This window comes from Streptomyces sp. NPDC096048, from assembly GCF_044763415.1.
GTDB lineage: Bacteria > Actinomycetota > Actinomycetes > Streptomycetales > Streptomycetaceae > Streptomyces.
This window is the reverse complement of the sequence record NZ_JBIWGG010000008.1, coordinates 290,149-345,846: the sequence shown is the minus strand read 5'-3', so window position 1 is coordinate 345,846 and position 55,698 is coordinate 290,149. Positions and strand designations below refer to the sequence as shown.

Below are 55,698 nucleotides of genomic sequence, written 5' to 3'. Positions count from 1 at the left end.
GAGCGGAAGGTGGCGTACACCCACGAGACCATGTTCGAGGCGATCCGTACCTTCAAGGCGGTCACCACGATCGCCTCGGCCGCGGTGGAGGAGCAGTATGGCTGAGCAGTCCCAGCACGCCGGCGCGCAGGCGCTGGACGAGGTCGTCCGGTTCACCTCCGAGCTGATCCGGATCGACACGACCAACCGGGGCGGTGGCGACTGCCGCGAGCGTCCCGCCGCCGAGTACGCCGCCGCGCGGCTCGCCGAGGCCGGGATCGAGCCCACCCTGCTGGAACGGACCGAGGGCCGCACCAACGTCGTCGCCCGGATCGAGGGCACCGACCCGTCGGCCGGTGCGCTGCTGGTGCACGGGCATCTGGACGTGGTGCCCGCCGAGGCCGCCGACTGGAGCGTGCACCCGTTCTCCGGGGAGATCCGCGACGGCGTCGTCTGGGGACGCGGCGCGGTCGACATGAAGAACATGGACGCGATGATCCTGGCCGTCGTGCGCGAGTGGGCCCGGCAGGGGGTACGGCCCCGGCGGGACGTCGTCATCGCGTTCACCGCGGACGAGGAGGCCAGCGCCGAGGACGGCTCCGGATTCCTCGCCGACCGGCACGCCGCGCTGTTCGAGGGCTGCACCGAGGGCGTCAGCGAGTCGGGGGCGTTCACCTTCCACGACGGCGCCGGCCGCCAGTTCTATCCGATCGCGGCAGGCGAACGCGGCACGGGCTGGCTCAAGCTCACCGCGCGGGGCCGGGCGGGGCACGGTTCCAAGGTGAACCAGGAGAACGCGGTCACCCGGCTCGCGTCGGCGATCACCCGCATCGGCGACCACGAGTGGCCGCTGCGCCTGACCCCGACCGTGCGCGCCGCCCTGACCGAACTCGCCGCCGTCTACGGCATCGAGACCGACCTGCACGACATCGACGCACTGCTGGACAAGCTCGGGCCCGCCGCGGGCCTGGTCGAGGCCACCGTCCGCAACAGCAGCAACCCGACCATGCTGGACGCCGGTTACAAGGTCAACGTCATCCCGGGGGAGGCCGTCGCCTACGTCGACGGACGCTTCCTGCACGGCTGCGAGGACGAGTTCCGCAGTACCCTCGACCGGCTCACCGGACCGGACGTGGACTGGGAGTTCGCCCACCGCGAGGTCGCCCTCCAGGCGCCGGTGGACTCGCCGACGTACGCCAGGATGCGGGCCGCCGTCGAGGAGTTCGCCCCGGAGGGGCACGTGGTGCCGTACTGCATGTCCGGCGGCACGGACGCCAAGCAGTTCTCGCGGCTCGGTATCACCGGTTACGGATTCGCGCCGCTGAAGCTGCCCGAGGGCTTCGACTACCAGGCCCTCTTCCACGGCGTCGACGAACGCGTCCCCGTCGAGGCGCTGCACTTCGGCGTCCGCGTCCTCGACCGCTTCCTGCGCACGGCGTAGCGGCCCGGCCTCAGCGGGGCCCGCCCGACAAGCATCTGGAGGAGAAAGTGGGGGAGTCGGTGCAGACTCTGCCGTACGGATCGTGGCCCTCGCCCATCGACGCGGCCCTCGCCGCCGCGCACGACGGGCGCCCCGACGACGTGGCCTTCGTCGGCGACGAGGTGTGGTGGACCGCGCCCCGGCCCGCCGAGGGCGGTCGGCGCACGCTGGTGCGGCGGCATCCCGACGGCGCCGAGGAACCGGTGCTGCCCGCGCCGTGGAACGTCCGCAGCCGCGTCATCGAGTACGGCGGCCGGCCCTGGGCCGCGCTCATGACCGACACCGGGCCGCTGGTGGTCTTCGTGAACTTCGCCGACCAGCGGCTGTACGCCTACGAACCGGGCGGCGGCGAGCCCCGCCCGCTGACACCCGTCTCCCCGGTGGGCGGCGGGCTGCGCTGGGCGGAGCCGGATGTACGTGGCGAGCGCGGCGAGGTGTGGTGCGTCCTGGAGGAGTTCACCGGTGACGGGCCCAGCGACGTGCGCCGGGTGCCGGCGGCGGTGCCGCTGGACGGCTCGGCGGCCGACGAACGGGCAGCGGTCCGCGAACTCACCGGCGTCCGGCACCGCTTCGTCACCGGCCCCCGCGTCTCGCCCGACGGGCGGCGCGCCGCCTGGCTCGCCTGGGACCACCCGCGCATGCCCTGGGACGGCACCGAACTGGTCGTGGCCGAGATCGGCCCCGACGGTACGTTCCGGGACGCCCGGACGGTCGCCGGCGGGCCCGAGGAGTCCATCGCCCAGGCGGACTGGGCGCCCGACGGCGCCCTGCTCCACGCCTCCGACCGCACCGGCTGGTGGAACCTCTACCGCGACGGCCGGCCGCTCTGCGCCCGCGAGGAGGAGTTCGGCGGGCCGCTGTGGAAGCTCGGGCAGCGCTGGTTCGCCCCGCTGGACAGTGGTCTGATCGCCGTCGTGCACGGCCGCGGCGCCACCGCCCTCGGCATACTCGACCCCGAGACCGGCGAGGTCGTCGACGCCGCGGGCCCCTGGACCGAGTTCGCGGCGACCCTCGCCGCGCACGGCGAGCGAGTGGTGGCCGTCGGCGCGAGCCCGCGCAGCGCCTACGAAGTGGTCGAGCTGGACGCCCGTACCGGCCGGGCCCGGGTGGTCGGCGCCCCGCACCACGACGCGGTGGACCCGGCGTACTACCCCGAGCCGCGGATCCGCACCTTCACCGGGCCCGCCGGGCGCGAGATCCACGCCCACCTCTATCCGCCGCACCACCCCGGCTGTCTCGCACCGGACGGTGAGCTGCCGCCGTACGTGGTCTGGGCGCACGGCGGGCCCACCAGCCGGTCCCCCCTCGTACTGGACCTGGAGATCGCCTACTTCACCTCGCGCGGCATCGGCGTCGCGGAGGTCAACTACGGCGGCTCCACGGGGCACGGCCGGGAGTACCGCGACCGGCTGCGCGAGCAGTGGGGCGTGGTCGACGTCGAGGACTGCGCCGCCGTCGCCCTCGCCCTGGCCGACGAGGGCACCGCCGACCGGGAGCGCCTCGCCGTGCGCGGCGGCAGCGCGGGTGGCTGGACGGCCGCCGCCTCGCTGGCCACGACCGACGTCTACGCCTGCGGCACGGTCATCTACCCGATCCTCGACCTGACCGGCTGGGGCACGGGGGAGACCCACGACTTCGAGTCGAAGTACCTGGAGAGCCTCATCGGCCCGTACGCCGAGGTGCCCGCCCGGTACGTCGAGCGGTCGCCCACCGAGCACGCCGCCCGCGTCACCGCGCCGTTCCTGCTGCTCCAAGGACTGGACGACGTGATCTGCCCGCCCGTGCAGTGCGAGCGGTTCCTCGCCCGCATGGCGGGCCGGGGAGTGCCGCACGCGTACCTCACCTTCGAGGGCGAGGGGCACGGATTCCGCCGGGCGGAGACCATGGTGCGCGCCTTGGAGGCCGAACTCTCCCTCTACTCCCAGGTCTTCGGTCTGAAGTCGCGCGGCATCCCGACCCTGGCGCTGAACCGGTGACGACGGTGACAGACCTGACCCGGCCGGCCCGGCTCGCCCCCGGTGCCCGGGTGGCCGTCGTCGCGCCCAGTGGGCCCGTCCCCGAGGAGCGGCTCCAGGCGGGCCTGGACGTGCTGCGCGGCTGGGACCTCGACCCGGTCGTGGCCCCGCACGTCCTGGACCGGCACCGCGCCTTCCCCTACCTCGCGGGCGCCGACGCAGACCGGGCCGCCGACCTCCAGGCCGCCTGGTGCGACCCGTCCGTGGACGCGGTGCTGTGCGCCCGCGGCGGGTACGGCGTGCAGCGCCTGACCGACCTGCTCGACTGGGAGGCGATGCGCGCGGCCGGGCCCAAGGTGTTCGTCGGCTTCAGCGACATCACCGCGCTGCACCAGGCGTTCGCCACCCGGCTGGGGCTGGTCACACTGCACGGGCCGATGGCCGCGGGGATCGACTTCCTGAAGAACGCGCGGGCGCAGGAGCATCTGCGTGCCACCCTGTTCGCTCCGGAGACGGTCCGCGTGATCGCCTCCGGTGGCACGCCCATGGTCCCCGGCCGGGCGCGCGGCGTCACCCTCGGCGGCTGCCTGTGCCTGCTCGCCGCCGAACTGGGCACTCCGCACGCCCGTCCCTCCGCGCGCGGCGGCCTGCTGTGCCTGGAGGACGTGGGGGAGGAGACGTACCGGCTGGACCGCTACCTCACCCAGCTCCTGCGCGCCGGCTGGTTCGACGGGGTCGGCGGGGTGCTGCTCGGCTCGTGGCACGCGTGCGAGCCCTACGAGCGGCTGCGGCCGATGCTGGCCGACCGGCTGGGCGGCCTCGGCGTGCCGGTCGCCGAGGACTTCGGCTTCGGCCACTGCGAGGGGGCGCTGACCGTCCCGTTCGGCGTAACGGCGGAACTGGACGCGGACGCGGGCACCTTGACGCTGGACCGGCCGGCGCTGCGCTGACCACGGTGCCGACCGGCCCCGCGCGCGGCGACACGGCGTCGTAGGCTGGCGAAATGCCGCACAACGCATCCCGCCACCTCGCCGAAGGCCCTCGCGTGGGCATACGGCACTTCACCTACGAGGACGGCGCCGAGTTCACCGCCCGGGCCCGGGAGAGCAAGGACCTGCACCACCCGTGGCTCTTCCCGCCGGACAGCGCCCAGGCGTACGAGGCCTACGCCGCCCGGCTGATCGAGGACCGGACGAAGGCCGGGTTCCTGCTGTGCGAGAAGGACGCGGACGGGGCGGACGGCGGCTCCATCGCCGGGTTCGTCAACATCAACAACATCGTCGAGGGCGGCTTCCTCAGCGGCGCGCTCGGCTACGGCGCCTTCGCGCACGCGGCGGGGCGCGGGCTGATGCGTGAGGGGCTGGACCTCGTCGTGCGGTACGCCTTCGGACCGATGCGGCTGCACCGGCTGGAGATCAACGTGCAGCCGGGCAACGCCGCCTCGATCGGGCTGGCCCGCGCCTGCGGCTTCCACCTGGAGGGCTTCTCGCCGAGGATGCTCTACATCGACGGGGCCTGGCGCGACCACCAGCGCTGGGCGATCACCGCCGAGACCGTGAACGCCTCCGGTTGATCGCCGGCGTTTCGTCGCGCGTGCGTCGACCGCACGGCCCGCCGACACGGCACCCAGCGGTTCAAACGTGAGCGACGTCGCGCGAACGTGACCGACGGCGCCCCTGTTCACCGCACCGGTGAGCGGCTTCCATGGGGAAGCGTGACGACGATCCGACGTGAGGTACTGAGCCTGCCCGCCGCGCCGCTGGGACCGGACAACCCCCTGCCGCCGCTGCGCCCCCTGGACGAGGCACACCGCATCGACGAACGCGACCGGGCCGGCCTGCCGCGCGACATGGCCCGCCAGGTCGACTACGAGCCACTGCGCAGCCTGCTGCCCGTGCGGGTCCGGGACGGCTACGACCGGCGGCGCGAGGACCGGCAGGTCGACGCTCTCGTCATCGAGAACGACCGGCTGCGGGCCACCGTCCTGCCCGGCCTCGGCGGCCGCATCGCCTCCCTCCACCACAAGCCGACCGACCGCGAACTCCTCTACGTCAACCCCGTGCTCCAGCCCGCCAACTTCGCCCTCAACGGCGCCTGGTTCTCCGGCGGCGTCGAATGGAACATCGGCGCCACCGGCCACACCACCCTGTCCTGCTCGCCCGTGCACGCCGCCCGCGTGCCCGCCCCCGACGGCGGCGAGATGCTGCGCCTGTGGGAGTGGGAACGGCTGCGCGACCTGCCCTTCCAGGTCGACCTGTGGCTGCCGGAGGGCTCGGACTTCCTCCACGTCGGCGTCCGGATCCGCAACCCGCACGAGCGCCCGGTGCCGACGTACTGGTGGTCCAACATCGCCGTGCCCGAGGAGCGGCGCGTCCTCGCCCCGGCCGACGAGGCCTATCACTTCGGCTACGAGCGGCGCCTTCGCCGGGTGCCCGTCCCGTCGTACGACGGAGCCGACCGGACGTACCCGCTGAACAGCACGTACGCCGCCGACTACTTCTACGAGGTGCCGGACGGCCGGCGCCGCTGGATCGCCGCGCTCGACGAGCACGGCCACGGGCTGGTGCAGACGTCGACCGACGTGCTGCGCGGCCGCAAGCTGTTCGTGTGGGGCACGGGCCCCGGCGGGCGGCGCTGGCAGGAGTGGCTCACCGAACCCGGCACCGGCGGCTACTGCGAGATCCAGGCCGGGCTCGCCCGCACCCAGTTGGAACACGTCAAGCTGGAGGCGGAGAGCGAGGTGTCGTGGCTGGAGGCCTACGGGCCGCTCGACGCGGCACCCGAGGGCGAGTGGCACGCCGTACTGCGCGGCGCCGAGAAGCGACTGGAGGCGGTTCTGCCACGCGCCGACGTCGACGCGGCGTACCGGGCCTGGCGGCCGTACGCCGACGCCGAGCCGGGCGAGGTCCTCGCGACCGGGTCGGGCTGGGGCGCGCTCGAAGTGCTGCGCGCGGGCTGGAAGCTGCCCGGCACGCCCTTCGAGGAGAACACCCTCGGCGACGAGCAGCGGCCCTGGCTGCACCTGCTGCGCGCCGGGTCCCTGCCCGAACCGGGGCACCACGAACCGCCCGGGGACACGCTGGTCGCCCGGCCCTGGCGGGACATGCTGGAGACCACGGCCGCCACGCCGATCGCCGAGTACCACCTCGGCGTCGCCCAGTGGCACGGCGACGACCGGGCCCAGGCGGTGCGCAGTTGGGAGCGCGGCCTGAAGACCGCCGCCGCGGGCTGGCCGCTGCTGCGCTGCCTCGCCGTCGCCGACCAGGAGGACGGCCACCACGAGCGGGCCGCCGACCGGTACGCCCAGGCCTTCGACGACCTGTGCGAGCGACTGCGCGAGCGGCGGGAGGAGACGGACCTCCGCGCCGACGACGCGGAGGGGACGGCCGTCGCCGCCGCCCTCGGCCGCGAGGCGATCGAGGCGCTGCTGGCGGTCGGGCGCACGGCGGACGCCCGTGCCGTGTGGGATCGGCTGCACCCCGAGACCCGGGCCCGCGGCCGGTTCCGGCTGACCGAGGCGGAACTGCTCGCCGCAGAGGGCCGGCGCGAGGCGGCGCGGGCCGTCTTCGACGAGGGCTTCGAGGTCGCCGACCTGCGGGAGGGCGCGGAGAGCATCGGCCGGCTGTGGGCCCGGCTCGGCGACGAACCGCTCCCGGCCCGGCACGACTTCCGGATGCGGCCGGACGGGGGGTGAGCCCGCCCCGCCCCGCCCCGCCGCTGCCCCAGCAGGCCCGGCGACCCCCGTTGCCCCGGCTGTCCCGGCCGGACCAGCTACCCCCGCCGGTCCACGTACTCGTAGATCGCCCCGTCCGGGTGCCGGGCGATCAGGTTGCGGCCCGCAGGCGTCGGGACCGGGCCCGCGATGACGTCCGCGCCCAGCGAGGTGAGGACACGATGAGTTTCCTCGACGTCCGTCACGGCGATCGTCGCGGCGACCTTGCGCAACACCTCGAGCTGGGACTCGGGTCCGCTCATCAGCAGGAAGCAGCCGACCGCGGCGACTTCGACACCGCCGCGTTCGGAACGGTGGGCCCGGCCGCCGGCCAGACCTTCGTAGAAGGGGATCGCCTTGTCCAGGTCGTCGACGTAGATGCGCAGTGTGGCTCCCAGAATGTCCATGCGGACGAGCCTAGTTGGGAGCGGCGGGGTCCCACTCACGGTCCGGCCCATGGAAGTTCCGCCCGCGGGTACCCGCAACGTATGGACCGCATGGATCACTTGGAACACCTGGACAAGCATCTGGTCGACGAACTGGCGCAGGTGGCACGCGAGACCGTGCGCGACGAGCTGCGTGAACAGACGCGGAAGCAGCGCCGCAAGGCCACGCTGTACGCCGCGTCCGGTGCCGCCGCCCTGTACGCGGGCGCCGCCCTCGCGCTCACCGTGGGTCTGGCCCTCGCCGTCGGGCTGCCGGACTGGGCCGCCGCGCTGATCACGGCCGCCCTCCTGGGCGTCGCGGCCTACCTGCTGCGCGGCGCGGCCCGGCCCCACGCGTCCCGGCCGGGGGCCGCCCACGAGCACACCGTCGGTGGTGACGCGCCGGGTGTGCCGCCCAGCGGGCTCGGCATGCCGTACCCGCCGATGCCGCCCGTCGCGCCCGGCGGCGTCGGTGGCGCGACCGGCGCCCCGGGTGCGGGCACGCCCGCGCCGGGCGGCACCGGACCGGCGGCGCCGCGCCAGGACGACATCGACCCCGAGGCCCCGCACGGCCGCGGCTGACCGGCCGCGGTCACGACCACGCCCCCCGGACAGGTGTCCGGGGGGCGTCACGCTGCCGCGGCGCGGGCCGCGCGGGTCAGGCGTCCTGCTGGAGTCGCGGGAGCACCTTCGTGCGGTAGAAGTCGAAGAAGCCGCGCAGGTCGGGGCCGATCTGGTTGACGTAGACGCGGTCGAAGCCGGCGTCGGCGAACTCCTTCAGTTCCGCGACGTGCTCGTCCACGTCGTCGCCGCACACCCGGTTGTCCCGGACCATGTCCCGCGTGACGAGGGTCTGTGCCTGCTCGAAGTGCTTCGGCGAAGGCAGCACCTGTCCCAGCTCGCCCGGCAGCTGCTCGTTGGCCCACAGCCGGTGCACGGTCCGTACCGCCTCGTCCCGGTCGGTGTCGTAGCAGACCTTGGTGCCCCCGCTGACCAGCTTCCCGCCGCCCCCGCCCTTGCGGTACTGCTCCACCATCGAGGCGTCCGGCATCATCGTGATGTAGCCGTCGCCCACCCGCGACGCCAGTTTGGTCGCCGCCGGGCCGAAACCGGAGATGTCGATCGGGATGGGCTCGTCCGGGACCGTGTACAGGCGGGCGTTCTCCACCGTGTAGTGCGTGCCGTGGTGGTTGACCTCCTCGCCGGTGAACAGCCGGCGCATGATCAGGATGGCCTCCTCCAGCATCTCCAGGCGTATGTGCGCGGCGGGCCAGGCGTCACCGAGGATGTGCTCGTTGAGCGCCTCGCCGGTGCCGACGCCGAGCCGGAAACGGCCGTCCGTCATCACCGCGCTGGTCGCGGCGGCCTGCGCCACCACCGCCGGGTGGATACGCACGGTCGGGCAGGTCACCGCCGTTTCGATGGGCAGGGAGACCGCGTCGGACAGCGCGCCGATCACCGACCACACGAACGGGCTCTGCCCCTGCTCGCCGTTCCAGGGGTGGTAGTGGTCCGAGATCCACAGGGCCTGGAACCCGGCCTGCTCGGCCATCCGCGCCTGCTCGATCAGCTCCGCGGGACCGTACTGCTCGCACGAGAGGAAGTAGCCGTACTCGGGCATGGGGCGCCTCCGGGGCATGAAGGGGGTGGGTCCCGGCCCGGGTACCCGGAGGCCCGGCCGGAAACCGGCGGTGCCGGGGGGCGAACGGGGCCGCCGCGCGGGCCCGGCGCACGTTTGGAGGGCTTGGCCAGGGGGACGCGGAAGGCTCACGAGGTACGCGACAGCCCGGAGGCGAACCGTGAGCCGACCCCGCATCGTGATCGTCGGTGCCGGCTTCGCCGGGTACCGGACGGCCCGCACCCTGTCCCGGCTCACCCGGCACCAGGCCGACATCACCCTGCTCAACCCGACCGACTACTTCCTCTACCTGCCCCTGCTGCCCCAGGTCGCCGCCGGAGTCCTGGAACCGCGCCGGGTCAGCGTGTCCCTCTCGGGCACCCTGCCGCGCGTCCGGCTGGTGCTCGGCGAGGCCGACGGGATCGACCTCGACGGGCGCACCGTGCACTACACCGACCCGGAGGGCGGCGAGGGCACCCTGTCCTTCGACCGGCTGGTGCTCGCCGCGGGCAGCGTCAACAAGCTGCTGCCCATCCCGGGCGTCGCCGAGCACGCCCACGGCTTCCGCGGGCTTCCGGAGGCGCTGTACCTGCGCGATCACGTCACCCGGCAGGTGGAGCTGGCCGCCGCGGCGGACGACCGCGCGGAGTGCGCCGCCCGGTGCACCTTCGTCGTGGTCGGTGCCGGATACACCGGCACCGAGGTCGCCGCGCACGGTCAGATGTACACCGACGCGCAGGTCCGCAAGCATCCGATGCGCACCGGTATGCGGCCCCGCTGGATGCTGCTGGACGTGGCGCCCCGGGTCCTGCCCGAGATGGACGAGCGGCTCTCCCGCACCGCCGAGCGGGTACTGCGGCAGCGGGGCGTCGACGTGCGGATGGGGACCTCCGTGAAGGAGGCCACGCACGACGGGGTCCTGCTGACCGACGGTACGAGTGTCGACACGCGCACGCTGGTGTGGTGTGTGGGCGTGCGGCCCGATCCCCTGGTCGAGTCCCTCGGGCTGCCCATGGAACGCGGCCGGCTGCTGGTCGACCCGCACCTCCAGGTGCCGGGGCGGCCCGAGCTGTTCGCGTGCGGTGACGTGGCCGCGGTGCCCGACCTGCACCAGCCCGGCCAGTACACGCCGATGACCGCGCAGCACGCCTGGCGGCACGGCAAGGTCTGCGCCCAGAACGTCGCCGCGTCGCTCGGCATCGGCGAACGGCGGGTCTACCGCCACCGTGACATGGGGTTCGTCGTCGACCTCGGCGGCGCGAAGGCCGCCGCCAACCCGCTCGGCGTGCCGATGTCCGGCCCGGCGGCGGGCGCGGTCACCCGGGGCTACCACCTCGCGGCGATGCCGGGCAACCGGGTCCGGGTCGCCGCGGACTGGCTGCTCGACGCGGTACTGCCCCGCCAGGCCGTTCAGTTGGGCCTCGTACGGTCCTGGTCCGTACCGCTGGAGTCGGCGTCGCCGGAGGTGGCGCGGGTGCCGGGCAAGAAGCAGTCGGCCGAGGAACGGTCCGGCGCGGACCGGCAGACCAAGGGAGACCCGGGCGACCACCGGTCCGGTACGGACCGCCCGGGCGTGGGGAAGCCCGCCACGTCCCAGGCCGACACGGGCCGCCCTGGAACAGAGCCTGCCAAGAGCCGGCCGGGCGGGGAGCCTGCGAAGAGTCAGCCGGGTGGCGAGCCTGCGAAGAGCCAGCCGGGCGGCGAGCCTGCCAAGAGCCGGCCGGGTGGCGAGCCCGCGAAGAGCCGGCCGGGTGGCGAGCCCGCGAAGAGCCGGCCGGGTGGCGGCGAGCCCGCCAAGAACCAGCCGGGCGGCGAGCCCGCCAAGAACCAGCCGGGTGGCGAGCCCGCGAAGAGTCAGCCGGGTGGCGAACCCGCGAAGGGCGGCCCGGCCGGTGCCTCCGCCACGTCCCGACCCGCCCGTACGCCGGCCAAGCCACCGTCCACCGCGGCGCCCGCCGAGCCGCCCTCCGCCAACGCGCCCGCCGAGCCACGGCGTCCGAGCGCGACGCCCGAGAAGCCCCGGCCCGCCGGTGCGCCCGGTGACCCCGGCCCCGAACCCCCGGCGGACCAGCCGCCCCCCGGACCCGACACCGCCCCCGGCCCCGTCAAGCGTTCCGACGGCCGGGCCGCAGAAGGAGACTCATGAACACCGGTGAACTCGTCGACCTCGGACAGCAGCTGCGCGTCGACAGCGTACGGACGTCCGCCGCCGCGGGCTCCGGACACCCGACGTCCTCGATGTCCGCCGCGGACCTGATGGCCGTACTCCTCGCCCACCACCTCCGCTACGACTTCGAGCGCCCCGCCCACCCCGGCAACGACCGCTTCGTCCTCTCCAAGGGACACGCCTCGCCCCTCCTCTACTCGGCCTACAAGGCGGCCGGCGCCATCGACGACGAGGAGCTGCTGACCTTCCGCAAGCTGGGCAGCCGTCTGGAGGGGCACCCCACGCCGCAGCGGCTGCCGTGGGTCGAGACGGCTACCGGATCGCTGGGCCAGGGGCTGCCCGTCGGTGTCGGCATCGCACTGTCCGGCAAGCGGCTGGACCACGCCGACTACCGGGTGTGGGTGCTGTGCGGCGACAGCGAGATGGCCGAGGGGTCGGTGTGGGAGGCCGCCGAGCACGCCGGGTACGAACAGCTCGACAACCTCACCGTGATCGTCGACGTCAACCGGCTCGGCCAGCGCGGTCAGACCCGGCACGGCCACGACCTCGACGCGTACGCGCGCCGGTTCCGGGCCTTCGACTGGCACACGATCGAGATCGACGGTCACGACGTCGACGCCATCGACCGTGCCTACGGCGAGGCCCTGTCCACCAAGGGCCAGCCCACCGCGATCATCGCCCGCACCCTCAAGGGCAAGGGCGTCGAGGCCGTGGAGGACCGCGAGGGCCAGCACGGCAAGCCGCTGCCGGAGACCGAGGAGGCGATCGCCGAACTCGGCGGTCCGCGCGACCTCACGGTCCGGGTGCAGGAGCCGCCGTCCGCACGGGCACTGCACTCGGCCGGCACCGGACAGACCGAGCTGCCCCGCTACGACATGGGCGACGAGGTCGCCACCCGCAACGCCTTCGGAGAGGCGCTCGCCGCACTCGGCACCGCCCGCGGCGACGTCGTCGCCCTCGACGGCGAGGTCGGCGACTCCACACGCGCCGAGTTCTTCGCCAAGGAACACCCCGAGCGCTACTTCGAGTGCTACATCGCCGAGCAGCAGATGGTCGCCACCGCGGTGGGCATGGCGGCGCGCGGCTGGGTGCCGTACGCCACCACCTTCGCCGCCTTCCTGACCCGCGCCCACGACTTCGTGCGCATGGCCTCCGTCAGCGGCTCGGGCATCAACCTCGTCGGCTCCCACGCGGGCGTCGCCATCGGCCAGGACGGGCCCAGCCAGATGGGCCTGGAGGACCTCGCGATGATGCGGGCCATCCACGGCTCGACCGTGCTCTACCCCTGCGACGCCAACCAGACCGCCCGCCTCGTCGCCGAGATGGCCGGCCTGGAGGGCATCCGCTACCTGCGTACCTCGCGCGGCGAGAGCAAGGTGATCTACAGCGCCGACGAGGAGTTCCCCGTCGGCGGCAGCAAGGTGCTGCGCTCCTCCGACCGCGACCGGCTGACCGTCGTCGCGGCCGGCGTCACCCTGCACGAGGCGCTCGCCGCGGCCGACGCCCTGGAGCAGGAGGGCATCCCGGTCCGAGTGATCGACCTGTACTCGGTCAAGCCCGTGGACCGTGCCACCCTGCGCGAGGCCGCCGAGGACACCGGCTGTCTGGTGACCGTGGAGGACCACCGCCAGGAGGGCGGCATCGGCGACGCCGTCCTCGACGCGTTCTGCGATGGACGGCCCGTGCCCCGCCTGGTCCGGCTGGCCGTCGGGACCATGCCGGGTTCCGCGACCCCGGCCGAGGAGCTGCACGCCGCCGGGATCGACGCCGAGTCCATCGCGGCGGCCGGACGGATGCTGGTGGAGCAGGCGATCGTCCGGTGAGCGCGGACGCCGTACGGACCGTCCGGGCCGGCCGGCACACGGTGGAGGTCCACCGGCCGGACAAGGTGCTGTTCCCCAAGGACGCCGGCGGCGCGCAGGAGTACACCAAGGGTGATCTCGTCGACTACCACCGTGCCGTCGCCCCCTTCATGCTGCCGCACCTGCGGGGTCGTCCCCTGATGCTGGAGCGGCACCCGGACGGCGTCGACGGGCCGCGGTTCATGCAGAAGAACACTCCGGAGCACTACCCCGACTGGGTCGGCCGCGTCGAGGTGGGCAAGGAGGGCGGCACCGTCTGCCACACCGTCTGCGACGACTCCGCCACCCTTGTCCTCCTCGCCGACCAGGCCGCCCTCACCCTGCACCGCTGGCTGTCCCGGGTCGGGCGGATCGACCGGCCGGACCGGCTGGTCTTCGACCTCGACCCGGCCGGCGACGACTTCGAGGCGGTACGGGAGGCGGCCCGGCTGCTGGGTGAGCTGCTCGACGAGCTGAAGCTGCCCTCGGCGCCGATGACCACCGGGTCGCGGGGGCTGCACATCGTCGTGCCGCTGAACGGCCATCAGGACTTCGACGAGGTAAGGGAGTTCGCGAGGGACGTCGCCGAGGTCCTGGCCGCGGACCGTCCCGACCGGCTCACCACGGCCGTCCGCAAGAAGGACCGCGGCGAGCGGCTCTACCTCGACATCCAGCGCAACGCCTACGCGCAGACCGCGGTGGCCCCCTACACCGTCCGTGCCCTGCCCGGTGCGCCCGTGGCCACCCCCCTCTCGTGGGACCAACTGGACGACCCCGCGCTGCACGCCCGCCGCTGGACGATCGCGGACGCCGTCGCTCAGGCGCGCACCCAGCCCTGGGCCGGGGTCATGAACCGCGCCCGTGCCCTGGGCCCCGCCCGGCGGCGGTTGAACGCGCTGCGCGGTTGAACACCCCGCGCGGCTGAGCGCCGCAAGCGGCGAGCCGGGCCCGCAGGCGGACAGGGAGGTAGGCGGGGGCAGGGACGCAGGCGAGTGGCACATGCACGCGCCCACGGAGGTTTGGCGAACACACTTGCGGCCACACGGGAGGGGAGGTGGCCATGTCGAACACGAACAACACGTCCGAATCACAGGGCTCACAACAGAGTTCACGCAGATCACAAAAGTCACAGAAGTCCCCGGACGCACAGCAATCCCGAGACTCACAGAAGTCTCCAGACACACAGGACTCACAGGACTCACAGGAATCGCGTCGGCCCCGGCCGATGGAGGTGCTGCGCGAAGCGCGCGCCCAACTCGCGGAGCTCACCGGAATGACCGCGGAGACCGTGTCGTCCTTCGAACAGACAGAGGAGGGCTGGGCGCTGGAGGTCGAGGTTCTCGAGCTCGAGCGCGTGCCGGACACGATGAGCCTGATGGGGAGCTACCAGGTGGAACTGGACGCCGAGGGGCAGCTCACGGGCTACCGGCGAGTCAGGCGCTACGAGCGCGGTCGGTCCGACGCCCGTGGGGCCGGTGGCCGCTAGGCGGCCCGCCGCCGACCGACTCAACACTTGCACACCCGCAACCAGACGGAGGAACAGCAGGATGACTGTCGTACCGGCACAACAGACCGGCGGTGGAGGCGGCAGCAGCGGCCTTTACGACGTTCTTGAGCTTGTTCTGGACAGGGGGCTCGTCATCGACGCGTTCGTCCGCGTCTCCCTGGTGGGCATCGAGATCCTGAAGATCGACGTACGTATCGTCGTCGCGAGCGTCGACACCTATCTGCGCTTCGCCGAGGCGTGCAACCGGCTCGACCTGGAGGCCGGACCGCGCAAGGACCCGGGCCTGCCCGACCTGGTCGGGGAGATGACCGAGTCCGGCGCCCGCGGCAAGTCCAAGGGGGCGCTGTCCGGCGCCGCCGAGACCATATCCGACGCGTTCAAGCAGGCCCGTGACGAGGGCGGCTCCGAGCGCGAGACCGCGTCGCGTCCGCGCGCCCGCAAGGCCGCGCCCTCGCGCCGGAAGGAGGAGCAGGAGTGAGTACGTACGTCTACGGCATCACCGCCGGCTCCCACCCCCCGCTTCCCGAGGGGCTGGCCGGCGTCGGCGAACCACCGCGCGAGGTGCGCATCCTCGTGGCGGGCGACCTGGCGGCCGTCGTCAGCGACGCGCCCGAGGGACTGCGCCCCAAGCGCCGGGAGCTGCTCGCCCACCAGAACGTGCTCGGCGAGGCGGGCGCGGGCGGCTGTGTGCTGCCCATGCGGTTCGGCAGCGTGGCCCCGGACGACAGCGCGGTCACGGACGTGCTCGCCGAGCGGGCCGAGCACTACAAGGAGCGCCTCGGGGCGCTCGACGGCCGGGTGGAGTACAACGTCAAGGCCAATCACGTGGAAGAGGCCGTGCTGCATCACGTGATGGCCGAGAACCCGGAGATCCGGGCCCTGGCCGAGTCCAACCGGCAGGCGGGCGGCGGCAGCTACGAGAGCAAGATCCAGCTCGGTGAGATGGTCGCGTCCGCGATCCAGGGCAAGGAGGCCGAGGACGCGGTCGTGCTGGAGCGCGCCCTGGAACCGGCCGCCGACGCCGTGAGCGTGGGCCCCGAGTCCAGCGGCTGGCTCGCCAACGTCTCGTTCCTGGTGAAGCGGGACTCGGCCGAGGAGTTCCTCGCCGCCGTGGAGCGCGCGCGGGGAGACATGCCGCACCTGGAGGTGCGCGTGAACGGTCCCCTGCCGCCGTACAGCTTCGTCGAGCCCGGCCCGGCGGAGCCGGCGGGCACCGCGGCCGGGGCGGACGCCGGAGTGGGGTGACGGGATGGGACTGATCTCGGAGGTGCTGCTGCTGCCGCTCGCCCCGGTGCGCGGCGCCGGCTGGGCCATCAGACAGGTGCTGAGCGAGGCGGAGCGCATCTACTACGACCCGGCCACGATCAGGGCCGAACTAGCCCGTCTGGAGGAGCAGTTGGAATCCGGCGAGATCACCGAGGAGGAGTTCGACCGACAGGAGGACGAGCTTCTGGACCGGCTGGAGATCGCTACGCGCACGAGCGCGGGATTGGGCAACGGGACGGCACCATGAATCGAGTGGGAATGGGCCTCGCGGTGGGGGCCGGATATCTGCTGGGACGTACGAAGAAACTGAAACTCGCCGTCGCCGTGGGCACCATGGTGGCAGGCAAGAAGATGAACCTGACGCCGAAGGGCATCGCCGAGCTCGTCTCCACCCAGCTGCAGAACAACCCGCAGTTCAAGGAGATAGGGGACCAGCTGCGCACCGACCTTCGGGGCGTGGGCAAGGCGGCCTCGGGCGCCATGGTCGAGCGGCAGATCGACGCGCTCGCCGACCGGCTGCACGGCCGCACCGCCCAGGTGCGTGACCAGCTCTCCGGTGTGGCGTCCCAGGCGCCCGGCGTCGGTTCCGAGTCCGCCGAGGACTCCGACGACTCCGACGACTCCGACGACTCCCGCGACTCCGAGGCCTCGGAGGACTCGGAGGAACGCGCGGAGTACGACGACGACCGCCACGAGGACGGCCGCTACGAGGACGAGCCGGCGGACGAGCGGTCCGACGAGGAGCCCGAGGAGGAGCCCGAGCGTCGGCGCGGGCCGCGGCCCGCGCGGGCGGCGAAGAAGGCGCCGCCCGAGCCGCGCAAGGCGGCCAGGAAGGCGCCCGCGCCCGCGAAGAAGGCGGCGGCCAAGGCGCCCGCGAAGAAGGCCGCTGCGAAGCGCGCGCAGCCCGCCGAGAAGGCGGCCGGCAAGAAGACGGCCGGCGCCAGGAGCGCCGCCCGCGGCGCCGGGGGCCGTCAGTCGAAGGGTGGTGGTGAGCGATGAGCGACACGCTCGGTTCCGCGGCGTCCACGGCGGGCAAGGCCGCGAAGAAGAACCCGATCGCCGACGTCGCCCAGAGCGAGGCGGCCGACCGCCTCAAGGCGGAGGTGCAGGAGTACCTCGCCGCCCAGGTCACGCGGCTGCTGACCGGCGTCGGCACCAAGCTCGGCGAGACCACCGGCAAGCTGAACGACATCGCCGAGGGCAACAGCCCCGGATTCGCCAAGCTCGCGCTCGACGGCGGACGCAAGCTCGCCGAGGGCAAGGGCCCGATGCGGGCCGCGTTCGAGGTCGGCGCCGGCAAGGTGAAGGACAACGTGGTCGGCGCCGTCAAGAACCTCACCGGTGGCAAGGGGAGGAAGAAGGGCGGCGGTGGCCAGAAGCCGACCGTCATCATCGAGTACGTCGACGTCGGTGTCCCGCTGCGCACGGCCTACGACCAGTGGACCCAGTACCAGGACTTCAGCACCTTCGCCAAGGGCGTCAAGAGCGCCAACCGCGCCGACGACACCTCGTCCGACTGGCAGCTCAAGGTCTTCTGGTCCAACCGCAGCTGGAAGGCGAAGACCACCGAGCAGGTGCCGGACGACCGGATCTCCTGGACGTCGGAGGGCGCCAAGGGCACGACCAAGGGCGTCGTCAGTTTCCACCAGCTCGCCGACAGCCTCACCCGCGTGATCCTGGTCATCGAGTACTACCCGAGCGGCCTGTTCGAGAAGACCGGCAACATCTGGCGCGCCCAGGGCCGCCGGGCCCGTCTCGACCTGAAGAACTACGTCCGCCACATCACCCTCAAGGGCGAGGCGGACGACGGCTGGCGCGGTGAGATCCGCGACGGCGAGGTCGTCCGCAGCCACGAGGACGCCCTCGCGGAGGAAGAGGAGCAGGAGCAGGAGCCCGAGGGGGAAGAGGCCGACGAGGGCGAAGAGGAGCCCGAGGGCGCGGAGGAAGCGCCGTACGCCGAGGAGGAGGGCGAAGCGGACGCCGACGCCGAGTACGAGGAGGAGCCCGAGGGCGAAACCGAGGAGCAGTACGAAGAGGAGCCCGAGGGCGAGTACGAGGAGGAGCCCGAGGGCGAGTACGAGGAGGACAAGGAAGCCGGCGAGGACGAGTACGCGTCCCGTGACGAGTACGAGGACGCCGACAGCGGGAGCCGGCGATGACCACGCCCAGCCGGCTGCCCGATCCCTATGGCCAGGGACAGAGCGCCAATCTCGCCGACATTCTGGAGCGGGTGCTCGACAAGGGAGTCGTCATCGCGGGCGACATCCGGATCAACCTGCTCGACATAGAGCTGCTCACCATCAAGCTGCGGCTCGTCGTCGCGTCCGTCGACAAGGCCAAGGAAATGGGCATCGACTGGTGGGAGAGCGACCCCGCGCTCTCCTCGCGCGCCCGGCGCGACGAACTGACCCGGGAGAACGCCGAACTGCGCGAACGCCTGCGCGAACTGGATCCGGGCCGCGTACCGAGGGAGGCACCGTGACCGGACTGCGGTACGTCTACGCCGTCTGCCGCCCCTTCGGCGCCGCCCTCCAGTCCCAGCTGGCCGGGGTGGCGGGGGACCCACCCCGGCTGCTGGCCCACCGCGACCTGGTCGCCGTGGTCAGCCATGTGCCGGAGGGCGACTTCTCCGAGGAAGCGCTGCGCGCCCACCTGGAAGACCTCGACTGGCTCGCCGGGACCGCCCGGGCCCACCAGCAGGTCATCGACGCGCTCACCGCCGTCACCACCCCGCTGCCGCTCCGGCTGGCCACCGTCTTCCGGGACGACAGCGGCGTACGCGTGATGATGGAGGAGCGCGAGGAGGCCTTCCGGCGGACGCTCGACCGGCTGGACGGGCGCGTGGAGTGGGGCGTCAAGGTGTACGTCGAGCCGGAGCCCGAGCAGGCCGCCGGACCGGCGCAGCCCGCCCCGAAGCCCGTTTCGGGCCGGGACTACCTGCGGCAGCGGCGACGGCAGACACGGGCCAACGACGACCTGTGGAGCAGGGCCGAGGAGTTCGCGACCCGCCTGCACGGGACGCTGTCCTCCCGGGCCGACGACGCGCGGCTGCACGCGCCGCAGAATCCCAGCCTCTCCGGTGCCGCCGGACGGAACGTCCTGAACGCCGCCTATCTGGTACGGCGCGACGTGTCCGAGGAATTCGTGGAGATGGTGGACCGGACGAAGGACGACGCCCCCGGAATCCGCGTGGAACTCACGGGGCCGTGGGCGGCCTATTCCTTCGCGGGTGAAGAAACCGGTGACCGGAGTGAGGAATCCGGTGACCGAGGAGCCGTCGGCGAGGAAAGCGCGGGGGAGGGATCATGACCGTCGTCGAACGCCGTGAGATCGCCCTCGTCGACCTGCTCGACCGGCTGCTGGCCGGCGGAGTCGTCATCACCGGCGACGTCACGCTGCGCATCGCGGACGTCGACCTGGTCCGCATCGACCTGAACGCGTTGATCAGCTCGGTCAACCACAATGTTCCGTCGCCGTTCGGGGATTGACGTGAGTGAACATCCTGAGCCCCGAAAGCGCCTCGACCTCGAACCCGACACGGTCGAGCGCGATCTGATCAAACTGGTGCTGACCGTCGTCGAACTGCTGCGCCAGCTCATGGAGCGCCAGGCGTTGCGCCGCGTCGACGAGGGCGACCTGAGCGAGGAGCAGGAGGAGCGGATCGGGCTCACCCTGATGCTCCTCGACGACCGGATGACCGAACTGCGCGACCGCTACGGTCTGCGGCCCGAGGACCTGAACCTGGACCTCGGGCCGCTGGGACCGCTACTGCCCCGGGAGTGACCTCCCGGGGCGGCAGCCTCTGTACGCGCGGACCAGGCGACCCAGCGGCCGTGACCGGGCGCCCGTCAGGCTTCCTTCCGGCACAGGATCTCCCCGTGCAGGACGCTGAACCAGCTCTCCGGCCGCTCGCCCCACTCCCGCCAGGCGTCCGAGACGGCCCGCAGCCGCTCCGCCGTCGCATGGCCGCCCTCGGTGGCGCGCTCGGCGTACGAGGACGCCAGGGTGCGGTCCGCCCACAGGCCGCTCCACCACCGGCGCTCCTCGGGTGTGGCGAAGGTCCAGGTGGCGGAGGTCGCCGTGATGTCCGTGAACCCCGCCTGGAGCGCCCAGGCCTTCAGCCGGCGCCCGGCGTCCGGCTCGCCGCCGTTGGCGCGGGCCACCCGGTGGTACAGGTCCAGCCAGTCGTCCATGCCCGGGGACGTGGGGTACCAGGTCATGGCGCCGTAGTCCGAGTCGCGGACGGCGATGATCCCGTCCGGCCTCGCCACCCGCCTCATCTCGCGCAGGGCCCGCACCGGATCGCCCACGTGCTGGAGGACCTGGTGGGCGTGGACGACGCAGAACGTGTCGTCCGGGTAGTCCAGCGCGTGCACGTCCGCGACCGCGTAGTCGGTGTTGGCGAGCCCGCGTTCGGCCGCCGTGGCCCGGGCCCGCTCGACGATCTCCGGCGCCCGGTCCACGCCGGTGACGTGTCCGTCCGGGACCAGTTCCGCCAGGTCCGCGGTGATGGTGCCCGGACCGCAGCCGATGTCCAGGATCCGCATGTCGGACGTGAGCGAACCCAGCAGGTAGGCGGCGGAGTTGGCGGCGGTGCGCCAGGTGTGCGAGCGGAGCACGGACTCGTGGTGTCCGTGCGTGTACACGGCGGTCTCCCGCGGTTTCGGCATGGTGGGTCCCCTCTCCCGACGATGCGGGTCACCGTACGCGCACCGGCCGAATGATGAGACCCATGTTTTATGATGTGGACTGACAGTGCGTCAGGAGGGTCAGGAGGTTTGAGAGGCCGGGAAGCCGGAGAGGCCGGGAAGCCGGGAAAGCCGTCAGGAGAGGAGTCCGTCCCCGGGCAGCGGGCGGTACACCGTGAGCGCCTCGGGCAGCTTCTCGAGCGTCAGGTCGCCCTCCGTCTCCGTCAGCTCGCCGTCGAAGGCCATCAGCGTGCCCGGCGCGACCCCGGACAGGCGCAGCCGGCTCACCTGCACCGCCGCGTGGGCGGGGGAGCGGGTCAGCGGACCGGCCAGGGCCGCGGACAGCAGCCGCAGGGCGGGCCGGCGGCCACCGTGGACCACCCGCACGTCCAGCTGCCCGTCCGCCAGGTCGAGACGGCGGCCGGAGGCGATGCCCCTGCGGTGGTACGTGCCGTTGCCCGCGAACAGCATCCACAGCGGGCGCCGGCGGCCCCGTACCTCGGCCTCCAACGGGTGCCGGTCGGCGCGCAGCACCCGGATGGCCGCGACCACCCCGGCCGGCCAGCCGCCGATCCGGGGCGACCAGCGCTCCCGCTCGTGCACCAGTTCCGGGTACACGCCGAGGCTGAAGGTGTTCAGGAAGACGCCGCGCTGCCCGCCGGAGGTGAACCGGCCCACGTCCACGCGCACGCCCTCGCCCCGCTCCAGCGCCCGGCACAGATCCCGTACGTCCTCCACGCCGAGGTCGTAGGCGAAGTGGTTGAGCGTGCCGCCGGGCAGCACCGCGAGCGGCAGTCCGCGGCGGACCGCGATCTCGGCCGCGGCGTTCACGGTGCCGTCGCCGCCGCACACACCGAGCACCCGGGCGTGCTCGGCGGCCTTCTCCAGTTCCGCCCGGACGTCCTCCGGCTCGCACTCCACCACCTCCGCGTCGGGCAGCGCGTCGCACAGCGCCCGCACCCGGTCCGAGGTGCCCGAGCCGATGTTGGCCACCATGACGAGGCCCTCGCCCCCGGGCAGCGCCGGGACCTCGGCGCGCGGCCGGGCCGGCGGGGTGAGCTGGGCGCGCGTCGGCACCATGCCCCGTACGGCGAACGCGGCCCCCACCCCGAGCGCCGCACCGGCCAGCACGTCGCTCGGATAGTGGACGCCGGTGTAGACCCGGGAGAGGGCGACCGCGGCGGCCACCGGGGCCACCGCCGCGCCCCACGCCGGGGATTCCAGCGCGACACCGGTCGCGAAGGCGGCGGCCGACGCCGCGTGCCCCGACGGGAACGACGTCGTGATCGGCTGCCGCTTCAGCTGCCGCACCAGCGGCACCGGGTCGAGGACGGGACGGGAGCGGCGGACCGACCGCTTGCCGAGGGTGTTGATCGTCAGCGAGGCCAGGCTCAGCGAGGCGAGGCCCCGGGCGGCGGCGCGACGGGCCCTCGGCGTGCGGGACGCGGCCAGCCCGGCGGCCGCCGCGAACCACAGCACGCCGTGGTTGGCGGTGCGGCTCAGCCGGGGCAGCAGGGGGGCGGCGCCGGGCCAGGTGCGGGCGGCGACGGCCTCGAACACACGCTGGTCCAGCCGCAGGAAACCGTCGCGGACCGGGTGCGGGCCGGGCGTCGGGGCGGTGAGATCTACGTCGGGGCTCATGTCTCCCGCCTACCCTGCGGAACGCGATTCCTGCGGGTGGCGCGCCCCATGTACCGGAGCCGCGGCCGCGGCGGGTGAAATCGGTTTGCCCGGGGCATGCCCGGAGCCGCAGAATCCGGTCCCATGGGTCATCTCGAAGCCGCGCACCTGGAGTACTACCTCCCCGACGGGAGGGCGCTGCTCGGCGATGTCTCCTTCCGGGTGGGGGAGGGGGCCGTCGTGGCCCTCGTCGGACCCAACGGAGCGGGCAAGACCACCCTGCTGCGCCTGCTGTCCGGGGAGCTGAAACCGCACGACGGCACGGTCACCGTCGGCGGCGGCCTCGGCGTGATGCGGCAGTTCGTGGGCTCCGTCCGGGACGAGACGACCGTGCGGGACCTGCTGGTGTCCGTGGCGTCGCCGCGCATCCGCGAGGCCGCGCGCGCCGTCGACACCGCCGAGCACGGGATCATGACCGTCGACGACGAGGCCGCCCAGATGCGCTACGCCCAGGCGCTCGCCGACTGGGCCGAGGCTCAGGGTTACGAGGCCGAGACCCTCTGGGACATCTGCACCACGGCCGCCCTGGGCGTGTCCTACGAGAAGGCCCAGTGGCGACGGGTGAGCACCCTGTCGGGCGGCGAGCAGAAGCGCCTGGTCCTGGAGGCGCTGCTGCGCGGCACCGACGAGGTGCTGCTGCTCGACGAGCCGGACAACTACCTCGACGTGCCCGGCAAGCGCTGGCTGGAGGAGCGGCTGAAGGAGACCCGCAAGACGGTGCTCTTCGTCTCCCACGACCGGGAACTGCTCGCCCGCGCCGCCGAGAAGATCGTCTCCCTGGAACCCGGCCCCGCGGGCGCCGACGCCTGGGTGCACGGTGGCGGCTTCGCCACCTTCCACGACGCCCGGCGTGAACGCTTCGCCCGCTTCGAGGAACTGCGCCGCCGCTGGGACGAGAAGCACGCCCAGCTGAGGAAACTGGTGCTGACGCTGCGTCAGGCCGCCGCCGTCAGCCACGACATGGCCTCCCGTTACGCCGCCGCCCAGACCCGGCTGCGCAAGTTCGAGGAGGCCGGACCGCCGCCCGAGCCGCCGCGCGAGCAGGACATCCGGATGCGGCTGAAGGGCGGCCGCACCGGCGTCCGCGCCGTCACCTGCGAGCGGCTGGAACTCACCGGCCTGATGAAACCCTTCGACCTGGAGGTCTTCTACGGCGAACGGGTCGCCGTCCTCGGCTCCAACGGCTCCGGCAAGTCGCACTTCCTGCGGCTGCTCGCCGGCGACGACGTGGCACACACCGGGAACTGGAAGCTCGGCGCGCGCGTGGTGCCCGGACACTTCGCGCAGACCCACGCCCACCCGGAGCTGCTGGGCCGCACCCTCCTGGACATCCTGTGGACCGAGCACGCCCAGGACCGGGGCGCCGCCATGTCGAGGCTGCGCCGCTACGAGCTGACCCAGCAGGCCGAGCAGGCCTTCGACCGCCTCTCCGGCGGCCAGCAGGCCCGCTTCCAGATCCTCCTGCTGGAACTCCAGGGCGTCACCGCCCTCCTGCTCGACGAGCCGACCGACAACCTCGACCTGGAATCGGCCGAAGCCCTCCAGGAGGGCCTGGAGGGCTTCGAGGGCACGGTCCTCGCGGTCACCCACGACCGCTGGTTCGCCCGCTCCTTCGACCGGTACCTGGTCTTCGGCAGCGACGGACGCGTCCGCGAGACGCCGGAACCGGTCTGGGACGAACGGCGGGTCGAACGGGCCCGCTGACGGCTCACGCGAAGGTCACTTCCAGCGCAGCAGCGCCCCCAGGCCGCCCACCGGCGCCTTCTGATCCGCCTCGGACGGCAGGGCCGGCGTCACGGAGATCGCGGGGGCGCCGGTCATCACCGCCGAGCGCAGCAAGGCGTCGTCCGCGCGGGCCGACCAGGAGTTCTGCTCGCCGAGCGTCTTCAGCTCCGTACGGCGCACCGCCAGCTGGTCGGCGTCCTCGCCGACCCACACCTCGCGGTGGGTGTCGGGGGCGTCCGGGATGATCAGCAGCTCGTCGATGCGGTGCTCCCGGGCGGCCTCGACCAACGCGGGCACGCCCTCCGCGGCACCCGCCCGGCCCTCGCCGTCCGGTGACCGGGCGGCCAGGAACCGGTCCAGGTCCTCCCGGGCACGCGAGCGCACATGCTCCTCCCGCAGCCCTTCCACCTCGTCGTCCAGCAGCCTGCTGCCGGCGCCGCGCGAGGCCTCGGCGATGCGGTCCTGCAGCCGTTTCGGAAGCCGCTCGTGCACGGACCGCCGCTCCCGGTCGTCACCCACCAGGATCAACAGGTCGGCCCCCGTCTCCTCCTGGCACACGGCGAGCGCGTCCGCGATCTCCGCCGCGTTGTGCTCCCAGGTGTTCTCCACCCGCAGCTGGAAGTGGCGCTCCGACCAGTCGGCGCTGCTCGTGCGGTGCACCGGCCACTGCCGGCCGGTCACACCGCCCGCGTCCGAGCTGCCCAGCGCGCTGCGCAGCTCGAAGTCGGCGCCCTTGCGGTCGACGTACGCCACCACGCACACCGGGTCCTCGCCCGCCAGCTCCAGCAGCGGTGCGACGTGCGGCAGCGGCGCCCAGTCGGCGGTGGTCCCACCGTACGGGGGCCGGGCCAGCGGCGGATCCAGGACCACCCGTCCGGCACACGCGAACAGGGCCCGCCCGTGCGGGTCGGTGGCGTGGCGCAGCCCTTCCACCGCCTCCTTCACGGCCCGGCAGGTCGCGTCGTCCGCGCCCTGTTCCGCCAGCTCCCGGGCCACCGCGGCGGCCGTCAGCTCACGTTCGTGGGGGGTGTCCTCCGTGTGTCGGGAGAGATCGACGTAGACGGAGGCCCAGGGCCCCTGGTGTTCGTAGAGGGGGTGCAGAAACGCGAGATCCATGGCTCCCTCCCGGGTGCCGCTCGGGGGTGGTAGTGCTCCGGGGCGGGTACCCGGCCGGCATGAACGAACACGACACGCGTGACGACACCACGACCGGCGGCGTGGACCCGGGCCGCCTGGACGACCAGCAGCTCATGAAAGAGCTGGAGACCATCCACCGCACGCGCCACGACACCCTGCTGTACGGGGCGAACGACGCGCTGCGGGCCCACAACGACCGCATGGCGCAGCTGGAGGGCGAGTGGCTGCGCCGCAACCCCCGCCGCCCGGTCGCCGCGGGTCGCACCCGCGAGGGTGCCCGGGAACGGGGCTGCGGGGAGGGCACCACGTCCGGCGGCTGACCGGGCCGCCCGGAAGCGCTGGCCGCCTGACCGGGCCGCCCGGACACGCGGGGGCCCGGCCCTCCGGCGCGATCGGGGCGCACCGGAGAGCCGGGCTCGCCTCGTCTCTCAGCCGCCCGCCTTGGCGAACTCCGCGAGGAACGTCTCGCAGAACGCCTTGAGGTCGTCCGGCTTGCGGCTGGTGATCAGCACGTTGTTCCCGTGGTCGCAGACCTTCACCTGCTCATCGACCCAGGTGGCTCCGGCGTTGCGCAGGTCGGTCCGCAGACTGGGCCACGAGGTCACGACCCGGCCGCGTACGACGTCGGCCTCGATGAGGGTCCACGGCGCGTGGCAGATGGCGGCCACCGGCCGGCCCTGCTCGAAGAAGTCCTTGACGAACGCCACGGCCTTCTCGTCCATCCGCAGGAAGTCCGGATTGGCCACGCCGCCGGGCAGGACCAGCCCGCCGAACGAGTCGGCGGACGTGTCGCCCACCGTCTCGTCCACCGGGAAGGTGTCCGCCTTGTCGAGGTGGTCGAAGCCCTGGATCTCACCTGACTGCGTGGAGACGAGCACGGGCTCGTGGCCCGCGTCCTTCGCCGCCTGCCACGGCTCGGTCAGTTCGACCTGCTCCACGCCCTCGGGCGCGGACAGAAATGCGATGCGCATGTGGTTCGGATTCCTTTCCTGGCATGTGTCGTCAGCCGCCGGCCCGGGCGTCCGGTTCCGCGCGGCTGATGTCGGCGAGCGCCGATGAGGGATCCCGGGCCTCGGCCAGATCGCCGAGGCTCACCATCCCGACCGGCAGCCCGTCCTCCACGACCGGCAGCCGGCGTACGGCGTGGTCACGCATCAGCGCGACCACGTCCGCGACCGGGTCGTCCGGGGAGACCGTGAGCGGGTCGCGGGTGCAGACCGCCCGGACGCCCACTCCCATCGGGTCGAGGCCCTCGGCCACCGCCCGCACCGTGATGTCACGGTCGGTGATCAGGCCTACGACGTCCTGGCCGTCCGCGACCACCACGTCACCGATGTTCTGCGTGCGCATCAGCTGCGCCGCCTCGACGAGTGAGGAGTCCGGGCGGACGGCGGTCACCCCCGGCGTCATGACGTCCCGCACGTACTGGGCCGCGTGCTCGGCCATAGGAGCCATTGCAGGCCCGCCCTTTCCGGCGCCTACGCGCCCTGCGTCCCGGCGGATCCGGACCCGCCGTTCTCGGTCAGGGCCACCGCCAGTTCCTGGACGTTGTCGTAGCGCGCCTTGTGCGGCAGCCGCTCCAGTCCCTCGACGAGGGCGTCGGGCGCGTGGCCGCGGCGCAGCGCCCGGGTCAGCTCCCGCGGGCTCGCGGGGAAGGTGCCCCGGGTCAGGTTCCGGGCCAGTTCGAGCCGGAGGGCTTCCAGATACGTCGGTCCACGGCCCGGTGTCACCGGTCCGTAGGTGACGTCCGGGTCGTCCTCGGCAGCCGGTTCCGGGTCGTGCCACTCCTCGGTACGGGTGGGGTGCCCGGACCTGAGCAGACCCTGCAGTTCGTGCTTCATCTCGTCGTCGCGGTGGACGCTCATCCGGTCACTGCCTCGCTGCATGTCTCCCTCCAGATCCTTCAGGGGGTGCCGACCGCGTACCCGGACACCGGGGGCCGACACGGATTCCTCCGGACGGGTCCGGTCCGATTTCCCCGGCCACGCTGCGTGCCTTCGCGTGCACCGCGGGTTTGCCCGGCGGGCCCGGGGAACCCGGCTCTCGCCACCACCCCCCACGCCCACCCCTTATCGGGAAGGACGGATCATGGCGGTGCTGCTCGCTGTGTTCATTCCGGTCCTCATGCTCGGCGTGGTGCTGGCCCTCGGCCGCTACGAGGAACTCCTGCTGCCCGACACCGCGCGGCCGTCCGACGACGCCGACGCGGCCGCGGCCGCGCGAACGGATCAGTAATCGAGAAGCGAGGCCCACGTCGCTCCGTCTAGCGTGTCCCTGCTGACCCGCTCGACAGAGGGAGACACCGATGAGCAGCGCCAGGAGAACGGACCGGCAGGTGACCGCGCCGCATGTGGCGGACAGCCACGACCTGATCCGTGTGCACGGTGCCCGCGAGAACAATCTCAAGGACGTCAGCATCGAGATCCCCAAGCGCCGGCTGACGGTGTTCACCGGCGTCTCCGGCTCGGGCAAGAGCTCACTGGTGTTCAACACGATCGCCGCCGAGTCGCAGCGGCTGATCAACGAGACCTACAGCGCCTTCGTGCAGGGCTTCATGCCGACGCTGGCCCGGCCCGAGGTCGACGTCCTCGACGGCCTGACCACCGCGATCATCGTGGACCAGCAGCGGATGGGCGCCGACCCCCGCTCCACGGTCGGCACCGCCACCGACGTCAACGCGATGCTGCGCATCCTCTTCAGCCGGCTCGGGGACCCGCACATCGGACCGCCCAGCGCGTACTCCTTCAACACCGCCTCCGTCCGGGCGAGCGGCGCGATCACCGTCGAGCGCGGCAACAAGAAGGCCGTCAAGGCCACGTACGAGCGCACCGGCGGCATGTGCACCCACTGCGAGGGCCGGGGCAAGGTCTCCGACATCGACCTCTCCCAGCTCTACGACGACTCCAAGTCGCTCGCCGAGGGCGCGTTCACGATCCCCGGCTGGAAGTCGGACAGCCAGTGGACCGTGCAGGTCTACGCCCAGTCCGGCTTCGTGGACCCGGACAAGCCGATCCGCGAGTACACCGAGAAGGAGCTACGGGACTTCCTCTACGGCGAGCCGGTCAAGGTGAAGGTCAGCGGAGTCAACCTCACCTACGAAGGACTGATCCCGAAGATCCAGAAGTCGTTCCTGTCCAAGGACAAGGAGGCGATGCAGCCGCACATCCGGGCGTTCGTGGAGCGGGCCGTCACCTTCACCACCTGTCCCGAGTGCGACGGCACCAGGCTCAGCGAGGGCGCCCGGTCGTCGAGGATCGGGAAGATCTCCATCGCCGACGCCTGCGCGATGGAGATCCGCGACCTGGCCGAGTGGGTGCGTGGTCTCGACGACCCGTCGGTGGCGCCGCTGCTCACCGCGTTGCGGGACACCCTCGACTCGTTCGTGGAGATCGGTCTCGGCTACCTCTCGCTCGACCGGCCGGCGGGCACCCTGTCGGGCGGCGAGGCACAGCGCGTCAAGATGATCCGCCACCTCGGCTCGTCCCTCACCGACACCACGTACGTCTTCGACGAGCCCACCATCGGCCTCCACCCGCACGACATCCAGCGCATGAACGACCTGCTGCTGCGGCTGCGGGACAAGGGCAACACCGTGCTCGTCGTCGAGCACAAGCCGGAGACGATCGCGATCGCCGACCACGTCGTCGACCTCGGCCCCGGTGCCGGCACGGCGGGCGGCACCGTCTGCTTCGAGGGCACCGTGGAGGGGCTACGGGCCGGCGACACCGTCACCGGCCGCCACCTCGACGACCGGTCGTCCCTCAAGGAGACGGTCCGCGAGCCCACCGGGACGCTGGAGATCCGCGGCGCCACGACGCACAACCTCCAGGACGTCGACGTCGACGTCCCGCTCGGCGTGCTCTGCGTGGTCACCGGCGTGGCGGGCTCCGGCAAGAGCTCCCTGATCCACGGCTCGGTCCCGGCCGGCGCGGACGTCGTGTCGGTCGACCAGAGCCCCATCAAGGGCTCCCGGCGGAGCAACCCGGCGACGTACACCGGGCTGCTCGACCCGATCCGCAAGGCCTTCGCCAAGGCCAACGGCGTCAAGCCCGCCCTGTTCAGCGCCAACTCCGAGGGCGCCTGCCCCACCTGCAACGGCGCCGGTGTCATCTACACGGACCTGGCGATGATGGCGGGCGTCGCCACACCCTGCGAGGACTGCGAGGGTAAGCGGTTCCAGCCCTCGGTACTGGAGTACCGCCTCGGTGGCCGGGACATCAGCGAGGTCCTCGCCATGTCGGTGGCCCAGGCCGAGGAGTTCTTCGCCACCGGCGAGGCCCGCACCCCGGCCGCGCACAAGATCCTCGACCGGCTCGCCGACGTCGGGCTCGGCTACCTCACCCTCGGTCAGCCGCTCACCACGCTGTCCGGCGGCGAACGCCAGCGGCTCAAGCTGGCCACCCACATGGGCGACAAGGGCGGCGTCTACGTACTCGACGAACCCACCACCGGCCTGCACCTCGCCGACGTCGAGCAACTGCTCGGCCTGCTCGACCGCCTCGTCGACGCCGGCAAGTCGGTCATCGTCATCGAGCACCACCAGGCGGTCATGGCGCACGCCGACTGGATCATCGACCTCGGCCCCGGCGCCGGCCACGACGGCGGCCGGATCGTCTTCGAGGGCACCCCCGCCGACCTCGTCGCCGACCGCTCCACCCTCACCGGCGAGCACCTCGCGGCGTACGTCGGTGCCTGACCGCGGCCCCGCCCCCCACAGTGCCGGTACCCGTGGTGTCCGGCGCTGTGGGATCGTGGTGGGGTGACGACGTTGGAGGACCTGGTGCGGCTGCGCCGGGCCCGTGACCTGATGGACCGCGGATACGCCGAGCCGCTCGACGTTCCGGCGCTGGCGCGCGTCGCCCTCATGTCGGCGGGCCACTTCTCCCGCAGCTTCCGCGCCGCCTACGGGGAGACGCCGTACAGCTATCTGATGACGCGGCGGATCGAGCGGGCCAAGGCCCTGCTGCGGCGCGGCGACCTGACGGTGACGGAGGTCTGCTTCGAGGTCGGCTGTACCTCGCTGGGATCCTTCAGTTCGCGGTTCACCGAACTGGTCGGCGAGAGCCCGAGCGCCTACCGGGCCCGCGACCACGCCGACGGCGCCGCCATCCCGGCCTGCGTCGCCAAGATCTACACGCGACCGGTCAGGAACGGAGAAGCGAAGCCCGCGACCCCGCCCGTAGCGTGAGACGCATGGACATCAACCTCTCGCAGTGCTTCATCGCCGTCGACGACCACGACAAGGCGCTCGCCTTCTACCGCGACGTACTCGGACTGGAGGTCCGCAACGACGTCGGGTTCGAGGGAATGCGCTGGGTGACCGTCGGCTCTCCGGACCAGCCCGGCGTGGACATCGTCCTCGAACCCCCGCTCGCGGACCCGAACGCCTCGGCCGCCGACAAGGAGGCCATGGCCGAACTGCTGGCGAAGGGCCTGCTGCGCGGCGTCATCTTCACCACCGACGACGTCGACGCCACCTTCGAACGCATCCGGGCCGCGGGCGCGGAGGTCCTCCAGGAGCCGGTCGACCAGCCCTACGGCGTCCGCGACTGCGCCTTCCGCGACCCCGCCGGCAACATGCTGCGCTTCAACCAGCCGCGCAAGGGGTGACCCCGAGGGGACCGCGGTGAGAGGGACCGCGGTGAGAGGGACCGCGGTGAGACCGGACCCGCCTGAGGAGGACCGGCTATCCCTTCTCCCGCCCCGGCAGGAACTCCTGCACCTTCGCCTTGAACCCCTGCTTGACCATGGACCCCCGGTCCGCGTCGCCCTTCAGGATCGAGGCGGCCGTCGCCTCCATCTGCTCCCAGGTGGCGTGCGGCGGGATCGGGGGCACGGCGGGGTCGGTGAGGAACTCGAGCACCGCGGGACCGTCCGCCGCGAGCCCCGCCCGCCAGGCCGCCTCCACCTCGTCCGGCTTCTCCACCCGGATCCCGGTCAGGCCCAGCGAGCGGGCGAAGTCGGCGTAGCGCACGTCCGGGAGCGACTGCGAGGGCAGGAAGGACGGCGCGCCCTCCATGGCCCGCATCTCCCAGGTGACCTGATTGAGGTCCCGGTTGTTCCAGACGGCCACGATCAGCCGCGGGTCCTCCCACAGGTCGCGGTACTTCGCCGCCGTGATCATCTCCGCCAGCCCGTTCATCTGCATCGCGCCGTCCCCGACCAGGGCGATCACGGGCCGGTCCGGGTGGGCGAACTTCGCGCCGATCGCGTACGGCACCCCGCAGCCCATGGTGGCCAGCGTGCCGGACAGCGAGCCGCGCATGCCGGGCCCCATGGTCAGGTGCCGGGCGTACCAGTTCGCCGTCGAACCCGAGTCGGAGGTGACGATCGCGTCGTCGGGCAGCATCGGGTCCAGCGCGGCGGCCACGTACTCCGGGTTGATCGGGTCGGCCGCCAGCCCGGCCCGCCGCTCCATGACCCCGCGCCAGCGCGTGACGTTGTCGCACACCGTGTCGTGCCACTCGCGCCCCCGGCCGCCCTCGATCAGCGGGATCAGCCGGTCCAGGGTGGCCTTCGCGTCGCCGACGAGATTCACCTCGTACGGATAGCGCATCCCGATCATGTGCGGGTCGATGTCGATCTGCACGCCCCGCGCCTTGCCGAACTCCGGCAGGAACTGCGAGTACGGGAACGAGGACCCGATGGTCAGCAGGGTGTCGCAGTCCCGCATCAGCTCGTACGAGGGGCGCGTGCCGAGCAGACCGATCGAGCCGGTGACGTACGGCAGTCCGTCGCTGATCACGTCCTTGCCGAGCAGCGCCTTGGCCACGCCCGCGCCGAGCATCTCGGCGAGCGTCTCCACCTGGTGCCGGGCCCCGGCCGCGCCCTGGCCTACCAGGATCGCCACCTTGTCACCGGAGTTGAGCACCTCGGCCGCCCGCCGCACGGAGTCGTCGGACGGGACCGCCGTCCAGGAGCCCCGGTCCAGGCTGGAGGGCACCATCTTGAACTCGTGGGTGGGCGGCGAGTAGTCCAGCTCCTGCACATCGCCGGGGATGATGACCGCCGTCGGACAACGACGCGCGTACGCGGTGCGGATCGCCCGGTCCAGCACGTTCGGCAGCTGCTCCGGGACCGTCACCGTCTCCACGAATTCGGAGGCGACGTCCTTGTACAGCGTGTGCAGGTCCACCTCCTGCTGGTAGGAGCCGCCCATCGCGGTCCGGTGGGTCTGCCCGACGATCGCCAGCACCGGAACATGGTCGAGCTTGGCGTCGTACAGCCCGTTGAGCAGATGGATCGCACCGGGCCCCGAGGTCGCCGCGCACACGCCGAGACGGCCGCTGAACTTGGCGTAGCCGACCGCCTGGAAGGCGGACATCTCCTCGTGCCGGGACTGCACGAACCTCGGCTGGTCGTCCGCCCGGCCCCAGGCGGCGAGGAGGCCGTTGATCCCGTCGCCCGGGTAGCCGAAGACCTGCTCGACGCCCCATTCGCGCAGCCGCTGAAGGACGTGGTCGGACACCTTTGTGCTCATGTAACGGACCTCCCGGACCGATGGGGTTGATGCCGGCGGAAGCGGTACGGGTGACCGCGGGCACGCGCCGAAAACATCGTGGAGACATCCGGGCGGCATCCGGGTGTTTGCCATGGGGGCCAGGGGGCAGGCGCAGATTCAGTGCTTCGGACAGGAGGCACGTCCGTGGGAGCGGCGCGACGCCGCCACGGATGCGTCCGTCCGGGCCGGACGCCCTCCCACGGTGACCGCCCGACCCCAAGGGCCGTGTCGTCGTACGGGTGCCGCCCGCTTCGCGCGCCGGAGGTTCCACGAACCCCGGGCGCCGTCCGCGTCGGCCGCGCCGACCGGGCCTCGCCCGGCGCGACGACAGGGCCCCGCGCTCCGAGGAGTTGCGACGCACCATGCCGATCCACGCCAGCGTGAAGCACCCGCACGACGACGCCCCCGACACCGCCGACGCCTTCCGCCGACTCACCACCCTTCCCGACGGCCCGGAACGCGACGCGGTCCGCGACCGGATCGTCGAGGCCTGGCTCCCCATGGCCGAACGACTCGCGGGACGGTTCCGCAGCCGCGGCGAGAGCTACGAGGATCTGCGCCAGGTCGCGGCCCTCGGCCTGGTCAAGGCCGTCGACCGGTACGATCCCGAGCGCGGCAACGCCTTCGAGAGCTACGCCGTGCCGACGATCACCGGCGAGATCAAGCGCCACTTCCGCGACCACATGTGGACCCTGCACGTGCCGCGCCGGGTCCAGGACCTGCGCAACCGCGTGCGCTTCGCCGGCCAGGACCTGTCCCAGACCATCTCCGGGCGCAGGCCCACCGTCGCGGAGATCGCCGAACACGCCGACCTGAGCGAGGAGGACGTCCGGGTCGGCCTGGAGGCCCTGGAGAGCTTCACGGCCCTGTCCCTGGACGCGGAGCTGCCGGGCAGCGAGGACGGCTACTCACTCAGTGACGCCCTCGGCGCCTCCGACCCGGCCCTCGACACCGTCGTGGACCGCGAGGCCGTCAAGGACCGCCTCGCCGCCCTGCCCGAGCGGGAACGCGCCATCCTCTACATGCGCTTCTTCGACGACATGACCCAGAGCCGCATCGCCGAACAGCTCGGCATCTCCCAGATGCACGTCTCCCGCCTGATCAGCCGGTGCTGCGACCGGGTGCGGGAACAGGTACTCAAGGACCCGGCGGCCTGAGCCGGCGGCCGGCTCCCCGCACTTCTCCCACGGCGTGGTGGTGCATTCCCGAAGGGCGCGGGGCGCGGGGCGCGGGGAATCGGGCGGCCGGACGCGCGAGGACCCGGCCGCGCGAGGACCGCGCGGCCGGACCCCGCGCCCCCGCGGGCGTCGGACGTCAAGGCGCCGACGGGGCCGCCGGGGGCCGCGTCACCGAGGTCCGTAGCGGCCGCGGGTGGGCCGAAACCTTGACCTCACCCGCTCGGCGGTCCCGTTCCCGCGAACGGCGCACGGTGGCGCGCGGTCCCGCGGTGGGCGGGCTGTGATGGCCGAGGGGGCGCGAGTGCCGTGCCCCCGCAGCCGTCGCTCGAAGGAGCCCACCCCATGCGCCGCACCGCCCGCGCCCTGTCCGCCGCCGTCCTGGCCAGTGCCGCCCTCGGCGTCCTGGCGGGGCCCGCCTCGGCCGAACCCGGCGTACCCCAGCCGCTCGCCGGCGCCGGTGAGCCCGCCGTGGAGGGCACCGCGGCCGGAGTCACCCCGGGCGGTACCGTCTCCGTCTCCGTTTCCTGCGCCTCGACCGGCGGGTCCGCGCCGGCCACCCTCGACGCCGCCGCACCGGCCTTCGACGAGGACACCGTCGCGCCGCGCAAGGTGGCGGGCGACGGCGGAGGGACGTCCGGACCCGCCTACCGGGGGACCGCGCGCATAGCCGCCGTCGAGGACCTCGAGAGCGACCCGGCGGCGGAGGGCTCGGCGGACGTGTGGACCGCCGACGGCGCCTGTCCCGAGAAGTCCGGCGGCGAGGGCGACCCCTGGAGCGCGGCGATGACCGGGCCGGAGGAGGCGATCGAGCCGGAGGACGCTGTCGGGCCGGAGGACGCTGTCGGGCCGGAGGCGATGACCGTGCCGGGGGAGGGGGGCGGAGCCGTCGCACCGCCGTGCCCCGAGCCCACACACTCCACCCAGCACGGGGAGCAGTGCGGGGGCACCAAGCCGGTGTGCCCGGAAACGACCGCCCCGCACGGCGAGACCGCCGCGCGGGGCACGTCCTGCACGACGAAGCCGCCCTGCCCCGAGCCCGTCGCACAGGGCAAGTCCTGTGGCGGCGCGACCGTGGAGCACGGGGTGCGGGCCGGCGCGGGCGGGTCCTTCACCGACTCGACGCCCGCCCTGGTCGCCGGTGGCATCCTGATCGCGGGCGCGTTCGGCGCGGCGGCGCATCGGCTGCGGCTCCGCCTGCGCGGGGACGCCGAGCCCCGCTGACCCGCACCGCCGCCGGACCGCGACCGGGGCCGCAGCCATGGTCGGGCGGCACGGTGGGTACTTGGAGCAACGACCGAGAAGAAGAGCACCGGGCCGGACGGCGACAGGACACGGCACCATGGACCGCGCGGAGGCACGCATGCGGCGGACGGACTCCGCAGGCCATGACATCGGAGGGCAGGATTCCGCAGGCCATGACACCGGAGGGCAGGATTCCGGAGGGCGTGGCTCCGAAGGGCATGGTTCCGGAGGGCGTGGCCTGGGAGGGCACGAGCCGGTCGGGCGTGGCCCGGGAGGGCACGAGCCGGTGGGGCGCGGCCCGGGAGGGCACGCGTCCGTGGGGCACGAGTCCGTGGGGCACGGTCCCGTCCGGTACGGTCCACACCTTCCCGACGACGGACTGCCCGTGCTGCCCGAGCTGTCCGCCGTACTCGCCGCCGCCGCGGGCCGCGGCCACGACGAACCGGCCGGCGGCGCCCCGCCCCTCCTGAACGCCGCCTGCGGCTACTGGGACCGGCGCGGCCTGCCCACCGAGCCCGGCCACGTGGCCGCCGCCCCCGGAGCCAACGCCCTGCTGCTCGCGCTGACCGCCGCGCTCGGCGGCGACGTCCTGGTGCCGCGCCCCTGCGCCGCCTGGTGGGCGCCGTACGCGCGGCTGCTGGGCAGACCCGTCTTCCACGTGCCGACCCCGGCCGAGTCCGGCGGCGTCCCCGACCCGTACGCCCTCCTGGAAACCGTCCGCCGGGTCCGCGCCGAGGGCGGCGACCCCCGCCTGCTCGTGCTGTCCGTCGCCGACGACCCCACCGGAACCGTCGCGCCGCCCGAACTGCTGCACGAGACCGTCGAGGCCGCCACCGGCGAGGGACTGCACCTGGTCAGTGACGAGACCTGGCGGGACACACTGCACGACCCGCACGCCACCGTGCTGCTCAGCCCCGCCGAGATGCTGCCCGAACGGGTCACCGTCGTCACCGACCTGGCCGGCGCGCTGCTGCCGCCGGGCTGGCCGGCCGCCGTCGCCCGGTTCCCCGCGTCCGCCGCCGGCGACGGCCTGCACGCGCGCGTGCTCGACGTGCTCACCGCGCTCGGCGCCAACGTCGCCGCGCCCGTCGCCGCCGCGGCCGGGTACGCGCTCGCCGAACCCGAGCCGGTCACCGCCCGCCGGTCGGCCGCCGTACGCCTGCACGCGCGCGTGGCCGCAGCCGTGCACGCCGTCGTCGTCGCCGCGGGTGCCACCGCCCGGCCCCCGCAGGCCGGCCGCCACCTCTACGCCGACCTCGGTCCGCTGCGCGACGCGCTCGGCGCCCAGGGCGTCGGCGACGCCCAGGAACTGGAGGACTTCCTCACCGCCCGGCTCGGCATGCCCGCCCCCGGCGGTCACCGCTTCGGCGACGACCTCGCCGCTCTGCGCGTGCGGCTCGCCACCGGTCCGCTGCTCGACGGCGGCACCGACGAGCAGCGTGCGGAATGCCTCACGTCCCCCGACCCGTTGGAACTGCCACACGTGCAACGCGCGTTGATCGGGCTGAAGTCGGTCTTCGACGATCTCCGCGACGCTCAGCGATGGGAGCCTCCTCGATGACGCAGCAGCCCCGGTCGACCACGCGCACGCCCACGTCCACGTCCACGTCCACGTCCACGTCCACCGAGGACACCGACGCGCCACCGTCCTCGTCCTCCTCGTCCTCCTCGTCCTCCTCGGCCCCCTCGTACCCGCCGCTCGCCGAACCCCGGCCGATGGCCGAACACCGGGTGTGGCCGCGGACCTTCCACGACCGGCTCACCGCGCCGCTCCCCGGCCTGAAGGGCTTCGCCAGATTCGCCCGCGAGGGCGCGGTGAGACCCGGCCCCGAGGGGCTCGCCGACATCCCCCGGCTGCCCTACGCCCCCGGCCCGCTGCCCCGCGTGGACGCGCGCACCGTCGCCGTCACCTGGGCGGGACACGCCAGCTGGGTGGTGCGCATCGGCGGGCTCACCGTCCTCACCGACCCGGTCTGGTCCCGCCGCATCCTCGGCACCCCGGCCCGTGTCACCCCCGTCGGCGTCCCCTGGAGCGCCCTGCCCCACGTCGACGCGGTCGTCATCAGCCACAACCACTACGACCACCTGGACGCCCCCACCCTGCGCAGGCTCCCGCGCGACACCCCCGTCTTCGCCCCGGCCGGGCTCGGCCGCTGGTTCCACCGCCGCCGCTTCACGCGCGTCACCGAGCTGGACTGGTGGGAGGCCGCGAAACTGGCCGGCGTCCGCTTCGACTTCGTACCGGCCCACCACTGGTCCAAGCGCACCCTCACCGACACCTGCCGCACCCTGTGGGGCGGGTGGGTCCTCACCGACTCCGACGGCCGGCGCGTGTACTTCGCCGGTGACACCGGGTACGGCCACTGGTTCGCCCGCATCGGCCGCCGCTACCCCGGCATCGACCTCGCCCTGCTCCCCATCGGGGCCTACGACCCCCGCTGGTGGCTGAGCGACGTGCACTGCGATCCGGAGGAGGCGGTGCGGGCCGCCCAGGACGTGGGCGCCCGCCGGATGGCGCCGATGCACTGGGGCACGTTCGTCCTCTCCGCGGAACCCGTGCTGGAACCGCTCACCCGCGTACGCGCCGCCTGGCAGCGGGCGGGCCTGCCCCGGGAGCACCTGTGGGACCTCCCGGTCGGCGGCTCCCGCGTACTGGAGTGACCAAGGCCGCCCACCCGGCGCCCCGGTACCCGGCGGCGGGCCGGTGGATCGCGCACGACGCGTGCGTCGCCGCCCGCGCGGCCAGGAGCCGAACGCGAGGCAGCGGCCGAACGCCGGGGGCGGTGCCGGCCCGCCGCGCGTCCGTCCCCGGCGCCCTCGTGCCGCACCCGCACCGCCGCCTCCCGCGTGCCCCCGACCGCCCGGCAGGGTCACGCCTTCGCCGGCCCCCGCATCCGCCGCCACACGCTCGGCGCCCCGCTGACCAGTACCGTCAGCGCGATCGCCGCGGCCACGCCCTCCCACGGCTTGCTGAACAGGGCGCCGCTCAGGACGCCGATCAGCTGGTACGTCACCGCCCAGGCCAGGCAGGCCGGGAAGTTGCCCCGGGCGAACCGGCGCAGCGGCCACTCGGCCAGCAGGCAGGCCAGCATCACCGGTATCCGCCCAGCCGGGACCAGCCGGGACAGCACGAGCACCGCGACATCGTGCTCGGCGAGCCTGTCCTGGGCCTGCTGGAGCCGGTCCTCGGGCGCCCGGGACCGGATCGCCTCCAGCCAGCGCGAGCCGTTCTTCGAGCCGACCCCCCGCCGCCCCAGCCAGTACAGCGTCAGGTCCCCGCAGAACGCGGCCAGCGACGCCGTCGCGAACACCAGCAGCATCGAGAACGGCAACGTCTGGTGCATCGCGACCACGGCCGCCGAACTCACCAGCGCGCCCGTCGGCAACACCGGCACCAGCGCCCCGATCAGCACCAGCAGGAACAGCGAGGGATAACCGAACGCCTGCTGGGCCGGCGCGGTCGGGATACTCGTCACGGTGGCGCCCAGCCAGCTCACCGCGAGACCTCCACCCGCACGCTCTCGCCATGCCCCAGCCGGTGCACCGCCACCCCCGGCGCGCGCGACGCCGACAGGCGCACGAACTCGTCACCCGGCGTGTGGAACTCGTGGGGGCGCACGGCGTCCATCCCGATCGGCCAGTACGTGCCGTAGTGCACCGGCACCGCCGCGCGCGGCGCCAGTCGGGCCAGCGCCTCGGCCGCCCGTCCCGCGTCCAGGTGCTCAGCGCCCAGGTACGGTCCCCAGCCGCCCACCGGCAGCAGTGCCGCGTCGACCGGCCCGACCTCCTTCTCCATGCCGTCGAACAGACCGGTGTCCCCGGCGAAGTACGTCCGGGCCTCACCCTCGACGACATAGCCGAGCGCGGGGGAGCGGTGCCGTCCGACCGGCAGTCGCCGCCCGTCGTGCCGTGCCGGCACCGCCCGTATCCGCAGGTCCCCGACCGTCGCCTCGTCGCCGGGGGCCACCTCGCTCACCTCCAGGTGCCCGAGCCGGCGCAGCCCCGGCACCGCCCGTGGTGCGCCCCGGGGCACGAGCAGGCGCGTGCCCGGCGCGAGCCGCGCGAGCGACGGCACGTGCAGGTGGTCGGCGTGCAGGTGCGAGACCAGCGCCACGTCCGCGCGCCAGGCGTCCGGCGGCGGCACCGCGCCCCGCCTGCGGCGCAGATGGGCGAGCCTGCGGACGAACAGAGGGTCGGTCAGCACACGGATGTCCGAGTCCTCGACCGTGCAGGTGGCGTGACCCCACCACGTGAGCTCCACCGGCACCTCTTTGCCTCCTTCGCGCGACTCCCCGAAGCCTACGTCCAGGAGTAGGGTCGGCGGCGAAAACGGGAGGTGAGGGGGACCCCATGGGGCTGGTGCGGGTGACGGCGATCGCGAGTCTGACGCCCTTGGAGCAGTTGGACGACGATCCCTTCCTGGTCGACTCCCGCAGCCAGCACGCCATGTGCGCCCGCTGGGCCGCGGAAAACGGGTACGTCGTCGCCAGGGAACTGCTGGTACGCGGCCTGCGACCCGACCACGACGCCCTGTGGGACGGCGTCCGCCCCGGGCACGACCTGTTCGTGGCGCCCAGCCGCCGGGTGCTCGAGAGGGCGCTGTCGTCGGTGGAGGAGTTCACCGCCGAGTGCGCGCGGCGCGGCGTCCGGATCGAGACGGTCGGCCACGCCGAACCGTCCTACGACGCCCGCATGAAGGCGTGCGTCCACCGCAGACTGTCGATGCCGACGGCGGGATACGACGGCCGCTGACCCCGGCCGCGGGGTGTGAACCGGACCCGGGGGGGACAAACGGGTGCTCCGGACCGTTGTGACAGGGTGGGGCAGGCCCGTGCCGACGACGGGCCGGGACGTGAGGTGTGCGGAGCGTGGGTGGAGCGCGTTGGCGCCGGGTCGCCAGTCAGATCGGGCGGAGTGTCGCGGTGTGGGCCGTGTCCACCCTCACCATGCTCGTGCTCGCCGGGATCCTGCCGGACTTCCGGCTCCAGTCGCCCGACGGCGACAGCGCGACCGACATCGCCATGACCGCGGCGGTCGGCGCCGGCGCCTTCGGTCTGCTGTCCGCCCTGGTGTGGCCGCTGATGGTCCGGCTGCTGCTCCTGGTGCCGGCGCTCGTCCTCGGGCTGCTGGTCTTCTTCCTCAACGGCGGGCTGCTGCTCCTCGCGATCGACGTGAACCCCGCGGGGCGCGGCGGCGTCGCCCCGGAGACGGCGGTCGTGGTGGCCGCCGTCATGTCCGCCGTCGCCTCCGCCACCGGCGGTGCCCTGGCCGTGCGCGACGACGACGCCTACCGGCGCCGGCTCTACCGGCTCGCCGACCGCCGCCGCAGATCCGGCCCGCCCTGCCCGTCCGGTCCCGGCACCCTCTTCCTGCAACTGGACGGCGTCGGCCACGACGTCCTGCTGGACGCCGTCGGCAGCGGCGCCATGCCCACCGTCGCGCGCTGGCTGGGCCGCGACGGCACCTCCGCGTCCCACCGGCTCGCCCTGTGGCGCACCGACTGGTCCAGCCAGACCGGTGCCAGCCAGCTCGGCATCCTGCACGGCTCCAACCACGATGTCCCCGCCTTCCGCTGGTTCGAGAAGGACAGCGGCGAGGTCGTGGTCTGCAATCGCCCGACCAGCGCCGCCCAACTCCAGCACCGCGCCGTCAAGCACACCGGCGACGGCGGGCTGCTCAGCTTCGACGGCGCCAGCCGCGGCAACCTCTTCGGCGGCGGCGCCGACGAACAGGCCCTCGTGCTCTCCATCGCCACCCGCCGCCGCAGCCGGGAGACACGGTCCAGGTCCGGCTACTTCGCCTACTTCTCCGACCCGGCCAACGCCGTCCGCACCGCGCTGTCCTTCGTCGCCGAGGTGGGCCGCGAGATCGGCCAGTCCACCCGCGCGCGCGTGCACAAGGTCCGCCCGCACGTCTCCCGCGGCGGCCTCTACCCCTTCGTCCGCGCCTTCGCGACCGTCGTCGAACGGGACGTCGTCGTCGCCGCGGTGATGGGCGACATGCTCGCCGGACGCACCGCCGTCTACGCCGACCTGGTGGCGTACGACGAGGTGGCGCACCACTCCGGGCCGGGCAGCCGGGACGCCGCGAAGGTCCTCCAGCGGCTCGACCGGTCCCTCGCGCTGATCGAGAAGGTCGCCGAGCACGCGCCCCGCAAGTACCGGATCGTCGTCCTGTCCGACCACGGCCAGAGCCCCGGCGAGACCTTCCGCGCCCGCTACGGCCTTACCCTCGGCGACCTGGTGCGGGCCGGCTGCGGACTGCCCGTGCCGCGCCGTGCGCAGCGCACCCGCAGCGGCGCCGAGGCGCGCAACACCGTACGGGCCGCCCTGCACCGGCCGGTCGAGGAGGGCGCCGAGCAGCAGCGCCCCGCCGACACCCCCACCGGCCGCCGCTCGGAGCCGATCGTGCTGGCCTCCGGCAACCTGGGCCTGGTCTCCTTCCCGGACGTGCGGCACCGGATGACGCGGGAGGAGATCGACGCCCGCCACCCCGCCCTGCTGGCGACCCTCGCCAACCATCCCGGCATCGGCTTCCTGCTGGTCGACGACGACAAGCACGAGGGTCTCGTGCTCGGCGCGCGCGGTGCGGAGATCCCGCTGGACCGGCTCGACGAGGAGCCCGGCCCGCTCGCGCCCTTCGGACCCGGCGCCGCCGACGCCGTCCGCCGCACGCACTCCTTCCCGCACACCGCCGACATCATGGTCAACTCCTTCCACGACCCGGACGACGGAGAGGTCCTCGCCTTCGAGGAGCAGATCGGCTCCCACGGCGGACTGGGCGGCGCCCAGTCGCGTGCCTTCCTGCTGTCGCCGGTCGTCCTGTCCGCGCCGGTCGCCGAGGGGGCGGAGATCGTCGGCGCGGAGCACGTGCACCGGATCCTGCGCCGCTGGCTGCGCGAGTCGAACGGTCCGCAGGTGCCCGTGGAGGATCCCCGGTCCAGGGCCGTCGACGGCGCACCTTTTCCGGTCCCGGACGGGGTCGCGCAGGACAAAAGCGCCTGATTTGGAGCCGCGTCGGACCGTGCCCGACCATGGGCGCCGCCCCGGCGATCCCGGGCACCAGTTCCACGAGAGGCGCACCACCCCATGCACGTCACCGGGACCGTCCCCCCACCGGCTCCGGCGTCGCAGGAGACCCCCGCGGCCCCCGCTCCCGCTCCCGGCAACGGCAGGCACGCCCGCCGCTTCGGGCTCCCCGTCGCCACCGCCCTCGTCATGGGCAACATCATCGGCGGCGGCATCTTCCTGCTCCCGGCCTCCGTCGCCCCCTTCGGCACCATCAGCCTGCTGGCCTTCGGTGTCCTGACCGTCGGCGCCATCGCGCTCGCCCTGGTCTTCGGCCGCCTCGCCGCCCGCGACCCGCGCACCGGCGGCCCCTACGTCTACGCACGCGAGGCCTTCGGCGACTTCGCCGGCTTCCTCGCCGCCTGGGCGTACTGGATCACCACCTGGGTGTCCAACGCGGCGCTCGCCGTCGCCGCCGTCGGCTACCTCGACGTCCTGATCCCGGTGAACGACCACCGCTGGACCGCCTGCCTGGCCGCGCTCGTCATCCAGTGGCTGCCGGCCCTCGCCAACTTCGCGGGCACCCGCTACGTCGGCGCCGTGCAGCTCGTCTCCACCGTGCTGAAGTTCGCGCCGCTGCTGCTCGTCGCGGTCGGCGGGCTGTTCTTCTTCGACCCGGACAACCTCGGCCCGTTCAACGCGAGCGGCGGCAGCGGCGTCGGCGCGGTCTCCGCCGCCGCCGCGATCCTGCTCTTCTCCTATCTCGGCGTGGAGTCCGCCGCCGTCAGCGCGGGCGAGGTGAAGGACCCGCGGCGCACGGTCGGCCGGGCCACCGTGATCGGCACCGCGGGCGCCGCCCTCGTCTACCTGCTGGGCACCCTGTCCGTCTTCGGCACCGTCTCCCACGACCGGCTGGTGACCTCCACCGCGCCCTTCTCCGACGCCGTGAACGCCATGTTCGGCGGCGCCTGGGGCGGCTGGGCCGTCGCGCTGGCCGCCCTGGTGTCGATGACCGGCTGCCTCAACGGGTGGACGCTGCTCAGCGCCCAGACCCCGTACGCCGCCGCGAAGGACGGCCTCTTCCCGGCCGCGTTCGCGCGCAGGCGGCGGGGCGTGCCCACGGTCGGCGTCGGCGTCACCGTGGTCCTCGCCTCCCTCCTCACCGTCTACAACTACACGTCCGGCTTGGCGAAGGTCTTCGAGGTGCTGGTGCTCGTCACCACCTTCACCGCGACCGTGCCGTACCTGCTGGCCACCGCCGCGCAGATCTTCCACCTGGTCTCCGGGCAGGGCGCGAAGGTCGACCGGGTGCGGCTGGTGCGGGACGGCGTGATCGCGGCGGTCGCGGCCGGGTTCTCCCTCTGGCTGGTCGCCGGCGCCGGCTACGCGGCGGTGTACCAGGGAGTGCTGTTCCTGTTCGCGGGTGTACTGGTCTACGCGGTGATGGCGGCCCGCAGGCGGCGCGCGGAGGCACCCACCGCCCCTTGAACCGGCTGCGCGCGGGCGCCGCGCCCACACTGGTGCGGGTCCCCTCCCGGGCCCCGCCCAAGGAGCCCCTGCGTGCGGGCAGCCGTCACCGGCCCTCCCGCCCGCCTCCCGGAACCGCTGCTCGGCCTCGCCACCGTGCGGCCGGTGGTGGGCCGCGGCAGTCGTTCACCGCCCGGGGGGCCGGTGTTCCGCGTGAGCTGAGCCGGAGTGTGATCGGATGGGGGCGGGAACCCGGACACGGGCTTCCACCGCCCCAGTACAGCAAGCGAATTCGAGAGGACCCGCCGTGGCAACCACGCGCTCCGCACACACCGTCTGGGAAGGCAACCTGCTCGAGGGCAACGGTGTCGTCACCTTCGACTCGTCCGGCATCGGCGAGCAGCCGGTGTCGTGGCCGTCGCGCGCCGAGCAGGCGAACGGCAAGACCAGCCCGGAAGAGCTGATCGCCGCCGCCCACTCCAGCTGCTTCTCCATGGCGCTGTCGCACGGCCTGGCCGGCGCCGGCACCCCGCCCACCAAGCTCACCACCTCCGCCGACGTCACCTTCCAGCCGGGTGAGGGCATCAAGGGCATCCACCTCACCGTGGAGGGCACCGTCCCCGGTCTCGACAACGACGCGTTCGTCGCCGCCGCCGAGGACGCCAAGAAGAACTGCCCGGTCAGCCAGGCCCTGACCGGCACGACCATCACCCTCACGGCGAAGCTGGCCTAGCCGGAAAGGCCTCAGGAGCCCGCGCGCTCCCAGCCCCGCCGGTCCGGGCGCGGCCCCAGCTGTCTGGGGTCGCGCGACCGGTACACCACGTACGGCCGGACCAGGTACTGCACCGGCGCGCTGAACATGTGCACCAGCCGGGTGTACGGCACCAGGGCGATCAGCGCCATCCCGATCACCGCGTGCACCTGGTACAGCACCGGCACCCCCACCATCAGCTCCGTCTTCGGCTGGAGGGTGAACAGGCCGCGCGACCAGGGCGCGATGGTGTGCCGGTAGTCGTAGCCGGTGCCGGAGGAGTGCGCGAGCTTGGCCACCATGCCCAGCACGATCGCGCCGAGCAGGAACACGTACATGACCTTGTCGTTGGCGGTCGTCGCCCGGAACACGGGCGCGTTGGTGCGCCGCCGGTAGATCAGGATCAGGATGCCGGCCACCGCCAGCACCCCGGCCGCCGTGCCGCCGTACAGCGACAGCAGGTGGTACGCGTGCTCGCTCACGCCCACCGCGTCCGTCCACGACTCGGGGACGAACAGCCCGACGAGATGGCCGACCAGGACGAACAGGATGCCGTAGTGGAACACGGGCGAGGCGATGTTCAGCAACTTGGACTCGTAGACCTGCGAGGACCGCGTCGTCCAGCCGAAGCGGTCGTAGCGGTGCCGCCAGATCAGACCGGCGACCAGCAGGACGAACGCGGCGTAGGGCAGCACGCCCCAGAGGAAGACGGTCACGGGCGGGCTCCGGTGGGTGCGGGCGGCAGAGTGGCGCACACGGCGTCCAGGACGCACGCGTAGGGCGTGCCGAAGGCGGTCAGCCGGGACCGGAGCTGGTCCAGGGCGTCGCGGTGCTCGGTGAGCATGCCGATGTCCCCGGTGCGGGAGGCGAACTCCAGCACGGCCGGCAGGAAGTCGGGGAGTTCCTCGTCGGTGAACTCCAGGCCGTGCGCGCGGTACAGCTCCTTGAAACGGACCAGCGACATCCCGCGGTTGCGGGTGTCGCCGTCCGTCCACCAGCTCAGGTAGAGGCTGTGCCGGTTCTTGAAGTCGAAGACCTCCACGTAGTGCGCCTGCAGCTCGCCCTGCGGTGTCACGGCCGCGTGGTCGGTGAAGCCGCGCAGTTGCGGCGCGGCCTCGCGCAGCAGGGGCAGCCGGGCGCGGAAGTCGTCGTCGGGATACGTCAGACAGAGCGCCGCCGCCTGGTACAGCACCTCGAACCCGGGCATCGGATCAGACCTCCCTCTCGTCGTCCGTGGTCTGCCGCCGGCGCAGGACGTGGAAGTTCTCCACCGGCACCAGCGGCAGCCTCTTGCGCCCCGAGTCCTGGCCGAACGGCCCGTCGCCGCCCATGCCGGGGCCGCCTTCGGTGTCCAGGCTGCACGTGTCCGGCAGGGCCGACGCCTCCAGCCGGTGCGCGTCCCCGACGGCCGCCGTCGGGATCACGTACCGTTCCTCGTACTTGGCGATCGCCAGCAGCCGGTACATGTCCTCGATCTCCTGGGCACGCATGCCGACGCCCGTGCAGACGGCCGGGTCGGGGTCCTCGCCGAGGTTGATCGCCCGCATGTGGGCGCGCATCGCCGCCAGCTTCTCCAGCGAGGCCCTCACCGGCGCCACGTCCCCCGCCGTGAACAGCTCCGCCAGGTACTCCAGCGGAATGCGCAGCGTGTCGATCGCGCCGAAGAGGTTGCCCGCGTCCTCGCCGTCGTGCCCGGTCTCCGTCAGCGCGTCCACCACCGGCGAGAGCGGCGGGATGTACCAGACCATCGGCAGGGTGCGGTACTCCGGGTGCAGGGGCAGTGCGACGCGGTACCTGCTCACCAGCGCGTGTACGGGGGAGCGTCGCGCCGCCTCGATCCAGTCCAACGGGATGCCCGCCTCCTCGGCCGCCCGCCGCACCGCGGGGTCCTCGGGGTCCAGGAAGACGCCCAACTGGGCCTCGTACAGGTCCTTCTCGTCCGGCGTGGAGGCCGCCTCGGTCACCTTGTCGGCGTCGTACAGCACCACCCCCAGATACCTGAGCCGTCCCACGCAGGTCTCCGAGCAGACCGTCGGCTGGCCCACCTCGATGCGCGGATAGCAGAAGGTGCACTTCTCGGCCTTGCCGGTGCGGTGGTTGAAGTACACCTTCTTGTACGGGCATCCCGTCACGCACATCCGCCAGCCCCGGCAGCGGTCCTGGTCGACCAGGACGATGCCGTCCTCCGCGCGCTTGTACATCGCCCCGGACGGGCACGAGGCCACGCACGACGGGTTGAGACAGTGCTCGCAGATGCGCGGCAGGTAGAACATGAAGGTCTCTTCGTACGCGAACCGCACCTTCTCCGCGGCCTGGCGGCGCGTGCGCTCCACCATCGGGTCCAGGTCGCCGTAGGCGGGGGCGCCGCCCAGGTCGTCGTCCCAGTTCGAGGACCAGCCGATCTTCATCGGCTTGCCGTCGAGCTGCGAGACGGGCCGGGCGACGGGGTAGTCGCTGCCGAGCGGGGCGTCGGTGAGGTTCTTGTAGTCGTACGTCCAGGGCTCGTAGTAGTCCTTGATCTCCGGGAGCCTCGGGTTGGAGAAGATCCCCGCGAGCTTCTTGAACCGGCCGCCCGCCTTGAGCTTCAGCGCGCCCCGCCGGTTCAGTTCCCAGCCGCCCCGCCACTTCTCCTGGTCCTCGTAGCGGCGGGGGTAGCCCTGGCCGGGGCGGGTCTCGACGTTGTTGAACCAGACGTACTCCATGCCCCGCCGGTTGGTCCACGCCTGCTTGCAGGTGACCGAGCAGGTGTGGCAGCCGATGCACTTGTCGAGATTCATGACCATGGCGACCTGGGCCATCGGGCGCATCAGTACTCGACCTCCTGAGAGCGGCGCCGGATGACCGTCACCTCGTCGCGCTGGTTCCCGGTCGGGCCCAGATAGTTGAACGCCCAGGACAACTGGGCGTAGCCGCCGATGAGATGGGTCGGTTTGAGGATCAGGCGGGTGAGCGAGTTGTGGATGCCACCGCGCTTGCCGGTCGTCTCCGCGAGCGGCACGTTGACCGTGCGTTCCTGCGCGTGGTGCATGTACACCGTGCCGGGCGGCATGCGGTGCGAGACGATCGCGCGGGCCACGACCACGCCGTTGCGGTTGACCGCCTCGATCCAGTCGTCGTCGGCGACCCCGATCGCCTCCGCGTCCCGCGTGGACATCCAGATGGTCTGGCCGCCCCTCGACAGCGCCAGCATGAACAGGTTGTCCTGGTACTCGGAGTGGATGGACCACTTGTTGTGCGGGGTGAGGTAGCGGACCGTCACCTCCCGGTGCCCGTCGGGGCCGAGCCGCGGTTCGCCGAACAGCCGGCTCATGTCCAGCGGCGGCCGGTACACCGGCAGTGCCTCGCCCAGTTCGTGCATCCAGTCGTGGTCGAGGAAGAAGTGCTGGCGGCCGGTGAGGGTGTGCCAGGGCTTGAGGTGCTCGGTGTTGAGCGTGAACGCCGTGTAGCGGCGTCCGCCGGCCTCGCTGCCCGACCACTCCGGCGAGGTGATCACCGGCACGGGCGCCGCCTGGGTGTCCGCGTACGTGATCCGCTTGCCCTCGTGCTCGGCGGCCAGGTGGGCCATCCGCTGCCCCGTCTTCGCCTCCAGTGTGTGGAAGCCCTGGACGGCCAGGCGCCCGTTCGTCGTGCCGGACAGGGCCAGGATGGTGTTGGCCGCCTTCACGGCCGTGTCCACCGCCGGACGCCCGTCGGCCGGGCCGCCGCGCACCGCGCCGTTCATGTGCCGCAGCCGCTCCACCTCCTCGTCCGGCTTCAGGGTGATGCCCTTGGCGGGCAGGCCCTCGGCCTCCACCAGCGGGCCCAGGGCCGCGAACTTCGCCCCGATCGCCGTGTAGTCGCGCTCCACCACGGAGAGGTTCGGCAGGGTCTTCCCCGGCTCCGGCGCGCACTCCCCGCGCCGCCAGTCCCGTACGACCCCTCCCGGCTGGGCGATCTCGCCCGGGGTGTCGTGCTGGAGCGGGGCCGCCACCAGGTCCTTGCGCACGCCGAGATGGCCGACGGCCAGCTCGCTCAGCTTCTCCGCCAGCACCTTGAAGGTGTCGAAGTCGGTCCGCGTCTGCCACGGCGGGTCGACGGCCGGGGAGAAGGCGTGTACGTAGGGGTGCATGTCCGTGCTGGACAGGTCGTGCTTCTCGTACCAGGTCGCGGCGGGCAGCACCACGTCGGAGAGCAGCGTGGACGAGGTGTGCCGGAAGTCCAGCGACAGCAGCAGGTCGAGCTTCCCCTCGGGCGCCTCGTCGTGCCACACCACGTCCCGCGGGCGCTCCCGCGGCACGGCCTCCTCGGCGCGCAGCGAGGAGTGCGTGCCCAGCAGGTGCTTGGTGAAGTACTCGGCGCCCTTCGCCGACGAGCCGAGCAGATTGGCCCGCCACAGGGTCAGGATCCGCGGCCAGTTCTCCGGCGCGTCCGGATCCTCGCAGGCGAACTTCAGTGTCCCCGCCCGCAGTTCGGCCACCGCGTTCGCCACCGGGTCGCCGACCGTCTCGCCCAGCTCCAGTGGGCTGCGGTCGAAGGTCGGGTACGACGGCATCCAGCCCGTGCGCGCCGACAGCGCGAGGCAGTCGGCGCCCGTCATCCCCGCCAGCCGACCTTCGCCCAGCGGCGAGGCCAGCACGTCGGCGCCGAACCGGTCGTAGCGCCACTGGTCGGTGTTCAGGTACCAGTACGCGGTGCCGATCATCTGGCGCGGCGGGCGCGACCAGTCCGAGGCGGCGGCCAGCGACGCCCAGCCGGTCACCGGGCGGCACTTCTCCTGGCCCACGTAGTGCGCCCAGCCGCCGCCGTTGCGGCCCTGGCAGCCGGTCAGCTGGAGCAGGGCGAGGAAGGCGCGGTAGATCGTCTCGGAGTGGAACCAGTGGTTGGTGCCGGCGCCCATCAGGATCATGCAGCGGCCCTTGGAGCGCTCCGCGGTCCGCGCGAACTCCCGGGCGATGCGCACACAGGCCGCCGCCGGTACCGAGGTGTGCGTCTCCTGCCAGGCAGGGGTGCCGGACGCGTCCGCGTCCTCGTACGACTCCGGCCAGTCGCCCGGCACCCCGGGCCGCGCCACGCCGTACTGCGCCAGCAGCAGGTCGAACACCGTGGTCACCAGCGGCCCGGTCGCCCCGCCCAGCCGCGTCGCGGGCACGCCCCGCGTCACGACCTCCCCGCGGGCCTGCGCGTGTGCGCCGCCCTCGGTGTCGAAGCGGGGGAGCAGCACCTCGACGCCGGACGCCATCCGGTGGCCGTGCAGGCTCAACCGGGGCTGCACGTCGCCCAGGTCGAGGTTCCACTTCCCCTGGTCCGCCTCGTTCCAGCGGAAGCCCAGCGAGCCGTTGGGGACGATCGCGCGGCCCGACGCCTCGTCCAGCACGACCGTCTTCCAGCGGGCGTCCTGGCCCTCCTGGCCCAGGTCGGCCGCGCGCAGGAACTTCGCCGGGACGTAGGCCCCGTCCCGCTCGGCCAGGGTCACCAGGAACGGCAGGTCGGTGAAGCGCCGCACATAGTCGTCGAAGAAGGGGGTGACGCGGTCGACGAAGAACTCCTTGAGCACCACGTGCCCCATCGCCAGGGCCAGCGCGCCGTCCGTGCCCGGGTGCGGGTGCAGCCACTGGTCGGCGAACTTGGTGTTGTCGGCGTAGTCGGGGGAGACGACCACGACCTTCTGGCCCCGGTAGCGGGCCTCCGCCATCCAGTGCGCGTCCGGCGTGCGGGTCACCGGGACGTTGGAGCCCCACATGATCAGGTACGCGGCGTCCCACCAGTCGCCCGACTCCGGCACGTCCGTCTGGTCGCCGAAGACCTGCGGGGACGCCACGGGCAGGTCGGCGTACCAGTCGTAGAACGACAGCATCGGGGCGCCGATGAGGGAGTGGAAGCGGGCGCCCGCCGCGTGCGACACCATCGACATCGCGGGGATGGGGGAGAAGCCCGCGATGCGGTCGGGGCCCTGGGTGCGGATGGTGTGGACGTGGGCCGCGGCGACCATCTCGACCGCCTCGTCCCAGGTCGCCCGGACCAGGCCGCCCTTGCCCCGCGCCCGCTGGTAGCGGCGTCGGCGTTCCGGGTCGCCCTGGATGTCGGCCCAGGCCAGCACCGGATCCGACAGCCGCGCCTTCGCCTCCCGGTACATCTCGAGGAGCACGCCGCGCACGTACGGGTAGCGCACGCGGGTCGGCGAGTACGTGTACCAGGAGAAGGCGGCGCCCCGGGGGCAGCCGCGCGGCTCGTACTCGGGGCGGTCCGGGCCGACCGACGGATAGTCCGTCGCCTGGGTCTCCCAGGTGATGATGCCGTCCTTGACGAACACGTTCCAGCGGCACGAGCCCGTGCAGTTCACGCCGTGCGTGGAGGTCACGACCTTGTCGTGGCTCCAGCGGTCCCGGTAGAAGGCGTCCGCCTCCCGGCCGCCGACCAGCCCGATGCTGTGCAGGTCGGGCGCCGCGGTGCCGGGCCGGAAGAACCGTCCCGCACGCAGCAGCGCGGCACCCGGCTCGGTGGGCGGTGTCCGCGTGTCGGTCACGTGCGCTCCCTCGATCGCCCTGGGTCTTCGAACCTAGGGGCGGGCGCGGGAGCGCACCCGTTCGCGGGGCCCGTACGGGTCAGGAGGCGACGGCTCGGATGCCCGTCAGGCCTTGCGCGCCACCCCCGCGTACACCGGCACGATGCCCTCCGCCTGGGCCGCCACGTCCTCCGGGTCCGGCCGCCACCCGGTGACGGGGATGATGCCGGGGCCCAGCAGCTCCAGGCCGTCGAAGAAGCGCGCGAACTCGGTCAGTGAGCGCGGGTGGAACGGCGTGCCGCTGCGGGTGAACAGGCCGGCGGCCTTGCCCACCGCCTCGGGGTTCAGGTCGGGCGTGACCTGAGACAGGACCAGGTAGCTGCCGGGCGCGAGGGCCTCGACGTACCGCTTCAGCAGGCCGTGCACGTCGTCGCCGTCGACCGCGTCGCCGAGGTAGTGCGTCAGGGCCACCAGCGACAGGGCGACCGGCCGGCCGAGGTCCAGGGACTCGCCCGCCAGCCGCAGGATCCGGTCCGGATCGCGCACGTCGGCGTGGACGTACTCGGTGGACCCCTCCGCCGAGCCGTGCAGCAGCGCCTCGGCGTGCCGCAGGACGATCGGGTCGTTGTCGGCGTAGACGACCCGCGCCTCGGGCGCCACCGCCTGGGCCACCTGGTGCAGGTTCGGCTCGGTGGGGATGCCGGTGCCGATGTCCAGGAACTGGCGGATCCCGGCCTCGGCGAGCGTGCGGACGGCCCGGTGCATGAACCGGCGGTTGGCGCGCGCCCCGCGCACCGCCGTGCCGTCCGCCGCGAGGATCCCGCGGGCCAGCTCCTCGTCCACCGGGTAGTTGTCCTTCCCGCCCAGCCACCAGTCGTAGACGCGCGCCGGATGCGGCCGGCTGGTGTCGACGGGAGCGGGGGTGGCGTCGGGTCCGGTCATGCGGTGTCGTCTCCTCTGGGCCTGGCGGGCTGGTGCCTGCTGTGGGGTGTCAGCTGTCCGGTACCTGCTGCCGGGGCCCGACCCGCCGGGCCCGGCGGGTCGGGCCCGGCGGGTCGGGCCCGGTGTGTCCGGGGCGCCGGATCAGAAGTACTCCCGGTACTCGCGCAGGACCTTCTCGGTGCGCGGGGTCGAGGCGGCACGTGCCGTCATGTGGTCCAGGACCTCCAGGTGTGCGGAGACCTCCGCGCGGGAGTCCAGGTACAGCGCACCGGTCAGATACTCGGTGAAGACCATGTCGGGCAGTTCCGGCTCCGCGAACCGGAAGAGCGTGAACGGCGCGTACGTACCGGGGTGCGGCCCGTCCTCGAACTCGGCGACCTGCAACGTCACCCGGTCCCGGGCCGAGAACTCCAGCAGCTTGTCCAGCTGGTCGCGCATCACCCGGCCGTCGATGCTCACCGGGCGCCGCAGCACCGTCTCGTCCATGACCACCCACACGTGGGGCGGGTCCGCGCCCTCCAGCAGCCGCTGCCGCTCCATGCGCAGGGACACGTGCCGCTCGACGGCGTCCCGGCCCGCGCTGCCGATCGTCCCGGCCTCCAGGACCGCGCGCGCGTAGTCCTCGGTCTGCAGCAGCCCCGGTATGAAGTGCGGCTCGTAGGAGCGGACGATCCGTGCCGCGCCCTCCAGGCTCACGTACATGCTGAACCAGTCCGGCAGCACGTCGTGGTACCGCTGCCACCAGCCCGGCTGGTTCGCCTCCTCGGCCAGCGAGACGAACGCCGACACCTCGTCCGCGGGCACCCCGTACGCCGTCAGCAGGATCTGGACATACGGAATCTTCAGCGCGACCTCGGCCGTTTCCATGCGCCGCACGGTCGCCGGGGCCACCCGGAGTACCTTGGCGGCCTCCTCGCGCTTGAAGCCCGCCGTCTCCCGCAGTTCCTGCAGCCGTCTGCCCAGGACCACCTGGCCCACGGTGGGTGCGGCCCGCCGCTCACTCACGCCACGCCTCCCCAACGCGCCCAAGTCTCACCGCAGTCTGCCATGTTCCGCTGCCGGTCTCACAGGGGCGGTCGTGGATCAACGTCATTACCCGCCGGGTAATCGACCGGGCACGGCCGGAACGGGATCGTGGAGTCACCGGGTTCCGGTCCGGCGCACTCCGGACCGGCACCCGGCTCCACGCAGCCCTGACCCGACCCGACGGAGGGTGACTCGTCATGACCACGAACCAGCCGGCCGCTCTCGCCCGCACCGCCGAACCGCAGCTGATGCTGCGCCGCTTCCTCGCCCTCGACGCGGTGGTGACCGGGGCCAACGCGTTCGCCTACCTGGCGTTCTCCGCGCCGCTGGGCCGCTTCCTCGGCGCCGGTTCGGGGCTGTTGCTCGGCCTCGGCGCGTTCCTCGCGGTGTACGCCGGGTGCGTGGCCCTGCTGGCCGCGCGTACCCGGCCCCCGGCCCTCGGGGTGCGGGCCGTCGTGGACGCCAACCTCGCCTGGGCGGCGGTCAGCTTCGTCGCCCTCGGTCTGTGGCTGACGCCCACCACGGCGGGCGCGGTGTGGACGGTGCTCCAGGCGCTCACCGTCGCCGGGTTCGCGCTGCTGCAGTACGCGGCGCTGAACGGGCGTTCGCGCGGAGACATCGCGAAGAGCGGATCCGATCGCTGACGCGGCCGGGCGGACAAGGGTCCCGGCAGGTCAGGCCCGATGACAGCGTGGCAGCCGATCCCCCTCATTCCCCGGGCGGGGATTGGCTGTTGGGCGCCGGGCCCGGGCTGAAGAACCGAGCTGCGCGATTTCCAGGAGGCGGTTGACGGTCGTGATCAGTCATCCTAAGCTCTCGATCCGAATGGGGGAACGAGATGGGGAAGCCTCAGGGCGTATGGACCGGAGAGCGGCATCTCCGTGATTGTCATCCGCTGTTTACTGATTCTTGGCACTGACAATCCAAGGTGGCAGTCCTGAGCACGTCTTATCGGGGACGCCACAATGGCTCATGTTTTTCTCGGGTGAGGTGTTGTATGCGACCGCACAGCGTCCACCCGACTCTGGCGCCACCTGCGTGAGCCCATCGCACAACCGCAAACGCAATCGACACGGGGGGAAGAGGCGTGCGCTCGCACATACTCGGCCGTATTGAGCACGACTATGAGTGCTTGAGCAAAGATCTCGAAGAATCTTTCCGCAGGGCCGGCCGCGGAAGAGGGGTTCTCCTGACTCGATTGCGCTTGTCGCTGACCACCTGACAAGCGGCAGGGTAACGGGGCTCGGGGGAGCAGTGATCGAGGAGATACTTCCTGTCGACGTGATGTCCGCGGAGGCATTCGACGACGACGCGGACATTCGTCTTTTCGCCGAGGAACGCGCGGCCGTCGCGGACGCCGTGCCGAGGCGCCGACGGGAATTCACGACGGTACGACGGTGCGCTCGCACCGCACTCGGAGAACTGGGCATTCCTCCGGTTCCGCTGCCGCCCGGGCGGCACAGAGCCCCACAATGGCCGACCGGAGTGGTCGGCAGCATGACGCACTGCTCCGGATATCGCGCGGCCGCGGTGGCGCGGGCCAGCCGGCTGCACTCCGTGGGCATCGACGCCGAGGAGAGCGCCCCGCTCCCCGAAGGCCTGCTCGACCTGGTCGCCCTGCCGCTCGAACGAGACCTCGTGGAACGGCTCGGCGCGCAGAGCGACGCGGTGCCGTGGGACCGACTGCTGTTCAGCTGCAAGGAGGCGGTCTACAAGGTCTGGTTCCCCCTCGCCCAGCGGATGCTGGGGTTCGACGGGGCCCGGATCGACATCGATTCCGGCGGCTTCTTCGCCGCGCGGTTCCTGGTGCCTCCACCCCAGGCGGCCGGCGCTCCGGTTCCCCGGCTCACGGGGCGCTGGCTGCACCGTGACGGGCTCATCCTGACAGCCATCGCTCTCCCTCTGTCCGTAAGCGGATCCCCGGTTCGCGCCACGCACACTCGGGCACCCTCGCGCGCCCTTCTTGGGACGGAAAACCGATGACCACATCCCCCACGTTCACCGAGTCCTTCACCGTCACCGCCGACAACCCGCTGCTGCGCGGGCACGTCGTGTACGGCCGCAGCCTGCTGCCCGGTGTCGGCTACGTGGACCTGGTGCTCCAGGTGCTCGCCCGGCACGGGCACCCCATGCCCGAGGTCGAGTTGCGCAACCTGACCATCCTCGCGCCGCTCGTCGCCGGGCCCGGTGAGGCCGTCCGGACCACTGTCGAGGGGCGTCCCGCGGCCGGCGGGGGATGGCGCGTCGAGGTACGCAGCCGCCGCGCCCAGGACGCCTCCGACGTCCTGCACGCCGTCGTCACCGCGCACCACCGCGGCCCCGTCGCCTTCACGGAGCGGCTCCCGCTGCCCGTACAGGGGGCGAGCCGACGCACCACCATGGACGAGATCTACACCTGGTGCCGGGAGTACGACCTCCTCCACTCGGGCCTGATGAAGATCGGCGGCGCGGTCCACCACCGTCCCGGCGACTGGATCGCCGAGCTGGAGCTCGCGCCCGAACACCGCTCCTCCACCGGAGCGTTCCTCTTCCACCCCGCCCTCTTCGAAGCCGGGCTCCTCGGCGGCGGTGTCGCCCTGGGCATGCTGCACGGGGACAACGACGGCCCCGGCCTCTACCTCCCGCTGATGTTCGACCGGTTCCGCGCGGCCGGGCCGCTCGGCGGGCGCTGCTACGTCCGGGTGCCCGCCGACTCCGTCCGCCGCGACGACGAACTCATCCGCCTGGTCGTGGAGTTCTACGACGAGTCCGGTCAGAAGGTCGCCGAGGTCGGGCAGTTCGTCGCCAAGCGCATCAGGGCGGCCGGCGCGCTCGACGTCCGCGGCGACGCTCCCGTCGCGCAGGGCGGGGTGCCCGCCGTGTCCGTGGCCGCGGCGCCGGTGGTGGGTTCCGGGTCTGTTTCCGCTGTGCTGCGGGAGCTGGT

Annotated in this window: 54 protein-coding genes (1 of these 54 only partly in view); 37 read left to right on the top strand and 17 right to left on the bottom strand. The window is 72.9% G+C overall.

Going from position 1 to position 55,698, the window contains the following annotated elements:
* The 6 genes from ACIQ6R_RS23865 to ACIQ6R_RS23840 form a co-directional block, all read left to right on the top strand.
* Window positions 1-105, top strand: the end of a protein-coding gene (locus ACIQ6R_RS23865; RefSeq protein ID WP_404171457.1) for a M55 family metallopeptidase. 729 nt of this gene lie to the left of the window's left edge; only the last 105 of its 834 coding nucleotides appear in the window; its start codon lies off the left edge, out of view; its stop codon occupies window positions 103-105.
* Complete coding sequence (locus ACIQ6R_RS23860; RefSeq protein ID WP_404223227.1) at window positions 98-1,420, top strand: M20/M25/M40 family metallo-hydrolase; 1,323 nt, start codon at window positions 98-100, stop codon at window positions 1,418-1,420. Before ACIQ6R_RS23865 ends, ACIQ6R_RS23860 begins: the two co-directional genes overlap by 8 nt.
* 59 nt (window positions 1,421-1,479) lie before the next feature.
* Window positions 1,480-3,435, top strand: coding sequence for a prolyl oligopeptidase family serine peptidase (locus ACIQ6R_RS23855; protein ID WP_404223225.1), 1,956 nt, complete (start codon window positions 1,480-1,482; stop codon window positions 3,433-3,435).
* 5 nt (window positions 3,436-3,440) lie between these two features.
* Entirely contained in the window at window positions 3,441-4,364 is a 924-nt protein-coding gene (locus ACIQ6R_RS23850; protein WP_404223433.1) for an LD-carboxypeptidase, read from the top strand.
* A 53-nt stretch (window positions 4,365-4,417) separates the two neighbouring features.
* Window positions 4,418-4,987, top strand: coding sequence for a GNAT family N-acetyltransferase (locus ACIQ6R_RS23845; protein WP_404171448.1), 570 nt, complete (start codon window positions 4,418-4,420; stop codon window positions 4,985-4,987).
* Window positions 4,988-5,128: 141 nt separating this feature from the next.
* A complete protein-coding gene (locus ACIQ6R_RS23840; protein ID WP_404223223.1) occupies window positions 5,129-7,108 on the top strand; it encodes a DUF5107 domain-containing protein in 1,980 nt (659 codons plus the stop codon).
* A gap of 77 nt (window positions 7,109-7,185) precedes the next feature.
* On the opposite strand, the gene ACIQ6R_RS23835 is transcribed toward ACIQ6R_RS23840, so the two are convergent.
* Entirely contained in the window at window positions 7,186-7,533 is a 348-nt protein-coding gene (locus ACIQ6R_RS23835) for a VOC family protein (RefSeq protein ID WP_404171442.1), read from the bottom strand.
* An 81-nt stretch (window positions 7,534-7,614) separates the two neighbouring features.
* Between ACIQ6R_RS23835 and ACIQ6R_RS23830 the strand changes: the two genes are divergently transcribed.
* Window positions 7,615-8,133 carry a phage holin family protein gene (locus ACIQ6R_RS23830; RefSeq protein ID WP_404223220.1) on the top strand — a complete coding sequence of 173 codons (519 nt, stop codon included), beginning with the start codon at window positions 7,615-7,617 and terminating at the stop codon, window positions 8,131-8,133.
* Between the two features lie 76 nt (window positions 8,134-8,209).
* On the opposite strand, the gene ACIQ6R_RS23825 is transcribed toward ACIQ6R_RS23830, so the two are convergent.
* Window positions 8,210-9,172, bottom strand: coding sequence for an LLM class F420-dependent oxidoreductase (locus tag ACIQ6R_RS23825; protein WP_404223218.1), 963 nt, complete (start codon window positions 9,170-9,172; stop codon window positions 8,210-8,212).
* Window positions 9,173-9,350: 178 nt separating this feature from the next.
* On the opposite strand from ACIQ6R_RS23825, the gene ACIQ6R_RS23820 reads away from it, so the two are divergent.
* The 13 genes from ACIQ6R_RS23820 to ACIQ6R_RS23760 all read left to right on the top strand — a co-directional run bounded on the left by ACIQ6R_RS23820 (window position 9,351) and on the right by ACIQ6R_RS23760 (window position 19,733).
* The gene (locus tag ACIQ6R_RS23820) at window positions 9,351-11,315 is read left to right on the top strand and encodes an FAD-dependent oxidoreductase (protein WP_404223216.1); all 1,965 of its coding nucleotides are present in this window, start codon (window positions 9,351-9,353) and stop codon (window positions 11,313-11,315) included.
* Window positions 11,312-13,159, top strand: a complete 1,848-nt coding sequence (locus ACIQ6R_RS23815) for a transketolase (RefSeq protein WP_404223214.1) — start codon at window positions 11,312-11,314, stop codon at window positions 13,157-13,159. The genes ACIQ6R_RS23820 and ACIQ6R_RS23815 overlap by 4 nt, the downstream gene beginning before the upstream one ends.
* On the top strand, window positions 13,156-14,085 hold the full coding sequence (gene ligD, locus ACIQ6R_RS23810) for a non-homologous end-joining DNA ligase (RefSeq protein ID WP_404223212.1): 930 nt from the start codon (window positions 13,156-13,158) through the stop codon (window positions 14,083-14,085). Before ACIQ6R_RS23815 ends, ligD begins: the two co-directional genes overlap by 4 nt.
* Before the next feature lie 152 nt (window positions 14,086-14,237).
* Window positions 14,238-14,663 carry a gas vesicle protein gene (locus tag ACIQ6R_RS23805; RefSeq protein WP_404223210.1) on the top strand — a complete coding sequence of 142 codons (426 nt, stop codon included), beginning with the start codon at window positions 14,238-14,240 and terminating at the stop codon, window positions 14,661-14,663.
* A 61-nt stretch (window positions 14,664-14,724) separates the two neighbouring features.
* The gene (locus tag ACIQ6R_RS23800; RefSeq protein ID WP_404171422.1) at window positions 14,725-15,162 is read left to right on the top strand and encodes a gas vesicle structural protein GvpA; all 438 of its coding nucleotides are present in this window, start codon (window positions 14,725-14,727) and stop codon (window positions 15,160-15,162) included.
* Window positions 15,159-15,929, top strand: coding sequence for a GvpL/GvpF family gas vesicle protein (locus ACIQ6R_RS23795; RefSeq protein WP_404171419.1), 771 nt, complete (start codon window positions 15,159-15,161; stop codon window positions 15,927-15,929). The genes ACIQ6R_RS23800 and ACIQ6R_RS23795 overlap by 4 nt, the downstream gene beginning before the upstream one ends.
* 4 nt (window positions 15,930-15,933) lie before the next feature.
* Window positions 15,934-16,197 (top strand): gas vesicle protein GvpG, encoded by a 264-nt coding sequence (locus tag ACIQ6R_RS23790; RefSeq protein WP_404171416.1) that lies wholly within the window; start codon window positions 15,934-15,936, stop codon window positions 16,195-16,197.
* The gene (locus ACIQ6R_RS23785; RefSeq protein WP_404223208.1) at window positions 16,194-16,949 is read left to right on the top strand and encodes a DNA primase; all 756 of its coding nucleotides are present in this window, start codon (window positions 16,194-16,196) and stop codon (window positions 16,947-16,949) included. Before ACIQ6R_RS23790 ends, ACIQ6R_RS23785 begins: the two co-directional genes overlap by 4 nt.
* Window positions 16,946-18,109: an SRPBCC family protein gene (locus ACIQ6R_RS23780; RefSeq protein ID WP_404223206.1), complete on the top strand. Its 1,164-nt coding sequence runs from the start codon at window positions 16,946-16,948 to the stop codon at window positions 18,107-18,109. Before ACIQ6R_RS23785 ends, ACIQ6R_RS23780 begins: the two co-directional genes overlap by 4 nt.
* On the top strand, window positions 18,106-18,432 hold the full coding sequence (locus ACIQ6R_RS23775) for a gas vesicle protein (RefSeq protein WP_055419336.1): 327 nt from the start codon (window positions 18,106-18,108) through the stop codon (window positions 18,430-18,432). Before ACIQ6R_RS23780 ends, ACIQ6R_RS23775 begins: the two co-directional genes overlap by 4 nt.
* A complete protein-coding gene (locus ACIQ6R_RS23770; RefSeq protein WP_404223203.1) occupies window positions 18,429-19,259 on the top strand; it encodes a GvpL/GvpF family gas vesicle protein in 831 nt (276 codons plus the stop codon). Before ACIQ6R_RS23775 ends, ACIQ6R_RS23770 begins: the two co-directional genes overlap by 4 nt.
* Window positions 19,256-19,438, top strand: coding sequence for a gas vesicle protein (locus tag ACIQ6R_RS23765; protein WP_121750043.1), 183 nt, complete (start codon window positions 19,256-19,258; stop codon window positions 19,436-19,438). Before ACIQ6R_RS23770 ends, ACIQ6R_RS23765 begins: the two co-directional genes overlap by 4 nt.
* Window position 19,439: 1 nt before the next feature.
* A complete protein-coding gene (locus tag ACIQ6R_RS23760) occupies window positions 19,440-19,733 on the top strand; it encodes a gas vesicle protein K (RefSeq protein WP_404171404.1) in 294 nt (97 codons plus the stop codon).
* A 65-nt stretch (window positions 19,734-19,798) separates the two neighbouring features.
* On the opposite strand, the gene ACIQ6R_RS23755 is transcribed toward ACIQ6R_RS23760, so the two are convergent.
* On the bottom strand, window positions 19,799-20,620 hold the full coding sequence (locus tag ACIQ6R_RS23755) for a class I SAM-dependent methyltransferase (protein ID WP_404223201.1): 822 nt from the start codon (window positions 20,618-20,620) through the stop codon (window positions 19,799-19,801).
* 153 nt (window positions 20,621-20,773) lie between these two features.
* Window positions 20,774-22,279: a bifunctional phosphatase PAP2/diacylglycerol kinase family protein gene (locus ACIQ6R_RS23750; protein WP_404223199.1), complete on the bottom strand. Its 1,506-nt coding sequence runs from the start codon at window positions 22,277-22,279 to the stop codon at window positions 20,774-20,776.
* Between the two features lie 123 nt (window positions 22,280-22,402).
* Here ACIQ6R_RS23750 and ACIQ6R_RS23745 point away from each other — a divergent pair, with 123 nt between their 5' ends.
* Entirely contained in the window at window positions 22,403-24,022 is a 1,620-nt protein-coding gene (locus ACIQ6R_RS23745) for an ATP-binding cassette domain-containing protein (RefSeq protein WP_404171395.1), read from the top strand.
* A 15-nt stretch (window positions 24,023-24,037) separates the two neighbouring features.
* Here ACIQ6R_RS23745 and ACIQ6R_RS23740 read toward each other — a convergent pair whose 3' ends face one another.
* Window positions 24,038-25,159, bottom strand: a complete 1,122-nt coding sequence (locus ACIQ6R_RS23740) for a Vms1/Ankzf1 family peptidyl-tRNA hydrolase (protein ID WP_404223197.1) — start codon at window positions 25,157-25,159, stop codon at window positions 24,038-24,040.
* 59 nt (window positions 25,160-25,218) lie between these two features.
* On the opposite strand from ACIQ6R_RS23740, the gene ACIQ6R_RS23735 reads away from it, so the two are divergent.
* Window positions 25,219-25,500, top strand: a complete 282-nt coding sequence (locus ACIQ6R_RS23735) for a DUF6158 family protein (protein ID WP_404171389.1) — start codon at window positions 25,219-25,221, stop codon at window positions 25,498-25,500.
* A gap of 108 nt (window positions 25,501-25,608) precedes the next feature.
* Here ACIQ6R_RS23735 and ACIQ6R_RS23730 read toward each other — a convergent pair whose 3' ends face one another.
* The 3 genes from ACIQ6R_RS23730 to ACIQ6R_RS23720 are packed head-to-tail and all read right to left on the bottom strand — an operon-like array spanning window position 25,609 to window position 27,066.
* The gene (locus ACIQ6R_RS23730) at window positions 25,609-26,151 is read right to left on the bottom strand and encodes a type 1 glutamine amidotransferase domain-containing protein (RefSeq protein WP_404171386.1); all 543 of its coding nucleotides are present in this window, start codon (window positions 26,149-26,151) and stop codon (window positions 25,609-25,611) included.
* A gap of 31 nt (window positions 26,152-26,182) precedes the next feature.
* The gene (locus ACIQ6R_RS23725; RefSeq protein ID WP_404223195.1) at window positions 26,183-26,626 is read right to left on the bottom strand and encodes a CBS domain-containing protein; all 444 of its coding nucleotides are present in this window, start codon (window positions 26,624-26,626) and stop codon (window positions 26,183-26,185) included.
* Window positions 26,627-26,658: 32 nt separating this feature from the next.
* The gene (locus ACIQ6R_RS23720) at window positions 26,659-27,066 is read right to left on the bottom strand and encodes a DUF2795 domain-containing protein (protein WP_404171383.1); all 408 of its coding nucleotides are present in this window, start codon (window positions 27,064-27,066) and stop codon (window positions 26,659-26,661) included.
* A gap of 202 nt (window positions 27,067-27,268) precedes the next feature.
* Here ACIQ6R_RS23720 and ACIQ6R_RS23715 point away from each other — a divergent pair, with 202 nt between their 5' ends.
* The 4 genes from ACIQ6R_RS23715 (at window position 27,269) to ACIQ6R_RS23700 (ending at window position 30,790) form a co-directional block, all read left to right on the top strand.
* A complete protein-coding gene (locus ACIQ6R_RS23715; RefSeq protein ID WP_404171380.1) occupies window positions 27,269-27,415 on the top strand; it encodes a hypothetical protein in 147 nt (48 codons plus the stop codon).
* 70 nt (window positions 27,416-27,485) lie between these two features.
* Window positions 27,486-29,876, top strand: coding sequence for an ATP-binding cassette domain-containing protein (locus ACIQ6R_RS23710; protein WP_404223193.1), 2,391 nt, complete (start codon window positions 27,486-27,488; stop codon window positions 29,874-29,876).
* Between the two features lie 63 nt (window positions 29,877-29,939).
* A complete protein-coding gene (locus tag ACIQ6R_RS23705) occupies window positions 29,940-30,368 on the top strand; it encodes a helix-turn-helix transcriptional regulator (RefSeq protein ID WP_404223191.1) in 429 nt (142 codons plus the stop codon).
* Between the two features lie 5 nt (window positions 30,369-30,373).
* Complete coding sequence (locus ACIQ6R_RS23700) at window positions 30,374-30,790, top strand: VOC family protein (RefSeq protein ID WP_404171371.1); 417 nt, start codon at window positions 30,374-30,376, stop codon at window positions 30,788-30,790.
* A gap of 76 nt (window positions 30,791-30,866) precedes the next feature.
* On the opposite strand, the gene ACIQ6R_RS23695 is transcribed toward ACIQ6R_RS23700, so the two are convergent.
* Window positions 30,867-32,660 carry a thiamine pyrophosphate-requiring protein gene (locus ACIQ6R_RS23695; RefSeq protein ID WP_404223189.1) on the bottom strand — a complete coding sequence of 598 codons (1,794 nt, stop codon included), beginning with the start codon at window positions 32,658-32,660 and terminating at the stop codon, window positions 30,867-30,869.
* A 383-nt stretch (window positions 32,661-33,043) separates the two neighbouring features.
* Here ACIQ6R_RS23695 and ACIQ6R_RS23690 point away from each other — a divergent pair, with 383 nt between their 5' ends.
* From ACIQ6R_RS23690 to ACIQ6R_RS23675, 4 genes are all read left to right on the top strand, one after another.
* Window positions 33,044-33,838, top strand: a complete 795-nt coding sequence (locus ACIQ6R_RS23690; RefSeq protein WP_404171366.1) for an RNA polymerase sigma factor SigF — start codon at window positions 33,044-33,046, stop codon at window positions 33,836-33,838.
* Between the two features lie 363 nt (window positions 33,839-34,201).
* Window positions 34,202-35,080: a hypothetical protein gene (locus ACIQ6R_RS23685; protein WP_404223186.1), complete on the top strand. Its 879-nt coding sequence runs from the start codon at window positions 34,202-34,204 to the stop codon at window positions 35,078-35,080.
* A 337-nt stretch (window positions 35,081-35,417) separates the two neighbouring features.
* Window positions 35,418-36,662, top strand: a complete 1,245-nt coding sequence (locus tag ACIQ6R_RS23680) for an aminotransferase class I/II-fold pyridoxal phosphate-dependent enzyme (protein ID WP_404223184.1) — start codon at window positions 35,418-35,420, stop codon at window positions 36,660-36,662.
* Entirely contained in the window at window positions 36,659-37,762 is a 1,104-nt protein-coding gene (locus ACIQ6R_RS23675; protein WP_404223181.1) for an MBL fold metallo-hydrolase, read from the top strand. Before ACIQ6R_RS23680 ends, ACIQ6R_RS23675 begins: the two co-directional genes overlap by 4 nt.
* Window positions 37,763-37,971: 209 nt before the next feature.
* Here ACIQ6R_RS23675 and ACIQ6R_RS23670 read toward each other — a convergent pair whose 3' ends face one another.
* Both ACIQ6R_RS23670 and ACIQ6R_RS23665 read right to left on the bottom strand, forming a co-directional pair.
* Window positions 37,972-38,598, bottom strand: coding sequence for a DedA family protein (locus tag ACIQ6R_RS23670; protein ID WP_404223180.1), 627 nt, complete (start codon window positions 38,596-38,598; stop codon window positions 37,972-37,974).
* A complete protein-coding gene (locus ACIQ6R_RS23665; protein WP_404171352.1) occupies window positions 38,595-39,368 on the bottom strand; it encodes an MBL fold metallo-hydrolase in 774 nt (257 codons plus the stop codon). The genes ACIQ6R_RS23670 and ACIQ6R_RS23665 overlap by 4 nt, the downstream gene beginning before the upstream one ends.
* Window positions 39,369-39,451: 83 nt before the next feature.
* Between ACIQ6R_RS23665 and ACIQ6R_RS23660 the strand changes: the two genes are divergently transcribed.
* The 4 genes from ACIQ6R_RS23660 (at window position 39,452) to ACIQ6R_RS23645 (ending at window position 44,308) form a co-directional block, all read left to right on the top strand.
* On the top strand, window positions 39,452-39,853 hold the full coding sequence (locus tag ACIQ6R_RS23660) for a hypothetical protein (RefSeq protein ID WP_404223179.1): 402 nt from the start codon (window positions 39,452-39,454) through the stop codon (window positions 39,851-39,853).
* Window positions 39,854-39,960: 107 nt separating this feature from the next.
* Entirely contained in the window at window positions 39,961-42,105 is a 2,145-nt protein-coding gene (locus tag ACIQ6R_RS23655) for a phage holin family protein (protein WP_404223178.1), read from the top strand.
* Window positions 42,106-42,189: 84 nt separating this feature from the next.
* Window positions 42,190-43,596 carry an amino acid permease gene (locus ACIQ6R_RS23650; protein WP_404223177.1) on the top strand — a complete coding sequence of 469 codons (1,407 nt, stop codon included), beginning with the start codon at window positions 42,190-42,192 and terminating at the stop codon, window positions 43,594-43,596.
* A gap of 286 nt (window positions 43,597-43,882) precedes the next feature.
* Window positions 43,883-44,308 carry an OsmC family protein gene (locus ACIQ6R_RS23645; RefSeq protein WP_043377849.1) on the top strand — a complete coding sequence of 142 codons (426 nt, stop codon included), beginning with the start codon at window positions 43,883-43,885 and terminating at the stop codon, window positions 44,306-44,308.
* 11 nt (window positions 44,309-44,319) lie between these two features.
* Here the strand turns inward: ACIQ6R_RS23645 and narI are convergent, their stop codons facing one another.
* The 6 genes from narI to ACIQ6R_RS23615 form a co-directional block, all read right to left on the bottom strand.
* Complete coding sequence (narI, locus tag ACIQ6R_RS23640; protein WP_404223176.1) at window positions 44,320-45,042, bottom strand: respiratory nitrate reductase subunit gamma; 723 nt, start codon at window positions 45,040-45,042, stop codon at window positions 44,320-44,322.
* Entirely contained in the window at window positions 45,039-45,533 is a 495-nt protein-coding gene (gene narJ / locus ACIQ6R_RS23635; RefSeq protein WP_404171336.1) for a nitrate reductase molybdenum cofactor assembly chaperone, read from the bottom strand. The genes narI and narJ overlap by 4 nt, the downstream gene beginning before the upstream one ends.
* 4 nt (window positions 45,534-45,537) lie before the next feature.
* The gene (gene narH / locus ACIQ6R_RS23630) at window positions 45,538-47,133 is read right to left on the bottom strand and encodes a nitrate reductase subunit beta (RefSeq protein WP_404171333.1); all 1,596 of its coding nucleotides are present in this window, start codon (window positions 47,131-47,133) and stop codon (window positions 45,538-45,540) included.
* Window positions 47,133-50,828 carry a nitrate reductase subunit alpha gene (locus tag ACIQ6R_RS23625; protein ID WP_404223175.1) on the bottom strand — a complete coding sequence of 1,232 codons (3,696 nt, stop codon included), beginning with the start codon at window positions 50,826-50,828 and terminating at the stop codon, window positions 47,133-47,135. The genes narH and ACIQ6R_RS23625 overlap by 1 nt, the downstream gene beginning before the upstream one ends.
* Window positions 50,829-50,933: 105 nt before the next feature.
* The gene (locus ACIQ6R_RS23620) at window positions 50,934-51,749 is read right to left on the bottom strand and encodes an SAM-dependent methyltransferase (RefSeq protein ID WP_404171327.1); all 816 of its coding nucleotides are present in this window, start codon (window positions 51,747-51,749) and stop codon (window positions 50,934-50,936) included.
* A gap of 141 nt (window positions 51,750-51,890) precedes the next feature.
* The gene (locus tag ACIQ6R_RS23615) at window positions 51,891-52,754 is read right to left on the bottom strand and encodes a helix-turn-helix domain-containing protein (RefSeq protein ID WP_404223173.1); all 864 of its coding nucleotides are present in this window, start codon (window positions 52,752-52,754) and stop codon (window positions 51,891-51,893) included.
* A 218-nt stretch (window positions 52,755-52,972) separates the two neighbouring features.
* Between ACIQ6R_RS23615 and ACIQ6R_RS23610 the strand changes: the two genes are divergently transcribed.
* From ACIQ6R_RS23610 to ACIQ6R_RS23600, 3 genes are all read left to right on the top strand, one after another.
* Window positions 52,973-53,419, top strand: coding sequence for a hypothetical protein (locus ACIQ6R_RS23610; RefSeq protein WP_404171321.1), 447 nt, complete (start codon window positions 52,973-52,975; stop codon window positions 53,417-53,419).
* A gap of 640 nt (window positions 53,420-54,059) precedes the next feature.
* A complete protein-coding gene (locus ACIQ6R_RS23605) occupies window positions 54,060-54,758 on the top strand; it encodes a 4'-phosphopantetheinyl transferase (RefSeq protein ID WP_404223172.1) in 699 nt (232 codons plus the stop codon).
* Window positions 54,755-55,698, top strand: a 944-nt coding sequence (locus ACIQ6R_RS23600) for a polyketide synthase dehydratase domain-containing protein (protein WP_404223171.1), incomplete at its 3' end; no start/stop codon positions are given. The genes ACIQ6R_RS23605 and ACIQ6R_RS23600, both read left to right, overlap by 4 nt.

What these genes read in the sequence shown, in the direction of transcription:
- ACIQ6R_RS23740 (WP_404223197.1), bottom strand. Translation starts at nt 25,159, where the DNA reads ATGGATCTCGCGTTTCTGCACCCCCTCTACGAACACCAGGGGCCCTGG.
- ACIQ6R_RS23750 (WP_404223199.1), bottom strand. Translation starts at nt 22,279, where the DNA reads ATGAGCCCCGACGTAGATCTCACCGCCCCGACGCCCGGCCCGCACCCG.
- ACIQ6R_RS23785 (WP_404223208.1), top strand. Translation starts at nt 16,194, where the DNA reads ATGAATCGAGTGGGAATGGGCCTCGCGGTGGGGGCCGGATATCTGCTG.
- ACIQ6R_RS23745 (WP_404171395.1), top strand. Translation starts at nt 22,403, where the DNA reads ATGGGTCATCTCGAAGCCGCGCACCTGGAGTACTACCTCCCCGACGGG.
- ACIQ6R_RS23720 (WP_404171383.1), bottom strand. Translation starts at nt 27,066, where the DNA reads ATGCAGCGAGGCAGTGACCGGATGAGCGTCCACCGCGACGACGAGATG.
- ACIQ6R_RS23725 (WP_404223195.1), bottom strand. Translation starts at nt 26,626, where the DNA reads ATGGCCGAGCACGCGGCCCAGTACGTGCGGGACGTCATGACGCCGGGG.
- ACIQ6R_RS23830 (WP_404223220.1), top strand. Translation starts at nt 7,615, where the DNA reads ATGGACCGCATGGATCACTTGGAACACCTGGACAAGCATCTGGTCGAC.
- ACIQ6R_RS23730 (WP_404171386.1), bottom strand. Translation starts at nt 26,151, where the DNA reads ATGCGCATCGCATTTCTGTCCGCGCCCGAGGGCGTGGAGCAGGTCGAA.
- narH (WP_404171333.1), bottom strand. Translation starts at nt 47,133, where the DNA reads ATGCGCCCGATGGCCCAGGTCGCCATGGTCATGAATCTCGACAAGTGC.
- ACIQ6R_RS23605 (WP_404223172.1), top strand. Translation starts at nt 54,060, where the DNA reads ATGTCCGCGGAGGCATTCGACGACGACGCGGACATTCGTCTTTTCGCC.
- ACIQ6R_RS23780 (WP_404223206.1), top strand. Translation starts at nt 16,946, where the DNA reads ATGAGCGACACGCTCGGTTCCGCGGCGTCCACGGCGGGCAAGGCCGCG.
- ACIQ6R_RS23835 (WP_404171442.1), bottom strand. Translation starts at nt 7,533, where the DNA reads ATGGACATTCTGGGAGCCACACTGCGCATCTACGTCGACGACCTGGAC.
- ACIQ6R_RS23660 (WP_404223179.1), top strand. Translation starts at nt 39,452, where the DNA reads ATGGGGCTGGTGCGGGTGACGGCGATCGCGAGTCTGACGCCCTTGGAG.
- ACIQ6R_RS23860 (WP_404223227.1), top strand. Translation starts at nt 98, where the DNA reads ATGGCTGAGCAGTCCCAGCACGCCGGCGCGCAGGCGCTGGACGAGGTC.
- ACIQ6R_RS23685 (WP_404223186.1), top strand. Translation starts at nt 34,202, where the DNA reads ATGCGCCGCACCGCCCGCGCCCTGTCCGCCGCCGTCCTGGCCAGTGCC.
- ACIQ6R_RS23715 (WP_404171380.1), top strand. Translation starts at nt 27,269, where the DNA reads ATGGCGGTGCTGCTCGCTGTGTTCATTCCGGTCCTCATGCTCGGCGTG.
- ACIQ6R_RS23700 (WP_404171371.1), top strand. Translation starts at nt 30,374, where the DNA reads ATGGACATCAACCTCTCGCAGTGCTTCATCGCCGTCGACGACCACGAC.
- ACIQ6R_RS23620 (WP_404171327.1), bottom strand. Translation starts at nt 51,749, where the DNA reads ATGACCGGACCCGACGCCACCCCCGCTCCCGTCGACACCAGCCGGCCG.
- ACIQ6R_RS23610 (WP_404171321.1), top strand. Translation starts at nt 52,973, where the DNA reads ATGACCACGAACCAGCCGGCCGCTCTCGCCCGCACCGCCGAACCGCAG.
- ACIQ6R_RS23805 (WP_404223210.1), top strand. Translation starts at nt 14,238, where the DNA reads ATGTCGAACACGAACAACACGTCCGAATCACAGGGCTCACAACAGAGT.
- ACIQ6R_RS23695 (WP_404223189.1), bottom strand. Translation starts at nt 32,660, where the DNA reads ATGAGCACAAAGGTGTCCGACCACGTCCTTCAGCGGCTGCGCGAATGG.
- ACIQ6R_RS23765 (WP_121750043.1), top strand. Translation starts at nt 19,256, where the DNA reads ATGACCGTCGTCGAACGCCGTGAGATCGCCCTCGTCGACCTGCTCGAC.
- ACIQ6R_RS23690 (WP_404171366.1), top strand. Translation starts at nt 33,044, where the DNA reads ATGCCGATCCACGCCAGCGTGAAGCACCCGCACGACGACGCCCCCGAC.
- ACIQ6R_RS23675 (WP_404223181.1), top strand. Translation starts at nt 36,659, where the DNA reads ATGACGCAGCAGCCCCGGTCGACCACGCGCACGCCCACGTCCACGTCC.
- ACIQ6R_RS23800 (WP_404171422.1), top strand. Translation starts at nt 14,725, where the DNA reads ATGACTGTCGTACCGGCACAACAGACCGGCGGTGGAGGCGGCAGCAGC.
- ACIQ6R_RS23710 (WP_404223193.1), top strand. Translation starts at nt 27,486, where the DNA reads ATGAGCAGCGCCAGGAGAACGGACCGGCAGGTGACCGCGCCGCATGTG.
- ACIQ6R_RS23845 (WP_404171448.1), top strand. Translation starts at nt 4,418, where the DNA reads ATGCCGCACAACGCATCCCGCCACCTCGCCGAAGGCCCTCGCGTGGGC.
- ACIQ6R_RS23735 (WP_404171389.1), top strand. Translation starts at nt 25,219, where the DNA reads ATGAACGAACACGACACGCGTGACGACACCACGACCGGCGGCGTGGAC.
- ACIQ6R_RS23825 (WP_404223218.1), bottom strand. Translation starts at nt 9,172, where the DNA reads ATGCCCGAGTACGGCTACTTCCTCTCGTGCGAGCAGTACGGTCCCGCG.
- ACIQ6R_RS23650 (WP_404223177.1), top strand. Translation starts at nt 42,190, where the DNA reads ATGCACGTCACCGGGACCGTCCCCCCACCGGCTCCGGCGTCGCAGGAG.
- ACIQ6R_RS23790 (WP_404171416.1), top strand. Translation starts at nt 15,934, where the DNA reads ATGGGACTGATCTCGGAGGTGCTGCTGCTGCCGCTCGCCCCGGTGCGC.
- ACIQ6R_RS23815 (WP_404223214.1), top strand. Translation starts at nt 11,312, where the DNA reads ATGAACACCGGTGAACTCGTCGACCTCGGACAGCAGCTGCGCGTCGAC.
- ACIQ6R_RS23755 (WP_404223201.1), bottom strand. Translation starts at nt 20,620, where the DNA reads ATGCCGAAACCGCGGGAGACCGCCGTGTACACGCACGGACACCACGAG.
- narJ (WP_404171336.1), bottom strand. Translation starts at nt 45,533, where the DNA reads ATGCCCGGGTTCGAGGTGCTGTACCAGGCGGCGGCGCTCTGTCTGACG.
- ACIQ6R_RS23775 (WP_055419336.1), top strand. Translation starts at nt 18,106, where the DNA reads ATGACCACGCCCAGCCGGCTGCCCGATCCCTATGGCCAGGGACAGAGC.